A 57,671-nucleotide genomic window follows, 5' to 3' on the forward strand; every position below is an offset into this window, starting at 1 on the left:
GAGGCGATGACGACGGGCCGTCGTTACGGCGGGTCGGAGTCTGCGCAGCTCGGGATCGTCGAGGAGGCCGTCGAGGTCGAGGAGTTGCTCGCCCGGGCCCGGGCCGTCGCCACCGAACGCACAGCCTTTGCCGGCGCCAACCTCGTCGCCATCAAGAAGGGGATGCGTCGGGCGCTGCTCGCCGACCTCGCGCCGCAGACGTCGTGATGGATCTCGTCGACGCCTGGCTCGCCGCGCACGAGAACGAGATGATCGGGTGGCGGCGGGATCTGCACGCGCATCCCGAACTGTCCCGCCAGGAACACCGCACCACCGAGTTCGTGATGGCCGAGCTGACCGGCGTCGGTCTGCGGCCTCAGCGGTTGCCGTTGGGCACCGGTGTCGTCTGCGACCTCGGTCCGGCCGGGCCCCGGATCGCCCTCCGCGCCGACATGGATGCCCTGCCGATCGCCGAACGCACAGGACTGCCGTTCACCTCCACCATCGACGGTGTCTCCCATTCCTGTGGCCACGACGCCCACACCGCGATCCTCGTCGCGGTCGCAAAGATCCTCGCGGCCGCCGGTGATCTGCCGGTCGGCGTGCGTCTGGTGTTCCAGGCCGCAGAGGAGGTGATGCCCGGTGGCGCACGCGATGCCGTCGAAGCCGGTGTCACCCAGGGCATCTCACGTTTCTTCGCCCTGCACTGCGACCCGAAGCTCGAGGTCGGCAAGGTGGGGCTGCGCGTCGGGCCCATCACCTCCGCCGCCGACCACATCGATCTGCAGCTGCACTCGCCCGGTGGCCACACCTCGCGGCCCCACCTCACCGGCGATCTGGTGCACGCGATGGGAACGGTCATCACCGGCCTGCCCGCGGTGCTGTCGCGACGGATCGATCCGCGCACCGGGACGGTCATGGTGTGGGGGTCGGCCCATGCGGGCAACGCCGCCAACGCCATCCCGCAGGAGGGACGTCTCCGCGGCACGGTCCGCACCGGCGATCACGCGACGTGGGCACTGCTCGAACCGCTGGTGACCGAGGTCATCACGGGTCTCCTCACCCCGCTCGGGGTACGCCACGAGCTGAACTATCACCGCGGCGTGCCGCCGGTGGTCAACGATCCCGAGGCCACCGAGATGTTGCGGCGCAGCGCCGACGCCGTGGGTCCCGACACCGTCGCCGACACCGCACAATCCGGTGGCGGTGAGGACTTCTCGTGGTACCTCGAGCACGTGCCGGGGTCGATGGGACGTCTCGGCGTCTGGAGCGGGGTCGGCGCACAGGTGGATCTACACCAGCCGAACTTCGATCTCGACGAGCGCGCCCTAGCCGTCGGTGTGCGGACACTGGCCGGACTCGTTCTCGGCGCTCCGGCTGCCTGATCCCGCGCGCAGCGACCCGATCGGTGCTCGTTCGCCGTCGCGGCCGGTCCATGTCGCCACGCCGGCGATCACCGCCGGGCGAGCCCTCGAGGTGTTCCGCCGAGTGGGGTCACGTTGCTCGACAGCCACACGTGGTCGGCGTGTCGATCATGCACGGCCTCGAATTCGATGTGTTCGATCGATCCGTTGACATGGCGTATCCGGAGGTCACGACCGATCCGTGAGAGCGCATCGTGCCACTGTTGCGGGAGTTCACTGTTGGTGATGGAGACTCCGGAGTCCGGAGTCCATACGCCGGTCATCACCACGTCGGTCTCGTCGAAAAGCCTTGATGTACTGCGCATCTCACCTCCATATCGGAGATCGCCTGTGGACGCCTGGCTGTCGGTGGCCGGTCACCTGACGGAGGCCACGACGGTCTCATCGAGATCGATGATCACGGCCAGTTCGTTGCCGACCTCGGCGGCCACGCGACCTGCGTCGCCGTCGCGTGGACGAGAACAGCGCCGGCGAGGGCACCGACTCAGGTGTTGAAGCTCTCCCCGGGGCCGGGACCGACGTTGCGGGCGTCGCGGACGCGCAGGGCGTGGACGTAGTCGGCGGGTGCGCCGGCGATCTCGGCGGCCTCCGCCATCACCCCCAGGTACCGCGCCGAGGGCAGCCCTCCCTCGAAGGCGTCGAGCACGTACAGCCAGGCGAGCACGGCGCCGTCGGCGGTGTCGATGCGTGCGCGGATCTTGCGGTGGATCCCGAGCTCGGATCCCTCCCAGCTGTCGAGGGAGCTCTCGTCCTCGGGCGTGACGTCGTAGAGGACGACGAACACGCGCGCGTCGGGATCGGACTTGTCCTCGGTGACCGTCGCGAGAGCGCCCTCCCAGCCGATGTCGCCGCCACCGAAGGTGAGCCGCCACCCGTTGAGCCAGCCGGTGCCGGCCATGGGGGAGTGCGGGGCGCGTTCCATCATCTGGTCCGGATGCATGTTCGACCCGTACGCGGCGTAAATCGGCACGGCGAAAGCCTAGATGGTCCCCTCCGCACGGGACAGGGCGCGGTCGGCGAAGTCGTCACGGATCGAACCGTGGTGCCCTATCGACTAGGTTCTGGGGCAGGCGGGAAAAGCCCGACGTTGCGGACAGCGTCGGTTCTAGATGCAGGAGTGATGCACACGTGACGACCATCGCGATCATCGGCGGCGGACCGGCCGGATACGAAGCGGCCCTGGTGGCCGCGGCGTACGGCGCCGAGGTCACGGTGATCGACGCCGACGGCATCGGCGGTGCGTGCGTGCTGTGGGATTGCGTCCCGTCGAAGACCTTCATCGCCTCGACCGGTATCCGCACCGAGGTGCGGCGAGCGGTCGACCTCGGTATCAACCTCCAACACGACGACGCCGTCGTCTCCCTCCCGCAGATCCACCAGCGGGTACGTGACCTGGCCTACGCGCAGTCCGCCGACATCCGGTCGCGACTGCTCAGCGAGGGCGTGACGGTGATCGCCGGACGCGGCAGGCTCGGCGACGCCGAGACCGGCATGTCGACCCACACCGTGATCGTCACCCCGGTCGGCGCAGATGAGACGGGCGAGGACGGCCCTGCCGACGGTGCCGAGCAGACCATCTCCGCCGACGTGGTCCTCATCGCGACCGGGGCCTCACCGCGCGTGCTGCCCTCGGCCCAGCCCGACGGCGAGCGCATCCTCACCTGGCGCCAGCTCTACGACCTCGAGGAACTGCCCGAACACCTCGTGGTCGTCGGGTCCGGGGTGACCGGGGCCGAGTTCGTGCACGCCTACACCGAGCTCGGCGTACAGGTGACGCTGGTCTCCAGCCGCGACCGGGTGCTGCCCGGTGAGGACGAGGACGCGGCGCTGGTCCTCGAGGACGTTCTCGCCGAACGCGGCGTCACGCTCATCAAGCACGCGCGCGCCGATGCGGTGAAGCGCACCGACGACGGTGTCGACGTCCACCTCGCCGACGGCCGGGTGATCAGCGGATCGCACGTCCTGATGACGGTCGGGTCGGTGCCCAACACCGAGAACCTCGGGCTCGACAAGGTCGGGGTCGAACTCTCGCCCGGCGGTTACCTGTCGGTCGACCGGGTGTCCCGCACCGGCGCGTCGGGTGTTTACGCGGCCGGCGACTGCACCGGACTGCTGCCCCTGGCCTCGGTCGCCGCGATGCAGGGACGTATCGCGATGTACCACGCGCTCGGCGAGGGTGTCGTGCCGATCAAGCTGAAGACCGTGGCGTCCGCCATCTTCACGCGCCCCGAGATCGCGACCGTCGGCGTGACCCAGCAGGCCATCGACGACGGCGAGTATCCCGCCCGGACGGTGATGTTGCCACTCGCGACCAACCCGCGCGCGAAGATGAGTGGCCTGCGTCGTGGGTTCGTGAAGATCTTCTGTCGACCTGCGACCGGTGTCGTGATCGGTGGTGTCGTGGTGGCGCCCAACGCATCCGAGCTCATCCTCCCCATCGCGCTCGCCGTGCAGAACAAGTTGCCCGTCAACGATCTCGCGCAGACGTTCTCGGTGTATCCCTCACTCACCGGTTCGGTGACCGAGGCGGCGCGACAGCTGATCCGCCACGACGACCTCGACTGACGCAGATTCCGCATGGTGGGAAATGTGTTCCATTTTCTGGCGAGGTGAGCGTACCGTCGTCGACGGGACATCCCCACCCCTTCAAGGTGACCACACGCATCACCGACTCTTCTCGCCCCTGTCGGAGTGCGCCGTGTCTTCCCCCTCCTCCATCGCTACACCGTCTGTCCACCCGTCGCGTTCGGCTGCCGCCGTGCCCGGATCGGCCATCCGCGACCTGCTGCGGCTCACCGAATCGCCTGGCGTGCTCAGCATGGCCGGCGGACTGCCCGCGACCGAGCTGATCCCTGCCGAACGGATCGCCCACGCCACCGCCGCCGCACTCGGCCAGCGAGATCTTCTGCAGTACACCGCAAGTGCCGGTTTGCGCCGCACCCGCGAGTCGATTGCACGCCAGGAGGCCGTGAACGCCGATCAGGTTCTCGTCACCCATGGTTCCCAGCAGGCGCTCTCGCTCCTCGCCCTGGCTCTCGTCGACCCGGGAGACGTGGTCGTCGTCGACGACCCGGTGTACGTGGGCGCCATGCAGGTCTTCGCGTCGGTCGGCGCCGATCTCCGTGGCCTACCGCTGACCGACGGCGGTGTCGATGTGGAACTGCTCGCGAGGTGGTGTGCCGACGGGCTGCGACCGACGATCGTGCACACCGTCACCGCATTTCACAATCCCGCGGGCGTGAGCGCGGATTCGGACCGTCGCCGCGCGCTCGCCGAACTGGCCGACCGTTACGGGTTCTGGGTCATCGACGACGATCCGTACAGCCGCCTCCGTTTCCGTGGTGTCGCGCCCCCGCCGACACGCACCTTCGGCGACCGGGTGATCACCCTCGGCTCGGCGTCGAAGATCCTTGCGCCCGCATTGCGCGTCGGGTGGCTGATCGCGCCGCAGGAGGTGGTGACCCTCGTCGAACGTCTCCGGCAGAGCGCGGACCTGTGCGGTTCGGCCCTGTGTCAGGGCGTGGTCGGCGACCTGCTCGACGACACGGACTGGTTGGCCGGACACACCGCCAGGGTCGCTCGGGCCTACGGCGAACGCGCGCACGCCCTGGTCACGGCTCTCGACGACGCCTTCGGCGACGCGATCGAGGTGTCGCGGCCCGACGGCGGCATGTTCTGCTGGGCGCGATTGCCCGGTGTCGACACCGGGAGCCTGCTCGACCGGGCGGTCGACCATGGTGTGGCATTCGTTCCGGGACAGGCATTCTCGGTGCACCGCCGCCTCTCCGACCGGCTCCGCCTGAGTTTCGCGACGCTGTCGAGCGAGGAGCTGTACACCGCCGCGAGCCGTCTGCACGCCGTGGTGACCGCTGGTTAGAGTGAGGTGCCCGCTCGCCGGATCATCTCGTCAGGAGCACACATGCCCGCAGTTCTCGTCACCGGAGCCGGTCGCGGAATCGGCCTCGCCACCACCGAGCGCCTCGCCGCTGCGGGATGGCAGGTGTACGCGGGAGCCCGGTCGGACGCCCACCGCGCGGCGCTCGGCGAGATCGCGAACGTGCACCCCGTCCGCCTCGATGTCACCGATCCCGGCGATGTCGCAGGACTCGCCGAGGCATTGCCGGACCGGCTCGACGCCGTGGTGAACAACGCGGGCATCGTGGTGCAGGGACCGGTGGAGGGTGTCCCGCCCGCGGACATCAGTCGACAGCTCGACGTGAACGTCACGGGCCAGATCGCCGTGACGCAGGCGGTGCTGCCGCTGCTGCGCGCGACCAGGGGCCGGATCGTCTTCATCTCCTCGGTCAGCGGCCGCGTCACCACGCCGGGCACCGGTGTCTACAGCGCGTCGAAGTACGCACTGGAATCACTCGCCGACGCGCTGCGCATCGAGCTGCGCCCGTGGAAGATCGGGGTGTCGCTGGTGGAACCGGGGACCACACGCACCGACATCTGGACCGGGATCCTCGACGACTTCGATGCGATGGAGGCGGGTCTGTCCGACGAGCACCGTCGCCTCTATGCCCAGCAGAACGCCGGGATGCGGCGTCTGCTCCCGCGGCTGCAGAAGGCTGCCGTGCCGCCGGAGAAGGTCGCCGTCGCCGTCGAGAAGGCCCTCACCGACAAGCGGCCGAAGGCCCGCTACCTGTGCGACACCCCCAGCCGCGTGCAGGTCGCCCTCAGCGGGCTGTCCCCGACCAGGGTGAACGACCTCGTCTTGTCCGTCGCGACGCGCAAGCGCTGAAGTCGCGGCAGATCAGCCGACGGGCCAGGTGGTCCCGGTCTCCGATTCGGCGCGATCCCAGAGGCGGGCGGCGAGTGCGTAGTCACTGGCGTGCGCGGTGCGTCCGGCCAGTGTGGGTCCGCCCTTGAGTCCGAGGCGACTGTCGATGCCGACGTAGCTGCCAGGCGGGATCGGTTCGGTCATGCAGTAGAGCGTGGGCGCCGCGCCGGCGTCGGTGTCGTTGGCCAGGGTCTTCGCGATCGTCTGTGTGACGGTGTGGAACACCGACATCAACGGTGCGTCGGAGACGTTCGACAGGTTCGACGCGACCCATCCCGGGTGGGTGAGGGCGGTGGTGACCGCCGAGCCGGATTCCCGCAGTCGACGGTCGAGTTCGAGACCCCATAGCATGACGGCGAGTTTCGATCGCCCGTAGGCGCCCATGGGGTTCCAGCGCGCATCGCTCAGGTGCAGATCGTCGAGATCGAGGGTCGCGAACTTGTGGGCGTCGGACCCGACGTTGATGATCTGTGCTCGTACGCGCGGCGCCACCAGGTTGGTGAGCGCGAACGGGCCGAGGAAGTTCGTCCCGATGGACATCTCGAACCCGTCGGTGGTCTTCTCGCGCTTCTGCGCGACGAGGCCGGCGTTGTTGATCAGCACGTCGACGTCGTCGGTGAGCCGATCGGCGAACGCACGCACCGACGCGAGATCCGACAGATCGACGTGGGAGACCTCGGTCGACCCACCCATCTGTGCGGCGCGCTTCTCGCCGAGCTCGACGTTGCGCACGGCGAGGATGACGTGGGCGCCGGCCCGGGCGAGTGAGTGCGCGGTGGCGAGGCCGATCCCGTTCGTGGCCCCGGTGACGATCACCCGCTGTCCGCTCCGGTCGCCTAGTCGTGCCGGTGTCCACTGCTGATCGTTGGCCATGCGATCCACCCTAGAGGCGGATGTCCCCCGGGAGTCAGCTCGCCCAGGGCCCGACCCCGCCGACCTTGTCGATGCGGATGCGCGTGATGTAGCCGGGAGGCGCGTCGGGCGGCGGGAACGCGGTCCCGGGCGGGGCGAGTGTCGCGGCGAGTTCCGTCAGCAGTTCGGGTGCCCCGCCCTCGAGGATGTCCGCGGTGCCGCTGATCGAGAGGTAGGGCGTCATCATCGATCCCGGGTCGGACCCGAGGATGGTCAGCGCGACCCGTCCGTCGCGACGGATGTTGCGCACCTTGCGGTACACGCCGAGGTGGGCGGTGTGCAGTTCGTCGCCGTCCGGCGTGCGCCGCAACGCCACCCACACCAGCGAGACCTGCGGGCTTCCGTCGGGGTCGATCGTCACCAGCGTCGCATCAGCGCCTGCGCCGATCAGGGCGCGAGCCGATTCGGGGAGTTCCATGCCTGGGTCAACGCCTGGGTGGCGGGTCCATTCCGGGACGCTCCCTCGCCGCTCAGGTCTGGCACGTCGTGCAGTGATAGAGCACGCGGTCGGTGTCGGAGAAACCGTCGGGCTCGCCGAGGAAGTCGCGGCTCACCGGCGTGCCGCACCGGAAGCACGGCCGCCCGCCGCGCCCGTAGACCCAGTACCGCCTGCCGTTGACGGTGACCCCGGTGGTCGTGCGGACACGGTTGGTGCGATTGGCCTGCAGGAGCCGGTGGCAGAGATCGACCATCGCGGGGACGTCGACGTCGGCGACCGGACGTCGCGGATCGATGCCCTGCAGGAAACACGCCTCACAGCGGAAGACGTTGCCGACACCGGCCATGAGGTGCTGGTCGAGCAGAGCCAACCCGATGGGCCGTGCCGGGTCGGAGGAGATCATCTCGACGGCGCGGTCGGCGTCCCACCCCGGACCGAGCAGGTCGGGGCCGAGGTAGGCCAGTGCGGCGTCGGGTGAGGCCAGCATCTCGCACGTGCCCAGGTCGAATCCGACGGCCTCCGCGGAATCGGTGCGGAGCACCAACCGGGCGGTGAACGCCGGCTTGCGCCACCGGGTTCCGATGCGGTGCACGTGCCACGCGCCCTCCATCTTCAGGTGCGAATGGATCGCGAGGTCGTCGCCGACGTCGATGAGCAGGTGCTTGCCGACCGAACGCACCGACTCGACGGTACGTCCGGCGAGGTCGACCGTGGCGTACCGCGGCACGCGGAACTGTGAGTACGCCAGCGTCTTTCCCTCGAAGGCACGCCTGATGCGTGCCGCCGCCTGATAGACGGTGTCACCCTCGGGCACCTCAGCGCGCCATGTGTCGCAGCCGGATCCCGCGGGGGGTGGCGGTGAAACCGGATTCGACGAAGGCCGCGGCGATCTCGGTGCCGTGCACCGCCTCGCCGTCGACCCGCTCGATCTGCAACTTGCTGACGCGCCCGGACCGCACCACCTCGGCCAGGGCGGCCGCGGCGGGCGCCACGCGGTCCGCGGTGGCGTCGAACGTGAGAACGGTCTTCCCGCCGCGTTCGACGAACAACGTGAGGTGGCCGTCGACGATCACCACCAGCGCCCCGGGTTTGCGCCCGGGGCGGTGCCCTTCGGATTCCGGCCAGCCCAGCGCGGCGCCGAACGGATTGGCCGGGTCGGTCGCCGCGAGCACGACGGCGACCGGGGGTCCCGACCGGTTCTCGGTGGCGTCGACGGAATGCTTGCGGAGGGCATCGACGGTGCCTACCGCCGCGAACTGCGCGCCGCCCAGGCCGTCGATGTAATAGCCGCGGCGGACCTTGCCGCTGTCCTCGAAACCGCTCAGCGCCTTGTAGACCCGCGCGAAACCGCCGGGCACCTCTTCGCCCGTCACCGACCCCTTCGTGACGACCCCGTAGCGTTCGAGCAGCTGCTCACAGGTGCCGTGGACCGCGACCGTGGCGTCGTCGATGCGCCCGGGCAGGGCGAACCATCGGCCGGCCACCGTGGGTGGGGTCGCACGGGTGCCGAGCTGGTTCTCGGTGAGGTAGCGCGTGGTGAGGCGGTGGGCCCGCAGCCGCGGCGCGCGGCCGCGACTGCGGTGCGCCGGGTTGCCGCGGGGCGCGCTGCCGACGCGACGCGGGCTCAGCAGGGCCCGCACCGCCCCGAACGAATCGGTGCTGACGTGTCCGGCCCACACCAGGTCCCACAGCGATCGCTCGACGTCGTCATCCGTCGGTGTGTTCACCGCCTGCGGTGGATCCGCCTGAGGTGGTCCGGTCGGGGTGGCGTCGGCGGGCCTCTCGACCGCCGCCGCGGGAACCGTGGCGAGCTGGCGGAACTGGTAGGCCCCGCCGCGGGCGAGTGTCTCGATGATGGCCTCGTGGGTGGCGCTGGTGTCGATGTCGACGGGTTCGGGAAGGGTGACCGGCGCGAGGTCGGTGGGGTGCAGGCTGATCCAGCCGTCGGAGGTGCCGAGCCGGCCGTGACCGGCCCACGCGATCTCGCCGGAGGCGAACAACTCGTCGAGCATCGCCGGTTGGTAGTCGACGACCCGGCTGGGCAGCACCAGTGATTCCAGGGCCGAGGCGGGGATCGGCAGCCCGGCCAGCTGGTCGACGGCCGTCGCGACACCGTCGATACCGCGTAGGCGGGATTGTGCGGTCGGGTCGACGTGCTGCCAGTCGATGAGGAAGCGCGCGAACGCATCGACCGACACCGGGGCGATCTCGGCTCTGCTGGCGGCCAGCGAGCCGCGGCGGATCTGGGCCAACACATCGGTGTTGCACCACTGCTGCGAGTCGCCTCCGGTGCCCGCGGGCTCGGGGCGGAAGTCGCCCTCGATGACTCGGCGGGCGACGGCGAGCCGGGCCAGGGTGTCGCGGACCACGGCGACGGGCAGGCCGGTCGCCGCGCTCGCCTCGGCGACGGTGAACGGAGCGTGGGTGCGGGCGTAGCGGGCGACGATGTCACCGACCGGGTCGTCGACGGGCTCGGTGAACACGGCCGGGATACCCAGCGGCGCAGGGATTCCCAAGGCGTCGCGCAGACGAGCGGTGTCCTCGACGGCCGCCCACAGCACACGCCCACCGTGGTTGACCGAGATGATGCGCCCGGTGGTCTGCAGCGTCGCCAGCAGTGGTGTCGGGTCGGGGGGTGTGCGGACCCCGTCGGACCCGGTGTCGTCGGTGTCGGGTTCGGCCGTCGGATCGGAGAAACGGTCGGCGATCTCGGCGTCGGTGAGCGGTCCGAGCCACCGCAGCAGATCGGCGATGCCCTCGATGTCGTGAGCACGTCGATCGGGATGTGTGCGTTGCAGTTTGGCCTCGACGTCGGCGATGACGCCGGGGTCGAGCAGCTCGCGCAGGTCGACACGTCCGAGCAGCTGCGCCAACAGGGCGGTGTCGAGCGAGAGCGCCGCGGCCCGCCGCTCGGCCAGTGGGGCGTCGTCGGCGTACATGAACGCGCCGACGTAACCGAACAACAGCGATGCCGCCAGCGGTGACGGCGTGGTCGTCTCGGTCTCGACGATGCGGATGGTGCGGGAGGAGATGCCGGTGAGGAGTTCGGTCAGTGCGGGCAGGTCGTAGACGTCCTGCAGGCACTCACGCAGGGTCTCGAGGATGATCGGGAACTGCGGGTACCGCGCTGCGACCTGAAGGAGGGCGGCGCTGCGCTGGCGCTGCTGCCACAACGGTGCGCGGCGGCCGGGGTTGCGACGGGGCAGCAGCAGAGCGCGCGCCGCGCATTCGCGGAATCGACTGGCGAACAACGATGATCCGCCGAGCTCGTCGGTCACGAGTTGCTCGACCTCGTCGGGGTCGACGGTGAAGATCGCGGTGCCCGGCGGCTCGTCGTCGGTGTCGGGTAGTCGCACGATGATGCCGTCGTCGGATGCGGTGACCACGCCGTCGAGACCGAGACGCTCGCGCAGGCGTGCCCCGATGGCACTCGCCCATGGCGCGTGTACCCGTAAGCCGTAGGGGGAGTGCAGGATCACCCGCCAGTCGCCGAGCTCGTCACGAAAGCGCTCGATGACGAGGGTCTTGTCGGTGGGGAGGTACCCGGTCGCGTCCTTCTGTTCGGCGATCAGCGTCGCGAGGTTGTCGCGGGCGTAGGTGGTGAGCCCCAGATCGCGTGCGCGCTCGTCGAGGGCGCTCGAGGAGGCGACCGTCAGCCCGTCGGAGCCCTCGCCGCGTGCGCCGACACCGCCGAGTCCCTGACCGATCTCGCCGACGAACTTGCCGATGGCCGCGCCGAGTTCGCTCGGGCGACCCACGGCGTCACCGATCCAGAACGGCAACCGACCCGGTGACCCCGCGGCGGGGGAGACCAGCACCCGGTCGTGGGTGATGTCCTCGATCCGCCAGCTCGATGCACCGAGGGCGAAGATGTCGCCGACGCGGGACTCGTAGACCATCTCCTCGTCGAGTTCGCCGACGCGGGTGCCCTTCTCGCCGACCATGAAGACCCCGAACAACCCGCGGTCGGGGATGGAGCCACCGGAGGTGACGGCCAGACGTTGGGCGCCGGGCCGGCCGGTGATGGTGCCGGCGTCGCGGTCCCAGACCACGCGGGGACGTAGTTCGGCGAACTCGTCGGAGGGGTAGCGCCCGGCGAGCAGGTCGAGGGTGGCGTCGTAGGCCGAGCGGGGGAGTGTCGCGTACGGCGCGGCCCGTCGCACGGTCGAGTACCACTGTTCGACGTCGAGTTCGTCGACGGCGGATGCCGCCACCGTCTGCTGGGCGAGGATGTCGAGGGGGTTGGCGGGTACCCGGATCTCCTCGATGAGGCCGTCTCTCATCCGCGACACGGCGACGGTCGCGTGGATGAGATCGGCGCGGTGTTTCGGGAACAGCACCCCGCGGCTGATCTCGCCGACCTGGTGGCCCGCACGACCGATCCGCTGCAGTCCGCTGGCGACCGACGGTGGTGTCTCGACCTGGATGACGAGATCGACCGCACCCATGTCTATGCCCAGTTCCAGCGAGCTCGTGGCCACGACGCAGCGTAGGCGACCGGCCTTGAGGTCGTCCTCGATGAGGGCGCGTTGCTCCTTGCTGACCGAACCGTGGTGGGCGCGGGCGAGCACGGGGTCGGCACCCTGACTCGCACCGCTGCCCATCACGTACGCCGGCGCGCCCCCGGGGACGGCGTCGTTGGGTTCCTGTTCGCCGGCCGCCCCGGTGCGCTCGGCGTGGATCTCGTTGAGGCGGGCGGTCAATCGCTCCGACAGACGGCGGGAGTTGGCGAAGACGATCGTCGACCGGTTCTTCTCGACGAGGTCGACGATGCTCGACTCGACGAACGGCCACAACGACCCCGCCGTGGGGGCTGCCTCGTCGTCGAACTCGTCGGGCCCCGGTGGCGCCGGGATGTTGGCCATGTCGGGGACGGGGACGTCGACGGTGAGGTCGAAGGTCTTCGCGGCGGGCGGCGAGACGATGGTGCAGGGCGCCGAACCGGCCAGGAAGCCGGCCACCCGTTCGGCGGGCCGCACCGTGGCCGACAGCCCGATCCGTTGCGCGGGTGTCGTGAGGAGGTCGTCGAGGCGCTCCAACGACAGCGCCAGGTGCGTGCCGCGCTTGGTGCTCGCCACCGCGTGCACCTCGTCGATGATCACCGTGTGCACCGACGTCAGCGTCTCGCGCGCCGACGAGGTGAGCATGAGGAACAGCGACTCGGGCGTGGTGATGAGGATGTCGGGCGGGGTCTTGAGGAGCAGGCGACGTTGCGCGGTGGGGGTGTCACCGGATCGGACGCCGACGGTGATCTCGGGGACCGGCAGACCCAGGGCCGCCGCCGAGCGCGTGATGCCCGCCAACGGCGCGCGCAGGTTGCGCTCGACATCGACCGCGAGCGCCTTGAGCGGCGAGATGTACAGAACACTGGTCTGTCGTTTCGCCGGCGCGTCCTTTGTGGGCCTCGTGGACGCGGCGGACTTGGTCGACGCGGTGGGTTTGGTCGACGTGGCCGGCTGTGCGGGCGTGGCGGGCTCACGGGCGAGCCGGTCCAGCGCCCACAGGAACGCCGAGAGCGTCTTGCCCGAACCGGTGGGCGCGACGACGAGGGTGTGCGATCCGTCGGCGATCGCGGTCCACGCCCCCGACTGGGCGGGCGTGGGTTCGCGGAAGGCGCCGGTGAACCAGTCACGGGTCGGTGCGCTGAAGCGTTCCAGCACGTCGACATCCGTGGAGGTGGTCATCGGTCCATGATCCACCACGGGTACGACAGTCGTCCTCCGCCGTGGTCGTTCCCGCCGTCGTCGACGATCAGCGGCACGACACCCGCAGCCATCGTTGTTGACCAGCAGCGATCGCCGCCCATACAGTTCACCCAGCCGAGCACACGGAGAATCCGGTGACATTCCGGAACGGTCGCGCCACTGTGTGGTCCCCTGCAGGTCAGGGGGCGTCAGTCAGATATCCGATGCCCGGTCATCCCATCCACACCACGCGGGACGCGTCATCCCGCGAGAGGAGATCCATGTCCACCACATCCGTCGCCACCCGTAGGGCCTCGGGCCCGCTGGTCCTCGACACCCCCGACGTCTCGGTGATCGACACCGCGCTGTGGCTCACCGCCACCACCGCGATCGCCGCGCTGGCCTACTACTTCCTCGGTTACGACCAGGGAGCGGTCTCGGTCTTCGGCGCCGACACCCACGTCCACGAGTTCGTGCACGACGCACGTCACTTCCTCGGCTTCCCCTGCCACTGAGCGGGGCAGGCCATGGAGAAGAAATTCATCGGCGCCGGCCTGATCTCGGGTCTCGTCGCCGGGTTGTTCGCGTTCGTGTTCGCCCGCATCTTCATCGAACCCCAGGTCGCGAAGGCCATCGACTACGAGTCAGGTCGCAGCCACGCCGAGGAGATGCTCGCCGGCGAGCACGGTGCCCACGAGCACGGTGAGGTCTTCACGCGGTCGGTGCAGGAGAACATCGGGGCCGGTGTCGGCTCGATCGTCTTCGGTCTGGCCATGGGCGCGATCTTCGCGGTCGTGTTCACGGTGCTGTGGGCCTACGTCGGCCGCCGGTACCCGCTGGTGGATCCGCGTGTGGTCGCCGGGTTGCTGGCGTTGGGTGGTTTCGTCGCGGTGTATCTCGTGCCGTTCGGGAAGTATCCGGCGAATCCGCCTGCGGTCGGCGACGACGACACCATCGGTGCGCGTAGCGGCTCGTACCTCACCATGACCCTGGTGTCTCTCGCCGTCGCGATCGCCGCGGTGGTGCTGGCGTTCTGGTTGCTGCCGCGCATCGGTGGTCTCTACGCGATCATCGTGTCGGCGGTCGGCTACCTCGCCATCGTCGGCGTCGCGATGGCGGTGCTGCCGAGTTTCGACGAGGTGCCCACCGCGCTGCGCTCGCCCGACGGCACGATCGCGTTCCCGGGCTTCCCCGGTGACGTGGTCGGGACGTTCCGGTTCTACTCGATCGCGAACCAGATGATCCTGTGGGCGGTGTTGGGGCTGGTGTTCGCGGTGGTCCTCACCCGTCTCGCCCGTCGGTCCACGGATGCGCAGAGCACCCGGCCCGACTCCGCGCAGGTCCGCTGACCATCAGGCTCGTCGCAGCCGCTCGCTCCGCACCGAATCGCGCTCTGCGGTTCGGTGCGGAGTCGTGTGATCTCGACGATCGGGGTCGGCGGGACGCACGTGCGGTGGGTGAGGCGATCGGTGAACGCCCCGCCGTGGTGCTCAGCGGCCCCGAGGCGTCGGTGGTGGAGACCGCGCAGGCCCTGGGCGACCGCGTGGCCGTCGTCGAGGAGCTGCGATCCATCGACCTCGGCTCGTGGACGGGCCGCGCTCCCGACGAGATCGCGACCGATGCGCTCGCTCTCTGGTTCTCCGACGTCACCAGTGCGCCGCACGGAGGCGAGAGTGTCGCGGACTTCGTCGCGCGCGTGGCCGCGTGGATCGCACCCCGGATCGGACCCACCGACGGATCTCCGCCCGCACCGCTCGTTGTCGTCGTGGCCAAGCCGGTCGTGCAGGCCGTCGTCGCCCACCTGGGGACGGCCGGGGTCGCGGGATACTTCTCGGTCGACATCCGGCCCGCCTCGGTACACACCATCGCCGAACGGACACCACTCGTCCGAGGGTTGTAGACATCCGCGGATGTAACTGTCACTCTGGTGAGCGGAACTGAAACAGAATTCATTTTTTGTGTCGTCGACGGCACGAGGAGGAGTGGGCATGTACGAGTGGTCCGACGAGGATCTGATGATCCGCGATGCACTTCGGGGCTTCATCGACAAGGAGGTGCGCCCGCACCTCGACGAACTCGAGACCGGCGTGCTGCCGCCCTACGACATCGCGCGCAAGCTCTACACCACCTTCGGTGTCGACCAGATGGCCCGCGAGGGACTCGAGCGGGAACTCGAGTCCGAGGCGACGGGGGATGCCAAGCCCGGCGCCGTCAGCGGCGGGATGGGCGACAGCACCTTCATGCTGCTCAACACCGAGCTCGCAGGTGTCAGCCTCGGCATCATCGCGTCGCTGGGTGTCTGCCAGTTGACCGTCGGCACGATCCGCTCGAAAGGCACGCTGGCGCAGAAGAAGCGCTGGCTCCCGGAACTGGTCACCCTGGAGAAGATCGGCGCCTGGGCCATCACCGAACCCGATTCCGGCTCCGACGCCCTCGGTGGCATGAAGACGACGGTCAAGCGCGACGGCGACGACTACATCCTCAAGGGCCAGAAGACCTTCATCACCAACGGTCCCTACGCCGACACCATCGTCGTGTTCGCCAAGCTCGACGAGGGCGACGGCAAGCCCATCCGTGACCGCAAGGTCCTGTCGTTCGTGCTCGACAAGGGCATGGAAGGTCTCACGCAGGGCAAGCCGTTCAAGAAGATGGGCATGATGAGTTCGCCGACCGGTGAACTGTTCTTCGACAACGTGCGCGTGTCGCCCGACCGTCTGCTCGGCGAGACCGAGGACACCGGTGCGGACACCCGCGGCGGCGAGGGCGCCAAGGCCGGGTTCACCATGGAGCGTGTCGGGATCGCCGCGCTGTCGCTGGGCATCATCAACGAGTGCCTGCGGCTCTCGGTCGACTACGCCCGCAACCGCACCCTGTGGGGCAAGAACATCGGGCAGTTCCAACTGATCCAGCTCAAGCTCGCCGAGATGGAGATCGCACGGATCAACGTGCAGAACATGATCTTCAGCGCGCTCGAGCGCGGCAAGGACAAAAAGTCGATCAGCCTGTCGGAGGCGTCGGCGATGAAGCTGTACTCCTCGAAGGCGGCGACCGACGTCGCGATGGAGGCCGTGCAGCTCTTCGGCGGCAACGGCTACATGGCCGAGTACCGCGTGGAGCAGCTGGCCCGTGATGCGAAGTCGCTCATGATCTACGCCGGCAGCAACGAGATCCAGGTGACCCACGTCGCCAAGGGTCTGCTCGCCGCGAAGTAGTCGCACGGGACCGGATCGCACCCGAGACGGAAGACGACCGCCGAACCCTCAGGGTCCGGCGGTCGTCGTCTTCGTACGGGTCGGGCGGTCAGGCGCCGATGGCGCGGCCGAGCTGCGGCCACGACCGATGCAACTCGTCCTCCCAGTAGCCCCACGAGTGGGTGCCGGTGCCCGGGAAGTGGAACGTGGCCGGGATCTTCAACTGGGCGAGGCGAGTCCGCAGCTGCTGGGTGCAGCCGTCGGTCGCGGCCTCGATCGGGCCTCCGAGGATGATCTGCGAGGCAAGGTCGTTGCCGGGGCGCACACCGGCCGGGTTCTCGTACTTGCCGGGGATGCCGCTGCCCGCGGAGACGTACAGGCTGGTGCCCCGCAGCTTCGCGGCGTTGAGGACGGCGTCGTGGTCACGCCACCCCTGGCCGCTGTACGGACCCCACATGTTGGTGGCGGTGGTCCCGCCACGGGTCTCCACCACGAGACGGACGTAGGCCTGGCCGAGCGGGGTCGACGTGGCCGCGCAACCGCTGTACGAGCCGACCGCCTTGAAGACGCCGGGATGCTCGATGGCCAGGTCGAGCACCGCAGAACCCGACGACGAGATGCCGGCGATGGCGTTGCGGCCGCTGGTCGCGAAGGCCTTGTCGAACACCTGCGGGAGCTCGGTGCCGAGGAACGTCGACCATTTGTTGCGGCCCAGCACCGGATCGTCGCGCTGCCAGTCGGTGTAGTAGCTGTAGGCGCCCGAGTTGGGGGTGACGACGTAGGCGTTCTTGTCGGAGAAGAACTTCACGACGTCGGTCTGGCGCTCCCACGTGGCGGCGTCCTCGCCGCCACCGGCGCCGTTGAGGAGATACAGCGTCGGACGGGCGACGGAGCGGTCGCGGGGCAGGATCACCGAGAGCGGGATGACCCTGTTCATCGCGGCGGAGCGCACCTCGATGTTGAGCTGACGGTCGTTGACCGGGGTCACCGTGACCAGCGAGGAACCGTCGGTGGAGGTCACACCGGGTGCGGGCAGGGTGGGCGCCGCCGATGCCGCCGGGACGGCGAGTGGGGTGAGCGCGACGGCCACGGACGCAGCGACGGTCAACAGGCGCGAGCGCAGGCGCGGGACCGCAATCCGGTGAGACAAGTGTCGTACCTTTCGACGTGAATGACCCTGATCATAGGGTGCGGCGAGCGATCGGCGACACCACCTGATCGATCTGTCGCGCGCGGGGGGTCGCTCGTCGGCCGGTCACACCTGTGGGGGCGACACCGTGAGGTCGAGGGCGCCCTCGGCGAAACGCGTCACCGCGGCGAGACCCACCGACAGCGCCTCGCGCGCCCCGACGCGGTGCGCGGTGTGCACGGTGGCACGGTCGCCCGGTGGTCGGGGATCGCGGACGAGGCCGATCAGGGCGATGAGCTCTCCGGTGGTGGGTTCGCAGACCGCCCACACGAACCGGGTCTCCTGCGACCACCACGTCTGCACGTCGCGCACGAACCGGGCGGCCGATTCGCCGTCGGTGCCATCGCCCGCCCACAGCAGCCCGGTCTCGGCGAGCGCGGGGACGTCGCTGACGCGATCGTCGTCCCGTAGCCCACGCAGATACCAGGCGCCTGCGTTGATCTCGACGGTCTCCATGGCGTCGCGTCAGACCTCGCCGGTCGCGGCGGGGTGTCGCGCTACTTGATCTCGAGCAGGACGGTGCCCTGGGTGACCGCGGAGCCCGGCTCGACCGACAGGCCGGTCACGACACCGTCCTTGTGGGCGGTGACCGGGTTCTCCATCTTCATCGCCTCGAGGACCACGACGAGCTCACCGGCGGTGACCTCCTGGCCCTCGGTGACGGCGACCTTGACGACGGTGCCCTGCATGGGTGCAGCGATCGCGTCGCCCGACACCGCGACGTTGCCGCCCTTCGTGCGGGTGCGTGCCTTCGGCTTCTTGCGGATCGCGCCGCCGTTGCCCGAACCGCCCGAGCCCGCGAGTGCGAGATCGCCGGGCAGGGAGACCTCCACGCGGCGGCCGCCGACCTCGACGATCACGTTCTGGCGGGGGGTGGCCTCGTCGTCGTCGATGGGCTGGCCACCGGTGTACGGCTCGATCGGGTTGTCCCAGTCGGTCTCGATCCACTTGGTGTAGACCTCGAAGCCCTCGCCGTCACCGATGAACGCCGGGTTCGACACGATGTGGCGGTGGAACGGCAGGACCGTCGCGAGACCTTCGACCTGGAACTCCTCGAGAGCGCGACGTGACCGCTCGAGCGCCTGATCGCGGGTCTCGCCGGTGACGATGAGCTTGGCGAGCATCGAGTCGAAACCGCCGCCGATGACGTCGCCCTGCACCACGCCGGAGTCGACGCGGACACCGGGGCCCGTCGGCTCCTTGTAGACCGAGATGGGTCCGGGGGCCGGCAGGAAGCCACGACCGGCGTCCTCGCCGTTGATGCGGAACTCGAAGGAGTGTCCGCGCGGGGTCGGGTCCTCCTTGATCGTGAGTTCTTCGCCCGCGGCGATGCGGAACTGCTGTCGCACCAGGTCGATTCCCGAGGTCTCCTCGGTGACCGGGTGCTCGACCTGCAGGCGGGTGTTCACCTCGAGGAACGAGACGAGACCGTCGGAGCCGACGAGGAACTCCACGGTGCCGGCCCCGTAGTAGCCGGCCTCACGGCAGATCGCCTTGGCCGAGGAGTGGATCTTGGCGCGCTGCTCGTCGGTCAGGAACGGCGCGGGGGCTTCCTCGACGAGCTTCTGGAACCGGCGCTGCAGCGAGCAGTCGCGGGTGCCCGCGACGACCACGTTGCCGTGTTGGTCGGCGATGACCTGGGCCTCGACGTGACGGGCCTTGTCGAGGTATCGCTCGACGAAACACTCACCGCGACCGAACGCGGCGACGGCCTCACGCGTGGCGGAGTCGAACAGTTCGGGGATCTCGGCGATCGTGTATGCGACCTTCATGCCGCGGCCGCCGCCACCGAACGCAGCCTTGATCGCCACCGGTACGCCGTGTTCCTCGGCGAACGCGACGATCTCCGAGGCGTCTTTGACCGGGTCCTTGGTGCCCGGGGCCATGGGGGCGTTCGCCTTGAGCGCGATGTGGCGGGCGGTGACCTTGTCACCGAGGTCGCGGATCGACTGCGGTGACGGGCCGATCCAGGTGATGCCGGCGTCGATGACGGCCTGGGCGAACTCGGCGTTCTCGGACAGGAAGCCGTAGCCGGGGTGGATGGCGTCGGCGCCGGACTTCGCGGCTGCGTCGAGGATCTTGTCGAACACCAGGTACGACTCGGCCGAGGTCTGACCACCCAGCGCGAAGGCCTCGTCGGCGAGCTTCACGAACTGCGCGTCGGCGTCGGGTTCGGCGTAGACCGCGACACTTCCCAGCCCGGCATCACGCGCTGCGCGGATCACGCGGACAGCGATCTCGCCCCGGTTGGCGACGAGGACTTTGCTGATCACCGAGCTGGCATGACTGGGCACTGGTTCTCCTGTTGCGTACTGGGCGTCGTCGTGTGGGCGTCTGCAGAGGCTTCCTGGCGGACCCCGAAGAGCACCCTAACGCACCGAGCGATTGATCGGTCCTGTCAGTCCTCGCGTTGCGCGAAGGTACTTCGATCACCGACTTCACGGACCACCCGGCCGAACTCGATGAGGAACCGGCTCACGTCGGAATGTGTGCGGCCCAGCGCGGGGAACCGCGCCGAGATGCGCACACCCGACGGTGTCCGGTTGACCCAGATGAAGACCTCGTCGTCGGCGTAGCTGTGCGACCGCAGGACCCGCGCCGCGCCGGCGTCGGCCGCGGCGGCGTTGGGTGCGTGACGGGTGTCGATGAAGGAGATGACGAACTTCGGGTCGCCGGCGTAGCCGAGCAGTTCGGCCACACGCAGGAACGGCAGTCCTGCGGCGGTGCGGGTGCCGCGGAGTTCGGCGGTGGCCCTGGTGACCAACTGGTCGAAGGCGACGACGCCGGAGGTGTCGAGGCGCAGCGGGGTCGTCGACACGAACCATCCCAGTGCCCCCAGCCAGCGTCCCTCGTCCCGGGTGTGGCGCGGGGTGATCGCGCGGAACACGTCGCCGCCGCCGCATCCGCGGTAGGCGATCGCGAGCGCGGCCAGGATCCCGGCGAAGAGGTTCCCGCCCGCCGCCGAGCAGACCGCGGTGAAACGGTTGGCCTCGTCGTCGTCGAGCAGGTCCATCGTGACCGACGACTGCGGTGGACCGGTGGCGTCGCCCGGGTCCTCGGTCGACACCGCACCCGGCTCGGGCCCGGTACGCCGCTGCGCCGAGACCTCGAATCGGGGCATCTCGTCGTCGTTGTCGGCGAGGTAGTCGCGCCACGCCGCGACCGCGGGGTGGTCGGCGTCGGCCTCGTCGGCCACGCGACGCTCGTTCGCGCTGAAGTCGACGTAGCTGCCGACGGGTGCGAGTCGGTCCGCACGCCTCTCACGGGCGGCGTGATAGAGCTCGATCAGTTCGTGCTGGGCGAGGATGAGGGAGTAGCCGTCCAGCAGCGAGTGGTCGCCGGCGAACAGCAGGGTGAAGGTCTTCTCCCGCGCGACCGTCGCGAAGAGGTAGGCGGGCCACTGTAGGGGTGCGGTGGCCCGGTCGAAGGCGCCGGCGAGCTGATCGAGCAGCGGACCCGCCTCGCTGTACCAGCCGACACGACCCATCTTCAGCACCACCGACCCCGGCGGGGTCGACAACCGTTGCATCCCCGTGTGTTTGACCACCACATGGCTGCGCAACACCTCGTGGCGGTCGATCCACCGGGTGAGTGCGGCGCGGATCGCCGGCACCGACATCGGCTCGTCGAACTCGATGGCGAGGCCCAGCCACGACTCGCGGCCACCCTCGCGGTGGGTGCGCCAGCGGTACTCCAGGGCCGAGCGGAGGTGGAGTTCGTGGTTGTGGGAGGTGGGTCGGGGATCGGCATGCCAGTGGGCGAACCCGCCGGGGGTCTGCGCGGACCACTCGACGAGTCCGCCGGGTTCCACCGGCTGGTCCATCATCTGCGTGAACTTCACTCCGGCGGCGCCCCGTCACTCAGGCGGGATCGACCGCGGACCGGGGGACATCGGTCTGCGCTGCGACCTGGCTCTTGATCCGGGCCAGCATCCCGGCCATACCGCGCAGGCGCAGCGGGCTGACCACGGTGTCGAGGTGCAGGTCGGTGTAGAAGTCGCCGGGCACCGCGACGATGTCGGACGCCGCCGCCCCGTCGAGACCCTGGTGCAGGATCGACGCGAACCCGCGTGTGGTCGGCGCCTCGCGGGGCGCACTGAAGTACAGGCGCACGGCGCCGGCGTCGGAGGCGTCGACGGACAGGAACACCGGCGACTGGCACTCCGGCACCGGTTCCATCGCCTCGGTCTGCAGATGCTCCGGCAGGGCGGGCAACTCGTTCGCGAACTCCAGCAGGAGGGTGACGCGGTCGGACTCGGCGAGCGCGCCGAAATCGTCGACGATCTCGGCGAGCGCGGCGGGCAGCGTCACCGGGTTCCGGGTTCGGGGCCGGTCACGATCGGCGCCCGGACCGCGTTGCCCCACTCCGTCCACGAACCGTCGTAGTTGCGGACACGGGTGAACCCGAGCAGATGGGTCAGCACGAACCAGGTGTGCGAGGATCGCTCGCCGATACGGCAGTAGGCGATGGTCGGTGCATCGGGTGCGAACTCGCCGTAGATCTCCTCGAGCTCGGCGCGACTGCGGAACCGTCCGTCGGGTGCCGCCGCCTTGGCCCACGGGATCGACACCGCGGTCGGGATGTGTCCCCCGCGCAGCGCACCCTCCTGCGGGTACTCCGGCATGTGGGTGCGTTCGCCGGTGTACTCCTGCGGCGAACGGACATCGATGAGAGGTTCGGTGCCCAGCACGTCGCGCACCTGGTCGGCGAACGCGCGGATGGTCGTGTCGTCACGCGCGACGACGGGGTAGTCCGACCGGGGCAGGTCGGGCACGTCGAAGCTGGTCTCGCGGTCCTCGGCGAACCAGGCCTGACGTCCACCGTCGAGCAGACGCACGTCGGCGTGACCGAACAGGGTGAACACCCACAGTGCGTAGGCCGCCCACCAGTTGCTCTTGTCGCCGTAGACGACGATGGTGTCGTCGCGCCGGATGCCCTTGCTGCGCATGAGCTCGGCGAACTGCTCGCCGTCGATGTAGTCGCGCGTCACCGGGTCGTTGAGATGCAGGTGCCAGTCGATCTTCTGCGCGGTGGGGATGTGTCCGATGTCGTAGAGCAACACGTCCTCGTCGGACTCCACCACCTTGAGGCCCTCGGTCCCGATATGGGCGCTGAGCCATTCGGTGCTCACCAGCCGTTCGGGGTGGGCATAGGCGGCGAAGCCGGGATGGGGATCGGTGGGGACTGTCACTGCGAGGCTCCCGCGGTCTAGAAGATGATCGAGCGCTGCTTGACGACGAGCCTAGTGGTCGACGCAGTCGGTCGTCACACGCCCGCGAGGCGAGTCGCCCGCCACGGCCGACGCATGTCGTCCGACACCGTCCAGGAAGGCCGCCATCGTCGTCCTCGCGACGGCGGTGTCGGGGTACCGGGTGCGCAGCGCGAGTCCGCCCCCGGTGCGGGAGATCCAGAACTGGGCGTCGTCGGCGGTCGTCACGTTGGAGATGTGGGTCGCGTCGACGGCGTCGTGTGCGTGCGCGCCGGGCAGTCGGCGGTAGTCGACGTAGGAGACCATGAAGATGTCGGTGCGACCCGCTCGAAGACCGCCGATGGCCTCGAGCACCCGGGGGAGCGGGACCTCCCCGAGTGCGACGGCCTCGCGAACGGCCGGTCCGGCCCGGGCGATCGTCGCGGGCAGGTCGGCGTCGACGGTGATCGTGACCGGCGCGTTGGTGGTGAACCAGCCGACCGCGTTCTCCCATCGGCGGGAGCGGCGGGTGTGCATGGGGAACAGCACGGGCATCTCGGCGGACCCGCCGAGGTCTCGCACCGCGTGCGCCATCGCGGCGAGGAGCCCGGCGTACACACTCGATCCCGCGTCGGCACACGCCTCGGCGAAGTCCGCGGTGTCGCGCGGCCCGAGCAGTTCACGGACGTCGACGGCCTGGCGGGCACGGTCACCCGGTGACAGTCCGAGGTCGAGCGGGAACTCGGGGGGTCGGCGATCGTGGCGGGCGAAGAACTCCGTCCACCGCCGCATGGCGGGGTGCCGTGAGAAGTCGCGCGTGTCGTCGGCCTCGTCGGCGCAGTGGTCGACGAAGCTCGCCGCGGGCGGCAGGACGCGAGGGTCGAACGCGCCCGGTTCGGCCCGGTATCCCTCGTAGAGACGGGCGAGGTCGTCGACGACGATGGCCATCGAGTACGCGTCGACGTGCGCGTGGTCGAACCCGCAGACGATCGTGGAGCGGTCTCGACGGTCGATGGCGGCGAGGTGGCAGCCGGGGTCACCGAACGGGGTGCAGTCGTGGCGCAATCCCTCCCAGAGGGCGTCGCGCACCGCGGCGGTGGTGGTCAGCGATCTCGGTGCGGACGCGATGAGCTGCAGGGCGGCGGGGTCGTGCAGGTGGCGGACGATGCTTCCGCCGGTGCGGACGAATCCGCTGTGCAGGGTGCCGTGACGGGTGATGAGGGCGAGGAAGGCGCGCTCGATGGCCTTGAGGTCGACCGACCCGTCGACGTCGAACGAGGCCGCGAGCCAGGTGCTCTCCCCGTTCGGATCGGCTGCTGCCGTGGCGAGGTGATGGCTCTGGTTGAACGACGGGGGTACGGCCGAGACCACGGCGGTGCTCGCCGTCGCGTCGACCGTCCACGCGACGAGCGTCCCCGGGGCGGGCGCGAACCGGTCAATCGTGGTGACGCGCAAGCGATGACCTCTTCACGCGTGCGTCGGGACCGTCGGCGATCACATGGTCGCCGGAGGAGACGATGTCGGCGAAGATCTCCCGGATCCGCCGGTGGTGGGTGGCGAGCACGGTCGTCGCCCGCGGGGTGTCGGGGATCTGCGAACCCAGATACAGGCTGCGGTCGTCCCGGTTGAACCACATCGAGGCATTCGCGGTCCGCCCCTCGCCCGTCGACTGCATCCCGCGGTCGTAGGCAGGCGTCCCCGCCATCGGGAAACGGCGGAAATCGATGTACGACAGCAGCTGTGGTGTGACCAGGACGCGTTCGGGAGCGGCCCCGGCGGCGAGCATCGCGGTGATCACCGCCGGGACCGGGACCTCGGAGCAGGCGGCGCCACGTTCGCAGGCCGCATGCGCCGTACCGACGAGCTCGGTGAAGGTGCGCGCGGTGTCGACCGCGAACGCGACGGGCGCGAACCGGCAGAACCATCCCTGGGTCAGCATGACGTCGGCCAGCGTCCGGTCGGCCAGGGCGGTGATGGTGAAATAGTCGTCGACACCGGCGAGTTCGCGATCGACCATGGCGAGCACAGCGGTGATGCCGCCGATCATCCGTGCACCGTGGGCGCGGCAGATGCGTTCGAACTCGTCGGCACCTGCTGCGTCGAGGACGTCGAACTTCACCGGCCGCACCGGTGCACTCTCCCCGTCGGCCAGGCCGAGATCGATCGGGAACCTCGGCATGCCACCCCCGGTGGGGGCGGCGGCCGAACACCAGGCCTGCACCTCGGGGGAGTCGGGCGTGAATCGAGCGGCACGTTCCCGCTCGGCGACGGCATAGGCGACCGCCGAGCCGGTGGGGGCGGCGGTGAACGGTCCCACCTCGGTCCCGTCGCGTTCGGAGTAGTAGAGGTCGGCGACCTCGGCCAGCGACATCGCCTGCGACACGCCGTCACTGAGGGCGTGGTCGCACCCGATGAAGAGGGTGAAGTCGTGCGGGCGCACCACCACCCCGACGGCGAACCCGGGCCAGTGCAGGGCGGTCGCCTCGCGCTCGAAGCGTGTCGTGGCGTGGTCGCGGAAACGGTTCGTGTCCTCCACGCCGGTCAGATAGCCGTAGTCGTCGACCTCGCCGACGCGATCGATCCGGAAGTCGACGTCATCGGTGTCGACCAGGTGGCGGGTGACCGCGCCGTGGGACACGTCGAACCAGCACCGCAACCCGTCGTGACGGGTGGTGAAGCGCCGCAGCGCGCGGACGAGCGCCGGGGCGTCGAAGTCGCCGTCCACCTCGGTGGTGGCGGTGAGGTAGGCGGAGTGTTGATCCCCGCGTTCGGCGGCGGCGTGGGTTCCGCGGAGATGGTTCTCCTGGAGGAACGAGGCGGGCGTGGGATGCGCCGGGGCGCAGGCGGCCGCCGCCAGGGAGTCCGCGGTGGCCCGCACCTCCATCAGCGTCCCTCGGCCCGGGTTCCAGTGCGCGAGCATGTCGATGATCACCTTGTGATCACCCCGCTGCCGAGACGTCGGTCGCGTCGATGATGTCGTGGCGGTGATCGCATTCGGCGGGTGATGCCAGCACGGCGTTCAGGCGGTGCAGGAGTGCATGCACGTTCTCGGTCGCGACACGGTTGCCGGGGAATCGCGCCGACACCGAGATGCCCTTCGGGGAGCGGACGATCCACAGATAGACCTCGTCGTCGGAGTCCGCGGCGCCACGCAGTGTGCGCGCCCCCCAGCGCGACCAGTGCGTCGACTCCGGGACGTACCGCGCATCGATGTAGGACACGACGAAACGGGGATTGGCGTCGATACCCGTGATCTCGGCGATCCGTGGAAACGGATACTGCGCCAACGACTTGCGGTCGGCGATGGCGGCGCCGGTGGCTGCGAGGCAGTCCTCGAGGGTCTGTGCGCCGGCCAGATCGATCTCGATGGGGACGACGCCGACGAACCATCCGATCGACGACGTGTATCGCCTGTCGGTACGCGTGTGCATGGGCATGGCGAACCGGATTGTCTCCGTACCCGACATCGAGCGCACCGCCACCGCGAGCGCCGCGAGCACCGCGGTCTGCATCGAATGCCCGCAGGCACGCGCCCACCGATTGATGTCGTCGGCCTGATCCGCCGAGAGCACCCAGGACGACATCCCGCTCTGGTTGGCTCGGCGGGTGACGACACCCGTGGTGACCGAATCGTCGGTGACCGGCAAGGGGAAGCCCGGGAACCGGTTGCCCTCGGTCGACAGGAACGCCTCCCATGTCCGTACCGCGTCATGATGTGGGTGCAGGTCGGCCCCGCGTCGGCGATCCTGCACGCTGAAGTCGACGTGGCTGCCGACCGGCGCGGGTGGCGTCGGCGTACCCGACAGTTCGGCGGCGTAGAGCCCCTGGATCTCACCGATCGCCAACAGCATCGAGTACGCGTCCATCACCGAGTGGTCGGCACCGAAGACGAGCAGGAACTCGCTGTCGCCGATCTCGCCGGCGTCGTCGACCTCGGTGGAGGTCTCGTGGTCGGCGCGCGTGATCGTCGCGACCACGCAGTGTGGCCATCGCAGCGGCGACAGCGTCTCGAACCGTTCGAGGAGGTGGCGGTGTACACCGGTGCCGCTCGACAGGGTGCCGACGACGTTCTCGACGACCTCCACGTCGAGATGCGTGCCACGCCGGCGCAACGACGGCCCGTCGGTATCGTCGCATCGTTGCACGGTGGTGCGGAACACCTCATGGGTGCGCATCCAGGTCGTCAGCGCACGCCCGAGTGCGGACCGGTCGTGACGGTGGGGGACCACGAAGACCGCGCCGAGCCACGACCCGGGATGCCCGTCGTCGTCGCGCGCGCTCCGTGCGACGCTGCCGCGCGTGCAGTACTCCTCGTGCAGATGACTCAGCGGCCGCGGATCGTCGCTCCACACGTCGCCGTCGTGGTCGTGGTCGACCAGTCGCGGCACCCACTCGATCACCTCCCCCGCCGGAAGGGGGTAATCGGCCAGTTCGGTGAATTCCACTGTCACCTTTCGGTATTCGCGAAACGCGAGGTGGTCGGGAATCGGTTCGACACGTTCGCGCGTCGGCGGGCGAAGGACCCCGATCCGTCTCGTGTGGACATCCCGGGGAGGTCGATGGGGCAAGTGTAGGGCGGCCCGTGAAGATTGTTCACTCGAGTAACCAGTGTGCTTGCTCACTGGCCGGCCCGGTGATGACGGGCGCCACCCCGCGTGCGTGCCGAGGTGTGAAAAGTGCAGTACCGCAGCGAGATTTGTCATCGCAGATCAGCGGTACGCCCGTACCACACATGTCGACGATGTTACGGGCCCATGAAATCGATTCGTTCAGTGCGGTTTTCGGTGAGACCGACACCTCGACGGCTCGACACGGAGCCGCTCGGAGGGTGCCGCGAGCTGGATACACTCCTCCCCGAGGAACCACCATCGTCGACGAACCCCACGGCTCGTCGAGGGGACAGGGAGGGGAAGTCATGAGTGATGTCGACGTCGCGGCCATCGAGACAGCAGGTCTGGGAAAGCGTTTCGGCGGTCGCCTGGCCGTCTCCGGTGTCGACCTCGTGGTGGCCCGCGGGTCGGTCCATGCGGTGCTGGGCCCCAACGGAGCGGGCAAGACGACACTGGTCCGGATGCTCGCGACGCTGCTCCGACCCGACCTGGGCTCGGCGCGGATCTTCGGTCACGACGTGGTCGGCCACGCGACCGAGGTGCGTTCGTTGATCGGTCTGACGGGTCAATACGCCTCGGTGGACGAGGATCTCACCGCTTTGGAGAATCTGATGATCTTCGGCCGACTCCTGGGCCGCTCACGCGCCGACGCCAGGGCGCGTGCTCGCGAACTGCTCGAGGTGTTCGCGCTGACCGAGTCGGCGACCGCCATCGTCAAGACCTTCTCCGGTGGTATGCGCCGCCGGCTGGACCTGGCCGCCAGCCTCGTGTCGCGACCTCCGCTGATCTTCCTCGACGAACCGACCACCGGGCTCGATCCGCGGACCCGGGTGCAGATGTGGGAGACGGTGCGCTCCCTCGTCGACGACGGGGCGACCGTGCTCCTGACGACGCAGTACCTCGAGGAGGCCGACCAACTGGCCGACCGGATCGCGGTGATCGATCACGGGACGATGGTCGCCGAGGGGACCGCCGACGAACTCAAGGCCTCGGTCGGGTCGGCGAGCCTGTTGCTGACCCTCGTAGACCCGGCCGACCACGCGGTGGCGGCCGGGGTGATCGGTCGGCACACCTCGACCACGGTGACGACGTCGGAGGTCGCCGGTGGCCAGGGGACCAGGAATCGTCCGGCGTCGCTGTCGGTCCCGATCACCGATACCGCGCTGGTGGGCACCATCCTGGTGGCGTTGAGCGCCGCGGGGGTCGAGGTCGCCGCGATGTCGGTGGCCCGCCCCAGTCTCGACGATGTGTTCTTCGCACTCACCGCGCGGCCGGGCTCCACCACCGGGTCGGGATCCATCGGCACCGAGGAGGACGCGGCATGACCATCGACATGACTCCCGTGGGCATCACCGACACCGGCACAGCCCGCTCAGAGGTCCCGGTCGCCGTACGGGTGACGGCGACCGATGCGGTGTCGCAGTCGTTGACGATGGCGGCCCGAGGTCTGCTCCGCATCAAGCACAACCCGCAGTTGCTGTTCGACGTCATCATCCTGCCGATCGTCTTCACCGTGATGTTCTCGTCGATCTTCGGCGGCGCGATCGCCGGCGACGTCGTCGGCTACCTCCCGATACTCATCCCCGGGGTGCTGGTGCAGGTGGTGCTCGCCGCGTCGGTGACCACCGGGGTGCAACTCCGCGAGGACATGGACAAGGGGGTGTTCGACCGGTTCACCTCGTTGCCGATCGCTCGCATCGCCCCGTTGGCGGGGTCGTTGCTGTCGGACATGGTGCGGTACGTGGTCGGCACCACCATCACGATCATCGTGGGACTGATCATGGGCTACCGACCGGCGAGCGTGATAGGGACGATCGGCGCCTGCCTGCTCGTGGTGGTCGTCGCCTTCGCGCTGAGCTGGGTGTTCGCCCTCATGGGGGTGCTGATGGACAAGGCGTCGACCGTACAGGGCGTGTCGATGCTGGTCCTGATGCCGTTGACCTTCATGTCGAACGCACTCGTCCCCGTGGCGACGATGCCCGGGTGGATGCAGGCCTTCGCCCACGTCAATCCTGTCTCCCACCTGGTGTCGGCGGTGCGACAGATGACCGATGGGCGCTACGGCGCCGAGATCGCGTGGTCGTTGCTCGGTGCGGCCTGCGTGCTGGCTGTCGTCGCCCCGCTCACCCTGCGTGTGTACATGCGCCGCGCCTGAGACGGCCCGCTCGACGCGGCGCACCGCGGGGGGTGACGGTGGCCTCAGTCCCTGCGGTCAGGGAACGCCTCGATCGGTGGTGGGTCGCAGCAGGTTCCGTACGGAGAAGCCGCGCGTGTCGGGATCCCAGCTGCGGATGAGGAGAAGCCGCGCGACGTGCACGGCGGTGACCCAGGGGATGTAGAGGATCCAGGCACCGACACCGAGTGCGTATCGGCGGTGGAGGAACAGCGTGCGCGGCAGGAAGCTCATGTAGCGGACGAACGAGACGACGCCGGTCTCCATCCGCCGCGGTGACACGCCCACCCCGAGGTGCGGCAGAAAGGCGTTGCGCCCACCGATCTCACCGACACAGAGCCCGGTGTCGACGTCCTCGAAGATGTCGCGGCGCATGCTCACCGCGTCGCGGACCGCGACCCACGTCGAGCGGCGCAGCACCATGTTCGAACCGTAGAGGACCATGACCGGTCGAACGTCGGCCACGGACGCATCAGGGCGAGAGGTGAAGGGCACGAACCGGAGTCGCTTCTTCACCCCGGCCATGGCGTCTCCGTAGGGGAGTCCGTAGGCCTCACCCCGTCCACACAGGGCGGCCCACTCGTTGTCGGTGTCCGCGCCGAGGAAGTCGAGGATGTCGCGCGCCCAGGTCGGTCCGACCATGGTGTCGGAATCGATGCGGGCGATCGCGTCGCCGGTGGCGGCGTCGAGTCCGGCGTTGCGCGCGAACACCAGTCCCTGGCGTGACTCGGTGATCATCCGCACCTGGGGATACCGGTCGACGTAGGTGGCGACGATGTCAGCGGTCTTGTCGTGGGAATTGTTGTCCACCACCACGATCTCGGCGATGTGATCGAGCTGTAAGACGAGGCGGTCGAGGCAGTCGGCGATGACCTCCTCCTCGTCGTAGGTGGGGATCACCACCGACAGGTCGAGTCCTGATGGATGGGCTGCCTCCGACACGTCGTGTCCCCCCATGGTCGACGAAAGGTGATGCTTCCTGACAGTAGGGGATCGCACGCGGCGTGGCCGGATGGTGGGCATCGATGGTGGTGACCGTCACTCTCGCTGTGCCACCGACGATTCCACCACGGCGGCGGCACGGTCGGCGGCGGCGTCGGCCGGTACGAGACGTCGGCGCAAGGCCGCGGTCGCCTCTCGCGTCGTCACGGTGTCGACTCGCGTGATCGCCGAACGCAGGGTGTCTGCGGTGACCTGCGCCTGCGCGAATGCGGTCCCCACCCCCAGGCGGGTGATCGTCCGTCCCCACAGCGGCTGATCGGCGCCGAGCCAACAGATCACCGTCGGCAGTCCCGATCGCAGCGACGCCGCGGTCGATCCGGCGCCCCCGTGATGCACCGCGATCGCGCATCGCGGGAGCACGGTCGAGTGGTCGACCGCGCGCACGATCCGTATCCGGTCACCGGCGTCGGCCAGGCGTTGTCGCACAGCCGGTTCCAGGGAGTCCGGGTGGAGGAGATCACTCCACCCGGTGGCGACGAGCACACGATGCTCGCCGGTGCCGTCGATCACCGCCGTGGCGAGGCGGTGCGGGTCGATCGCGCTCATGCTGCCGAAGCCGATGTAGACCGGTGCGGGCCCGGCATCGAGCCAGTCGTCGAGATCCTCGGTGCCGTCGGTGTCGTCGACCATCGCACGTGTGGTGGCATCGAGATCGAGGAAACCGACCAGCGGCCGTCGTGAACCCCATTCCCGCCCCAGATCGACGAACATCGCAGGATCGTAGGCCTGGATCTCGGGTACCCCCTGCGCCACGATGCGGCGGGCGGTCGGCCCGTGAGCCGCCGGCAACCCGAGGTCGCGGCGCAGACGGTTCTCACCGCGCCGACCCGCCGCCCACAATGCCTGCTCGATCACCCACCACGACACGCTTGTGGACCGTGGGCCGAGCTGCTGTCCGCCCGGCGACACGAGCGCGACCGACCGGTTCGAGCGCAAGGGGCAGAGGTGGACCGGTAGATACGGGACCCGCAGCGACTCTGCGACGTTGAGCACGCGCTCCTGTCCGACGCTGCCGCCCACGATCGCATCGGCGCCGTGCGACAGAGCCATCAGGTCCGACTGGGCGGTGAGTCCGCCCTGCAGTGCCAGTTCGGCGATCGCCCGGCCCCGGCGGACCGGGTTGCGCGACCGGCTGCGCGACACCACGAGGTCGGAGGCGAGCAGTTCGCCGGTGTCGGGTCCGCACGCCCGCGCCTCGAGGCCCGACCGCGCGGCGAAGTCGACGAGGTTGGGCGGCACCGCGAGTACGACCGAGTGTCCGCGCTCGGCGAGAACCCTCCCGAGGGCGACGCCGGGCTGCACGTCGCCTCGACTGCCGTGGAACGCGAGGACGAGGCGCACCGATCACCCCCGTCCGCCGACCCGCCCCTCGGGTCCCGCGTCCGACGGTAACGACAGAACGCGGCGAGGGCAGCGCGAGCGACCCCGCGTCCGGTGTCCTGCGAGCGGGTGGCGTCGGCACTAGCGTTCGCAGTCGACACGGGCCGATCGGACGAGCGGGCCGGAAAGGGTGGGCGTGAGACGTCTTGACGGGCAGGATTTCACGTACTGGTTCATGCATCGGGCGTTCGGGTGGTCGGTGGTGTTGCAGCTGGTCTGGACGTTCCCCCGGGCGGTCTCCGAGGATGATCTGCGAGCGGTCAACGCGGCGTTGGCGGCTGGTCCGCTCAATCGGCGTGTGACCCGGGCGTCGGTGGCGACCGCCCGGCCGCGATGGGGTCACGCACCCGCGATCCCCGAGGTGATCTGCGACACCCACCCGATCGCGGCCGATTCCGTCGAGGCCTGGGCGGCAGAGGAACTCGACACCGTCCCGCTCGACCCCGAGCGCGGTGCCACCTACCGACTGCGGGCCGTACCCATCGAGGACAGCCGTCACGTGGTGTCGCTCACCGCATTGCATCTCGTCACCGACGGCAAGGGGCTGGTGACCGCGGCCGCCCGCGCGCTGTCCGGGGACGCCACCCCCGACCCCCTCGGGATCGATCCCGGCCGGTCGGCGCACACCCTTGTCGCCGACGCCGGGGACGCCGTGCACGGTGTCGCGTCCGCCGGCACCGGCATCGTCACCGCTGCAGGGAGTCTCCTGCGATCGTTGACCAGACGGTCGAGTGGGCCGTCGGTCCCCGCACCGCCGCCTGCCCGCCCTCGCCGGCCACGGAAGCCGATCCGGGATCGGTCGCCGCGAGCGCGGACGACGTGGGCGATCGTCTCCATTCCGGCGGACGAGTTCGCCGCCGCCGCGCAGCGCCACGGTGGGACCGTCAACACGCTGTTCATCGCCGTGATCGCCGGTGCGCTGCGATCGGCCGTGTCCCCCCGACCCGGCGAGCACCTCAAGGTGGGGATCCCGGTCGATCAGCGCGGGACCGACGACGACCGTGCGAACGCCACTGCCGGGGTCTCGGTGCTGGTCGGCGATTCCCTGCGTGCGGGAACCGATCTCGGACCGCTGAGGCGGGACTGCAAACGCGCCTACTCCGAACTGGCCGCCGGGGAGCGGGCGATGATCGTGCATCTGCAACCGGCGCTCCGTCTGCTGCCCCTGTCGGTGGTGGTGGCGGCGGTCACCGCCGGCGACGGGATGCCCGACGCGATGACCTCGAACATCGGTGCCTACCCCGACGACGTCGCGACGCTTGCCGGGATGCGGGCCACCGGCATGGCTTTTCGCGGTGACGCCATCGGCGTCGACCCTGCCGAGCCCTACCGCTTCGGCGACGGCCTGCAGGCGTGGCTGCTCCAGACCGGTGACACCGTGACCGTGTCGGTGGCGGCCTTCGACGAGACCGCGTTCGACGGGGCGGCCGCACTCCGGTCGGGTGTGGCCGCCGAGCTCGACGGATGGGGTGTCGTACATCGCATGTGGTGACCTCGGACTGCGGTGGTACGCATCAGCAACTACCGTGATGCCGATGGATCGAGTGACCGGCAACGACGAGTCGTATCTGTTGGCAGAGCAGCTTTTCGGACTCGCGGCACCCATCCAGCTCTGCTGGGTCCTGCCGCGCGACCCCGGAACCCGGGCCCTGGCCGCCCTGCATGCCGAGTTGTCCCGGGGGTTCCTGTCACGCAAGGTGGTCGAGCCGCGGGTGCCGTTCGCCCGCGCGCGATGGGTGCGCAGCGATTCGCCCGCCGACGTCGTCGTGTCGCCCGAACCGATCGACGACGTCGACGTGGCCGACTGGTTCGACCGGCGCGTGCGGACGGTGCGACTCGATCCGGTGGGCGGTCGCGGGTGGGAACTCGCCGCGGTGGGATTGCGATCGGGACGTATGGCGGTCTCACTCCTGGTGTCGCACATGGTGTCCGACGGGCAGGGGGTGTATCGCGCACTCGATGCCGCAGCGACCTCCGCCCCACAGACCGCGCTCGCATCCGAGTCCTCGGCACACGGGATCGGTGGTCTGGGCGCCGACGCCGTCGATGCGGTGATCCAGGTCGGTGCCGCTGCGCGATCGGTGGGCCTGCTTCTCGTCGCGATGCCCCGCGCCCTGCTCGCCGCCCGGCGGACGCCGTCTCGTCCGCGCCCGTCTGCGCCGTCGGGGACCAGCGCGGCGTCGGACCCCGTTCCCGAACCCACGCTCGCCTTCTACGACGTCGATCGCAGCCGATGGCGTTCTCGTGCAGCCGAACTCGGAGGTACCTCGAACAGTCTGTTCACCGGTGTGATCAGCGGTCTGGCACACCGGGCCGGTGTCGCCGCCGACTCCGGCGACATGCGGGTGTGCATGGCGGTGAGCACACGCGAGGGCGATGCGGACATGCGCGCCAACGCCTCGGGCGGGGTGTGGATCACCGTGCCGGCACCGTCGACGGCAGCGGCCGGTCTCGCCGGGATCCGTGCGGCGAGCAAGCAGGCCTTCGCCGACTATGCCGCCACGGGCGACCGGCAGGCCGCCGACAACCTGCAGCCCGTGGTCCGGTTGCTGCCACGACGACTGATCGCGAGGATGATGCGGTCGATCCCCGGGCCCGACACCACCGTCTCCAACCTCGGCGCCGTCCCGGAGTCGGCCCTGCGGATCGGCGATGTCACCGCCGAGTCGTTCTCGATCAGGGCACTGATGCAGGGCCAGACGCCGCAGATGCGCCGCACGACGGGGCCTGCGCTCGCGGCGTGGGCGGTGGAATACGGGTCCACGGTCACCATCGCGTTCTTCGGGATCAGCCCCGACCATTTCGGTGATCCCGACGCGCTGCACGACGACATCCGTGCCGAACTGGATTCCTGGGAGCTCGCCTACTCGTCGTGGTGACGACGCCGAGGTTGATCAGTGGGTGGTCGCGGGGATCCGTGCGCCGACGGCGGCCAACCGTTCGCTCACCACGGCGATCATGTCGTCGACGAGCCCCTTCACCACCGCTGCGGCGGTACCGGTGTCGGGATACCGGGTGCGGAGGTGCACACCGTGCTCGTCGCGCCAGAACCACGCCTGCAGGGTGTCGGCGCGACCGTCGCTGGAGACGTGGTGCACGTTGTGGTGGGCCAGTCGGTCGAAGCGGCGGTAGTCCATGTAGGACACCATGAAGACGTCGTGGCGGGGCTTGATCATCCGGCTCCCGAAGGTGCCGTAGACCGTCATGAGGTCGACCTCGGCGAGAGGGAGTGCCTCCGACAGCGCGGCGGTCGCCGCGGTCATCGCGGCGTCGATGTCGCCGGTGGCGTCGAGGATCATCGGCGCGTTCGCCACGAACCATCCGACCGACCGGGACCAGCGATCGCTGCGCCGGGTGTGCACCGGGAGCACCAGGGGCAGTCGGTCGGGGCCCCCGAGATCACGGGTCGCGACGGCCAGAGCCGCGAGCAGCGCCGGATAGAACCGGATGGATCGCGACGCGCACATCGCGGAGAACTGGTGAGCCTGTTCGGCGGTCAGCACCGTGTCCACATGGATGTCGGCGGGTGCGAACTCTCCCGGGGCGACGCCGAGATCCATGGGGAACTCCGGCACCGTCCACCCGGTGGAGGCGAGGAACTCGCCCCACTTCTCCACGAGCCCTCCGTCACCGGAGCTCTGCCGCGCGAGTTCGGCAGCGGCGGCCTGATGATCGAGGAAGCTGCCCGCCGTCCGCAGGGCGTCGCCCTCGTAGGCCGACAGGACGTCCTCGGCGATGACGGCGAGGGAGTGCGCGTCGACGTAGCAGTGATCGAAGGCGCAGATGACCGTCGTCGTGGACGGGCCCTGCACCGCGGCCAACACGTGCGACCCGGGGGTCAACGCGCTGCAACCGTCGGCGATCGCGGCACTCAGGGCCGCGCGGTTGTCGCCGGCGTCGGCGTCGTGGACGGTCTCGACGTCGGAGACCTCGAGTCCCCCGGCGGCGTGCAGGAGCCGACGGATCGAATCGGGCTCGCCGGCGTCGAGAGAGAAGTGGGCTCGCAACACCTCGTGATGGTTGACCACGGCCTCGAAAGCGGATCGGAGGCGCGTGAGATCGATTGTCGCCGAATCGATGTCGAAGGTGATGGCGAGGTATCCGAGTCCGCCGTCGCGTACCGCCTCGAGATGGAAGCGTTCGTTCTCCGACGGGCCGGTCGGGTGTGGAACCGGTGCCGACCGTGTCGACACGGTCCAGCGGTGCAACGCCCCGCCGGCGATGTCGAGGTTGTCGAACGTGGTGAGCTTCACCGATCACCCGCCGCCGCGCTGACGGGCACGCCCGCGACGGGGGCCGCGCCTGCGGCGTACTCCACCAGGAATGCGATGACGTGGTCGTGGAAAGCCGTCACCGACGCGATCGATGTGGGGTTGTCCGGGATGTGGGTCAACAGGTGGATCCCCTCGTCGTTGCGATTGACCCAGAGGTTGGCGTTACGGGTGCGTCCCGAGCCCGGCATCACCCCGGCGGCGGCGATCTCGGGGGAGTCGGCGTCGGCGAGCCGGCGGAAGTCGAGATAGGACACCATCTGCGGGCTCGTGGCGTCGGGTACGAAATCGCCTGTCGCGGCGAGCAGACCGAGGACGGCATGGGCGGGCACCGGGACCAGATCGCGATTGGCGCGTAGAGCGTTCGACGCGGCCACCACGAGGGCGTCGGCGTCGGGTTCATCGCCGTCGACGGCCACCGGGGCGAAGTTGCAGAGCCATCCCTGCGTGCCCGGGAACTCCGGATCGCGGGTGGACAGGACGGTGGAGGTGAAGAAATCCGATTCGCCGGTCACCTCGTACTCGCCGCGGGCCAGCGCAGCGAACATCGATCCCGCCAACGACCCCCCGGCGGCGCGGGCCCGGCGCTCGCAGGCCTCGGTCTGCTCGGCGGTGAGCATCGCGCGGATCACCTCGGTGGACGGCGCCGAATCCGGACCGGTCAGCCCCAGGTCGAGCTTGCACCGGGGGACCGTTCGACCGTGGTCGCGCAACACCGTGCGCCACACGTCGACGGCGGGCTCGTCGGGCGACACCTGTGCCGCCCGCCGGTACTCGTCGACGATGTAGGTGAGGTGGCTCCCGGCCGCGGGGAGGTCGGGTGCGACACCCTGCTGATGTGCGCGGTAGCGGGTGAAGATCTCCGACAGTGCCTGGATGGAAGCGGATCCGTCGGTGTGGGAGTGGTCGGAGATGGTGTAGAACGCGAACGACGTGCCGGCGTCGACCGCGCCGAAGATGACGCCCGGTACACGGTCGTAGGTCGCCTCGCCGTCGATGCGCACCAGGAGGCGCTCGGTGAGCGCGGCGTGATCATCGCCCCCGTCTGAGTCGGCCACCACCATCGAGATGTCCTCGGGGGTGGCGACGTGGCGGATCATCTCGCCGGAGTCGGTCACGTCGAAGAAGCTGCGTACCTCGTCGTGGGCGCGGATGTAGTCGGTGATCGCATCCGCCATCGCGCCGGAGTCCAGTGGTTCGTCGATGCGGGTCGTGGTCCCCACGGTCGCGCGGTGGGGGAGGCCGGTGGCCCGTTTGGCCTTCGCCGCCGCGAGGTGGTCACGCTGCAGGAAAGACGGCCCGACCGCGTCGACGCGGGCGTTCGATCGTGCCGTCGCCTCGTCGGCGACGAGCCACTCGACGTGCCGGCCCGGGGCCGGTGCCCACCCGTGGAGGGTGCCGGCCTTCACGACGTGCGGCCTCGTGACTGCACGTCGGCCGACGACAGGGACGGAGTGTCGTACGTGGTGTCGGAGTTCTCGACGACCTCGAGCAACACATCGGTGAAGGTCCGCAGGAACCGGTGCACGTCGTTCGCGCCGGGATGCCCACTGGGGAAACGGGTGGAGAGGTTGGTGCCGGTCGCGAACCGGTTGATCCAGAAGTAGACCTCGTCGGACTGGGCGCACGCGCTGCGCAGGACGCGCGCGTCGATGGCCTCCCACTGATCGGCGCCCTCGGCCGCGCGCAGGTCGATGTAGGACACGACGAGCTGCGGAGGGGTCTGGTGGCCGACGAGGTCGGCGATCGGGTGGAACGGCACCGTGCCGAGGTCCTTGTACTCGCGTGCGCACTCGGCGACCGGGCCGATCGCCTCGGAGAACGTGCTCACGTCACCGGGCTTGAGATGCACCGGGATGAGGCCGACGAACCATCCCGCCGCCTCACCCCACTGGAGTTCGGTACGGGTGTGCACGGGGCTGATGAAGCGGAGCTCACCCGAACCCGACAACCGGTGGGTGGTGATGGACAGGGCCGTGTAGATGCCGGCCTGCATGTTGGCGCCCAACGCCTTGCACGTGGCGTGGAAGCGCTGGGTCTGCTCGGCGTCGAGTAGCCAGGTCGACAGGCTGCCCTGGAACGTCGAGGGGACGCTGCCGACGTGGGGGATGGGGTCGGCGTGCCCGGTCTCGGGCTCCGGCTCCGGGAGGGGGCGGGGGAACGCCGGCATCGGATCGGGCTGCGACGGCGTGTGTGACCGCAGGAAGTCGGCCCACCGGGTGACCTCGATGGTCTCGGCGTCGAGGCGGGCGCCGCTGGCGCGCTCGGCGTGACTGAAATCGAGATAGCTGCCGAACGTCGCCAAGGTGTCGTCGTGGCCCAGCAGCGCCGACTCGTAGAGCTTGGTCAGCTCCTTGATCGCGAAGACCTGCGTGTAGGCGTCCATCACCGTGTGATCGGCCCCGAAGACCACCAGGAACGAGTCGGAGGTGTCGTCGGGCTCGACGGTGAGCACCCGGCAGTGCGGCCACTGCAGGGGGGTGATCGTGGTGTTGAACAGCTCGTTGATGCGCTCGTAGACCGCACTGCTGCTCGAACTGTGCTCGTCTCGCGAGACTGCGATCGACACCGACTCGGCGGCGATGATCCGCCGCCCGAACTCGTCCTCGATGCCGGTCTCGGCGGACACCGGCTGGTGTGCCACCGTCGACCGGAAGGCCTCGTGGCGCGCGAACCAGCGGATGAGGGTGGTGCGGAGGGCATCGGCGTCGAGCGGATGGAGGATCCGGAAGGCGGTGCCGATCCACTGGCTGTACCAGTCGTCGCCGATCTCGAGGGCGCGGCGGGCGTGTTCGAGGTGTGCGTAGGACAGGCGGCGCTCGTCGTCGGTCCAGTCACTGTCGACCGCCGAGGGAGTCCACTCGGTCACGGTCCCCGCGGGGAGCGGGTAATCGGCGAGTTCGGTGTATTCCATCGGAGATCTCCTCACTGTCCATGCTCGTGTCGATCTGGGCACATCGTCGATCTCGAACACGAAACGGTCGTCGCGACGCGCTTCGCCGCGTGACCGTACCCCCGGCACGCTACCGAGAGACTAACGCGAACATCGTCGATATTTAATGCTCGGATCCCACGCCGTCGTGGGATTCACAGACGCTTCCGGACATATCCCCCGCGGCGATGCGGAGAATATGTCCGGCGTGCGACGGGACGTAACAGGAAAGTCGCCTCCTGTTATCCCTTCACGCCCAAGCCGCGCGAAAGAATGGGCCAGCTGCGCTTCATCTGCTCCTGCCAATACGGCCAGGAATGCGTGCCGTGACCCTCGAAATCGAAGGTCGCCGGAATCCGTCGCGCCGCAAGTGTGTCGGCCAGTCGGTGGGTGCACAGGTTGGCGCCCGCCTCGATCCCGCCGCCGACGATGATGCGATCGTTCGGGTTATCGTTGCCGGGGTACTTCGGATCGTCGAACGGTCCGGGGAGGCCGCTGCCGACCGACACGTAGACGGTGCTCTTGCGCAGCCCCTCGGCCCGCAGCACCACGTCGTGTGCCGCCCAGGCCGGGTCGGTGGGCGGACCCCACATGTTGTTCGCGTCGCCGCCGAAGGCCGCCACGATCCCGCGCGCCACGCCCTGCGACAGGAGGTCGGCGGTGGTGGAGCAGCCGCTGTAGGAGCCGACGGACCGGAAGAAGCCAGGATTGCGTGCGGCCAGCATCAGTGCCGAACCGGCACCCATCGACAGACCCGCGATCCCGCGAATCCCGTTGCCGTTGAACTGCTTGTCGATCAGCGGGGGCATCTCCTTGGTCAGGAACGTCTCCCACCGGTAGCGCCCTAGCTTCGGATCGTCACGCTGCCAGTCGGTGTAGAAGCTCCCGTTGCCGGCGAGGGGGAACGCGACGGTGACGTTCTTGTCGCGGAAGAAATCCTTAGCGTCGGTCTTGCGGAACCACATGCTGTTGTTCGGGTCCTCTTCGCCGAGGCCGCTCAGCATCGTCAGCACCGGCCGTGGGCCGCGATCGACGGCGGGAACCAGCACCTGCACCTTGATCGTCTTCGCCATCGACGCCGAGTAGATGTACGCGGCGAACTGATTGGGGCCCTCCGACACCACCTTCTCGATCGTGGAGGCGGCGGGTGCCGCCGACGCGACCGCACTCAATGATGTACCGAAGAACAACGACACGAGTGCGACGCTGAGAAATGTCACAAACCTTCGCGAACGACGCGACACATCGGTGCCCGTGGACGAAGATGTGCGCGCCGCGCGAGAGCTTTCAGAAGGCATGGATTTCCTTTACGTGAGTCAGGCCACAGTGTCTCATAGGCAGGCGAAACGATCGACACGAGTATCGAATTCGCCGACAGACGTCACAGTGCCGACTCGATCGTCTCGACCGCGGTATTCGCCGCCGTCGCGGGATCGATCATCACACCGGCGAACTCCGAACACCTATTCGCGACGTCGTCGTCGAGAATTGTCGCCAACGCCGCCGACAGGACCGTCGGATCGGTGAGTCTCCCGATCGGACAGGTCGCGCCGAGCCCGGAATCAACGATCGCTCGCCCCCACATCGGCTGATCCGCACTGAAGGCGGCGATCAGGGTCGGCAGCCCGGCGCGCAGGCTCGCGCCGGTGGTGCCCGCGCCGCCGTGGTGGACCGCCGCCGCGCACCGCGGGAGGACGGTGGCGTGATCGGCCGAACCGACCACGCGTACATCCGGTCCCCCCGATGTCGGCGCCGCTGCGGTGATCGCCGCCAGGTTGGGACCCGCGCCGACGAGCACCCGCCGCCCGCGCGCTCGCAGCGCGTCGACGACGGCGCCGACGGTCGTCGCGGCGTCGGTCAACGGCATGCTGCCGAACCCGACGTAGACCGGTGCCGCGCCCGCGTCGAACCAGGCGGCCGTGTCGGCATCCTCGGCGCCGGTGTCAGTGGCGTCGGCGGAGGTGGTCAGGAAACCCGTCATCGGTCGGTGCGCACCCCACTCCTGCGCCAGTCGCGGGAAGAGTCGGGGTTCGTATGCCTGGATCTCGGGGGTGTCGGCATCGGCGAGACGATCGGCGAGGGGACCGCTTGCCGGTGCCATGCCGAGGCGTTGCCGGAGTGCGGCGTCGGCGCCTTTCGCCGACAGGTGCCAGTAGGCGAGTTCGACCCCTCGCCACACCGCGACGCTCAGACGGGGGACGGCCGCGAGATGGGCCAGCGGCCCCAACGGAACCGGCACGCTGCGGCTCGGACGGATGGGGCAGTAGTGCAGCGGGACGTAGCGCGCGCCCCGGTACTCGGCGATGGTCGCCGCGCGCTCCTGACCCATCAACCCGGTCACCACCATGTCGGCACCGTCGCTGATCTCGAGGAAGCGATCGTCCATGGCGGTGGCCCCGAACTCGGTCACCTCCCGCAACGCGCGTGATCGGGTGCGCGGGTTACGTGACTTCAGGTCGCGCTGGACCAGCGGCGACGCGAGGAGGTCGGCGGTGTCGGGCGCGAACACGGTCGCCGCGACACCGAGGTCGCCCGCGAACTCCAGCAGGTTCTCCGGCACCCCGACCGCGACGTCGTGCCCGCGTTGGGTCAATGCCTTCGCCACGGCCAGGCCGGGCTGCACGTCACCGCGACTCCCGTTGAGCGCGAACGCCACTCGCATCGCCACTCACCAGTCCTCGGGCTCGAGGGACCAGCGCGCGAACTCCGCGTGCACGATGTCGGGGAGGGTGGAGCGGCCGAGGCCGTCGGGATCGAGGCCGATGACCGACAGGGTGGTGATCCCGCAGGCCTCGTTGGTCCAGGCGGCCAGCCCGCCACGCAGCGAGCGCAGCTTCTCGGCCGTCACGGCCTGGGTGGTCGACCGGGTGACGACGCCGTTGGCGCGGTCGGGGTCGCCGAGACCGGCGAACTGGCCGTCGAGCGTCCCGAGGTTCGAGGCCAGGGCCAACGGGGTCGTCGCCCCGCCGCTCAACGCGGCGACGGTGCGGTCGGACAGTGCCTGCATCGCGGGCTGTAGGCGGACGAAGGTGCTCGGACGGCCGGTGCCCACCGCGTAGACCTCCTTGGCCAGTGCGCGGATGACTCCGAGGTCCTTCTCGAGTGCCGCCGACGCGGGGATGTCGAGGGACAGGCCGGTGGTGGCGTTCGCGCGGTCGTCGTCGGGGGTGCGCAGCGACATCGGGATGGAGATCCGGACGGTGTCCTGCGGCCCCACCCGGCCGCTGGCCACGATGATGCCGATCACGATGGCGACGAACAGGGCGTTGCTGGACCCGCCGGCGTCGGCGGCCGCCGCCCGCCAGGCCTCGGTCGGGACACTGGTGATGCAGAGCGGGGCCAGCGCTCCGTCGTTCTCCGACGCGGTGGGATCGACGTCGACGGTCCGGCTCGTCTTCGCGGTGACGGCTGTCGCGGTCGTGGTGTGGTCCGGGGTGCGGCCGACGCGGCGGGTCACGAGGTCGGCGGCCAGTGCCGCCAGGTTCGTGGTGATCGCCGCGGCCTGGCCGGTCGCGTCGAGCGCCTGCTCGAGCACCGACGGCGGACGTGCGTCGAGGAGCCCGACGTCGTCGCCGCTCAACGCGTCGAGCACGGCGCGCACGATCAGCGCACCGTCCCCGGCGGCGTGCGCGACACACAGCGTGACGACTGCGCCGCCCTGCTCCAACGGTGCCGATCGCAGCTCCCACACCGGGCCCTCGGTCAGGTCGAAACGGGTCGACGCCGCCGCATCGATCCACGCGGTGACACCGCCCTCGGGTACGGGGGTGTCGTCGACGACCCGGCCACCCGATCGGCTCGGCTCGGCGACCCAGTGGTCGCGGACCAGCGGCAGCGAGCTGCGGCGGAGCAGACGCCCGATGCGTCCGACGGCGAGACGCTGCGCGAGCCGGTCGAGTTCGGCGTCCGACGGCAGCGAATGCAACCGCCACACGGCCTGGTTGACCACGGGCACCCCGAGGGCGCGATCCATGCGGATGAACAGGTCGTCGTCGACGGTCGTGCGCAACACCGAGGGCATCGTCGCGTCCACCTCTCTCACAGCTGGGACGTCTGCCGCCCGGTGGGACGGACGAGACGAGTGGGAGCCTAGCGATCAGAGCTTGCGCAGATAAATCCGGACGGTCAACGGCGCGAGAACCGCGATCAGCACGAGCGACCCGACGGCCGAGTACGCGAGGTGGGAATCGACCCGTCCCTCGCCCGCCAGCAGGCGTACCGCCGACACCAGCTGCGACACCGGGTTGATCTCGGCGATGGTGCGCATCCAGCTCGGCATGGTCTGCGTCGGTACGAACGCGTTCGACATGAAGCCGAGCACGGTGAGGACGAGCGCCGAGAAGCTCTGCACCGCGGAGATCTTCGACAGCATCACGCCCATGAGGGCGAACACCCAGCTCAGAGCGAACGCGGAGAACACCACCAGCAGGACCGATGCCACGACGCCGGGGATGCTGCCCGGGCGGTATCCCATGGCCAGGCCCACGCCGACGGTGATGAACCCGGCGATGAGGTAACGCAGCAGCGCAGCCACCAGCAGACCCGACAGCGGTGCGAGCCGCGAGATGGGCAGCGACACGAACCGGTCCATCAGACCCTTGTCCATGTCCTGTCGCAGTTGGATGCCGACGACCACGGTGGAACTCACGGCCACGTTGACCAACACCCCGGGCACCAACAGCGGTAGGTAGGACTCGACGCTGCCGGCGACCACGCCGCCGAAGATCGTCCCGAGCAACACGGTGAGGATGATCGGGACGACGATGACGTCGACGAGCAGCTGCGGGGAGTGCTTGAACTTCAGCAGCCCGCGTCGCGCCAGCGTGAGGGTGTCGAGGACGGCCTTGCCGAAACCGACCCGTTCGGTGACCGTCGCCATCGGGATGGTCGTGAAGAGATTGTCGAGGTCGTCGCTGCTGTCCAGGCGGCCGAAGGCGTCGGTGGTCATGCGGGCCGCCGTTCTTCGGTGAGGGCCAGGAAGACGTCGTCGAGCGACGGCGCGTGCACCCCGAACTCGTCGACGGTGATCCGGCGGTCGGACAACGCGGCGATCACCTGGGCGGCACGGGCCGAATCGGGCACTCCGACGGTGAGTGCGCCGGTGCGCCGGTCGATGTCGACGGGATGACCGAGCAGGCCCTCGATCGTGGCCGCGGCGGTCGGTCCGTGCCCGGGATCGGACAGCCCGATCGACAGGGTGAAGGTGCCGACCTGCTTCTTGAGCGTCTCCGGCGTACCGCGTCCCACCACCCGGCCGTGATCGATCACCACGAGTTGGTCGGCGAGCGCATCGGCCTCGTCGAGATACTGGGTGGTCAACACCACCGTGGTGCCTGCCGCGACGACGTCGCGCACGATCTCCCACAGCTGGGTACGGGTGCGCGGGTCGAGTCCGGTGGTCGGTTCGTCGAGGAACAGCAGGGCGGGGCGGCGGATCATGCTGGCGGCGAGGTCGAGTCGTCGGCGCATGCCGCCGGAGAACTGCGCGATGGGGCGCTTCGCGGAGTCGGTGAGACCGAACTGGTCGACCAACTCCTTCGCCCGGCGACGCGCCTGCGATCCGCGCAGGCCGACCAGACGGCCGTAGATGTCGAGGTTCTCCAGCGCGGTGAGGTCGTTGTCGACCGAGGCGTACTGCCCGGTGAGCGAGATGACCGACCGGACGGCCGTCGCGTCGGTGACGACGTCGCGCCCCAGCACACCGATGCGACCGGCGTCGGGCCGCAACAGCGTCGCCATCATCCGCACGATCGTCGTCTTGCCGGCGCCGTTGGGACCGAGCAGGCCACAGACCGTGCCCGCGGGCACCGAGAAGTCGACGTCGTCGACGACGCGGCGACCGCCGAACTCCTTGGTCAGTCCGACGACCTCGACGGCCGGGGGACCGTTGGTGGCGGCATCGGAGGTTGGCAGGCGGCCGGGGCCCCTGCGCGGAGGGAGTGGGTTCGGGGTGGCGAAGGGCGGCGGGTCGGGCTCGGGTTCGCGGCGGGCATGGCGCCCGACGCGCACTGCGGACGCAGGCGGGCTGTCCCCGCCCGTCCTCGGCGACCCGTGTGGCATCGACATGTACCGACCTCCCCCGACGTCATCCCCCAGACGCCATCGGACGTCAGGGTACTGCGCGGCCCCGCGGCGGAGCGGGCCGGAAGCCGCTGATCGTGACCGGCGTCATCTCGACGACCACAGATCGGCCGGCGTGACACCGACATCACCGAGGAGTCGACGCACGAGCGGCAGACCTATCCCGATGACCGACGACGGGTCGCCGTCGATGCCGTCGATCAGCCATCCGCCCAGACCGTCGAGGGTGAAACCCCCCGCGACCTCCAACGGTTCACCCGAGGCGACGTAGGCGTCGATGATGGCGTCGTCGGCGTCGGCGAAGCGCACCACCGTCGACGACGACTCCCGGGCACGGGCGCGCACCGTGCCGTCGGTGACCCGCAGGACACAGTGTCCGGTCATCAACTCGGCGCTACGCCCACGCACCGAGTGCCAGTGCGCGCGGGCGACGTCCGCGGTGTGCGGTTTGCCGCTCAGGCGGCCGTCGAGGAGCAACATCGAGTCACAGCCGATGATCACCGCGTCCGATGGCGCGTCGGACGACTCCGACAGCATGTGTGCCACCGCGTCGGCCTTCGCCTCTGCGAGGCGCGTGACCACCGTCGACGGGTCGACGTCGGGGCCCAGGCCGGCGACGACGGCGTCCTCGTCGACGTGGGAGACCATCACCCGCGGATCGAGACCCGCCGCGCGCAGCACTCGCAGACGTGCGGGAGACGCCGACCCGAGGACGACGACCGGCGGCCGCCGGCTCAGTGGCCGAAGGTGAGGTTGGGAAACGAGTTGGGGGCCAGCGGCCAGGCGGGGCGCAGGCGATCGGTCGGCGAACCCCACAGATCGCGAGCCGGAGGAGGTCCGCTGTCGTCGCCACCGCCGGCACCGGCCAGCACGGCGACGAGCACCGCGACGTCGGCATCGGACGGGTTGCCGCGCACGATGCGCAGCAGCGGACGGGCCGGGGTCGCGGCGTCGTGGTCGGAGGTCTCGGTCATCGCGTCACCTTCGTTCGCTGCGCTCACAGTGACATCTGTTTCGTTCGCTGCGCTCACAGGGGAATGTTCCCGTGCTTCTTCGGCGGCATCGACACCATCTTGCGCTCGAGGAGCTTCAGGGCGGTGGCGATCTGGCCACGCGTGTGCGACGGCGGGATCACCGCGTCGACATAGCCGCGCTCGGCGGCGACATACGGGTTCACCAGGGTGTCCTCGTATTCCTGCTGCAACTGCAGACGCAGGGCGTCGACGTCCTCGCCGTTGGCCGCGGCCTCCTTGAGCCGGCCCCGGTAGACGAACCCGACGGCACCCGAGGCGCCCATGACCGCGATCTGGGCCGTCGGCCAGGCCAGGTTCACATCGGCACCCATGTGCTTGGAGCCCATCACGTCGTACGCGCCGCCGTACGCCTTGCGGGTGATGACGGTGATCTTGCCGACCGTGGCCTCGCCGTAGGCGTAGAGCAGCTTCGCGCCACGACGGATGATGCCGTTGTATTCCTGCTCGGTGCCCGGCAGGAAGCCCGGTACGTCGACGAGGGTGATGATCGGGATGTTGAAGCAGTCGCAGGTCCGCACGAACCGCGCCGCCTTCTCCGAGGCGTTGATGTCGAGGCAGCCGGCGAACTGGGTCGGCTGATTCGCGACGATGCCGACGCTGCGGCCGTCGACCCGACCGAACCCGACGATCACGTTCGCGGCGTAGCCCGCCTGCACCTCGAGGAACTCGTCGTCGTCGAGGATCCGCCGGATCACCTCGTGCATGTCGTAGGGCTGGTTCGGCGAATCGGGGATGAGGGTGTCGAGCTCGAGGTCCTCGTCGGTGAGGGTGTCCTCGATCGACCCGGCCGCGGGCTGATCAACAGGCAGCCGCGGTGCCTCGCCGCGATTGTTGCTCGGCAGGTACCCCAGCAGCTCGCGGACGTAGTCGAGGGCGTCCTCCTCGTCGGATGCCACGTAATGCGCCGTACCCGACTTCGACATGTGGGTCTGCGCGCCGCCGAGATCCTCCATCGTGACGTCCTCACCGGTGACCGTCTTGATGACGTCGGGTCCGGTGATGAACATCTGGCTGGTCTTGTCGACCATCACCACGAAGTCGGTGAGCGCCGGGGAGTAGACGTGTCCGCCCGCGGCCGCGCCCATGATCAACGAGATCTGGGGGATGACACCCGACGCGCGGACGTTGCGGTGGAAGATCTCGCCGTAGAGGCCGAGGGACACCACACCCTCCTGGATGCGGGCGCCGGCGCCGTCGTTGATGCCGATGAGAGGACGGCCGGTCTTCACCGCGAGGTCCATGACCTTCACGATCTTCTCGCCGTAGACCTCACCGAGGCTGCCGCCGAACACCGTCGAGTCCTGGCTGAAGACGCACACCTCGCGGCCGTCGATGGTGCCGTAGCCGGTCACCACACCGTCGCCGAGGGGACGGCGCGACGCCAGTCCGAAATTGGTGCTCCGGTGTCGGGCCAACGCGTCGAGTTCGACGAACGACCCCTCGTCGAGGAGATGGGTGATGCGCTCGCGGGCGGTGAGCTTGCCCTTCTCGTGGACCTTCTCGATCGCGGCCGGCCCCACCGGTTCGGCGGCCTCGCTGAGCCGTCCGCGCAGGTCGGCGAGCTTTCCCGCGGTGGTGTGGATGTCGGGTGCGCTGTCGGCGTCGCGCGAGGCAGTCGTCATGGCAACGATGCTAACGAGCGCACGCTCGGTCGTGCGGACCGACCCAACCTGAGTGTGTCTCATGTTTAGGCGCCGGCGGCCCCGCGCACACATCGGCCCTAGGCTCATCGCATGTCCGAGGAGCCCGGTGAACCCGTCCCGTTCGAACCCCTGCGGGTCGATGACATCCGATCCGGTGCCGGACCCTCGTGGGGTCCGATCGAGGTGGTCGGCGCCACCGGGTCGACGAACGCCGATCTCGTGGCCCGCTGCGCGACCGGGGACCGTGTCGGGGCGGTGCTCATCGCCGAGGAACAGGTCGACGGACGGGGTCGGCAGGGGCGCCGCTGGGAATCGGTCCCGGGGACCCACCTCGCGATGTCGATGGTCGTCGACGCCCACGGTCCGGCCGCGGCCGGCGCCCTCGGATGGATCCCCCTGCTCACCGGCGTCGCGGTGGTCTCGGCGATCGCGGAGACGACCGGGGTCACGTCGTCGGTGAAGTGGCCGAACGACGTGCTGGTCGACGGTCTCAAGGTGTCGGGGATCCTCGCCGAACTCGCCCACGGTCCGCACCGTTCGGTGGTGGTCGGGATCGGGGTCAACACGGGTCTCGCGGCCGACGCGTTGCCGGTGCCGACGGCGACGTCGCTGAACCTCGCCACCGGGACGCCGGTGGACCGATCACGACTGGCGGGGGCGATCCTGGCGTCGATGGCCCGTGAGCTGTCCCGGTGGCCCCACGACCTCGGCGCGCTCGCCGAGGACTACCGCCGGGTGTGCGGGACGTTGGGGACGCGCGTGCGGGTCGATCTGCCGCAGGCACAGGTGCTGACGGGCACGGCGACCGACGTCGACGAGACCGGGCGGATCGTGATCACGCCGGAGTCCGGTGGGGCCGCGGTCGCGGTCAACGCCGGCGACGTGACCCACCTTCGACCACTGGTCTGATCAGCGGTAGCTCTCCACGCTCTTCGAGCCCATCGCGGAGATGAGGAACAGGATCGGCAGCCCGATGACGAGGTGCATGATCGCGGTCCCGATCCCGGTGGTCCACTCCTGCGACAGCAGCAGCGGCAGCAGGACCGCGGCAGCGATCAGCAACCCGACGATCCAGCTGAAGAACTGATCCGGAGACGGTGTGGTCAGCTGCAGCACGTACCAGAGCGCACCGGCGAGCAGCGCGCACAGCGCCCCGACCACGGCGAACCAGTACTCGTCCTGCGACACCGGGTTCCACACCCCGAACTTGCCGGTCTCGGTGATCCGCTGGCTGATGACCCGGATGATCCAGGCGATCAGCCACGCCGCCAGCGCGGTGACGACCGCGGTCGCCAACACGCCGCCGATGAACAGTCCCGTGTTGATCTGGGGTCCACGCCGAGGCGGTTTGGGGGCGCGGGCCCGCTTCGCCTCGCCGGCGTACGGGTCGGCGTAGCGGTCACGCGCGTACGGGTCGCCCCCGTAGGAGTCGGCGGCGTACGAGCTGCCCCCGTAGGAGCCGGCGCCGTAGGAGTCGCCCCCATGGGAACCCGCGCCGTAGGACTCGCCCCGGTAGGAGTCGGCCCGGTAGGGGTCGTTGTCGGCCTGACCGTAGGCGCGGGTGCGCGGGTCGTCGGGCTCGTTCGGGTACTGGGGTCTCGGGTTCACAGGGGCCTCCCGCTCGGGTCGGTTCCCGCCGCCGTGGCCGGCGTTCGGTCGGCGAGCGTTCGTCGGGCCGAGTGTAGCGAGTCAGCCCCCACCGACATGGCGACACAGGGCCCGTGATGTCCGATCTCCGACTAGCCTCATCAACGCCGCACCCACGCGGACACCTGGCGAAAGGCCCACCGATGGGGTACCCGGAGAACATCCTCGCCGACGGCGAGCACGTCGTCCTGCACCGTCATCCGCACTGGAAGTGCCTGATCGTGCCCACCCTGGTCTTCCTGATCGTCACCGCACTCGCGGGCGTCGCCGCGGGGTACACCTCGAGTGACCTGACCGGTTCGACGCGCTCGGTGCTGTGGATCGTGATCGCGGTCGTGTGGGCGGTGGTGGTCGTCTGGTTCTTCCTGCGCCCCCTGATCTCCTGGCGCACCACGCACTTCGTACTGACCGATCGGCGTGTCACGTTCCGCAACGGCATCCTCACGCGGTCGGGCATCGACATCCCGTTGCAGCGGATCAACTCCGTGGAGTTCCGGCACGGCGTGGTCGACCGGATGCTGCGCACCGGGACCCTGATCATCGAGTCGGCGTCGGAGGATCCGCTGTCGTTCGACGACATCCCGCAGGTCGAGAAGGTCCACTCGCTGCTCTACCACGAGGTGTTCGACCCCGAGGCCGGCGCGCGACCCGACGGCGGTGTCGCAGGTGGGTTCGACGGCGGTCGTCGGCGCTGATCCGTACCGTGTTCTCGTGACCGACGTACTGCTGGCCGAAGACGACGAGGCCATCGCCGGGCCCCTGGCCCGTGCACTCACCCGCGAGGGCTACGGGTGCGAGATCGTGACGACCGGGCCCGACGCCCTCGAGCGGGCCCGCGACAACCGTTTCGAACTGCTGGTCCTCGATCTCGGGCTCCCGGAGATGGACGGTCTCGAGGTCTGCCGCCGCGTGCGGGCCGCCCGGCCGCAGCTCGCGGTCCTCATGCTCACCGCCCGCACCGACGAGGTCGATTTCGTGGTGGGTCTCGACGCCGGCGCCGACGACTACGTCGGTAAACCGTTCCGGCTCGCCGAGCTGTTGGCCCGGGTGCGCGCGCTGCTGCGTCGCAAGCAGGGGGTCGATCTGGTTCTCGAGGCCGGCGACATCCAGCTCGACGCCCGGGGTCGGCGGGTGTTGGTCGGCGGTAAGGACGCGACACTGGCCAACCGTGAGTTCGATCTGTTGCGTTTCCTGATGGAGCGGGGCGGCGAGGTGGTCAGCCGCGAGGAGATCCTCACCGAGGTGTGGGGTTCGGCGGATCTGCGGTCGTCGAAGACCCTGGACATGCACGTGTCGTGGCTGCGGCGAAAGATCGGGGACGATCAGGCCGGTCGCACCAAGCGGATCGTCACCGTGCGCGGTGTCGGTTTCCGGTTCGATCCCGACTAGACCCCATTCCCGACCGAGAAGAGGCGCATCGTGCGCAGACGGATCCTGCTGTCGATGATCGCCATGGTGATGGGCATCGGGTTCCTGCTGGGACTGCCGCTGATGTTCACCGCGTGGTGGTGGGTCGACGACCTCGCGCACCAGGATCTCGACCAGCGACTCAAGCGGGTGTCGGGTGAGCTGATCGACCAGGAGTCCGACGGCGGTCCGAATGCGGTGGCGCTCGACACCGCTCCGTTCCGTCTGTTGTTGCCCGCGGGTGGCCGTCTCGAACTGGAGTACCCGGCGGCGCCCGGGGAGAGTGACCGCGCCGCGATCGGCGAGACCCTCGACGGGGCCACGGTGAGCGAGTCGGTGAGTCTCGGTGACGCCGGCGCGATCACGATGGAGATCCCGTTGTCGCAGGTCCGCGGCAACCAGTGGACGGCGGTGGGCGTGGTCGCACTGGTCCTCACCGCCTCGGTCGCGGCCGGCACCGTCGTCGCGGCGGTCACCGCCAAACGTCTCGCCGACCCCCTCGAGGAGCTCGCCGAGCGTGCCTCGAGCATGGCGCAGGGAGACTTCCACTCGGCGTGGAAATCCCACGGCATCGTCGAACTCGACCGGGTGTCGAGCGCGCTCGAGGTGGCGAACCGGGAGATCGCGCTGCGCCTCGAACGTGAGGGCGAGATCGTCGGCGAGGTCTCCCATCAGCTGCGCAGCCGCCTCACCGCGATCCAGCTGCGTCTCGACGAGTTGTCGTTGCATCCCGACCCCGATGTCGTCGAGGAGGCCGAGGCGGCGCACGAGCAGGTCGAGAGACTCAACCGCGAGCTCGACGAGCTCATCGCGGTGTCGCGCGACTCCGCGGTGTTGCCGACGGGTCCGATCGACGTCCACGGCACCGTCGATCCGCTCGTCCGGGACTTCACCGAGTCGTTCCACCAGACCGGTCGGGAGCTCGAGGTGACCTATTCGGGCGAGAGCACCGCATGGGCGACCCCGAGCCGGCTCCGCGAGGCGGTCTCGGTCCTCATCGACAACTCGCTACGTCACGGAGACGGGGTGTGTCGCGTGGAGATCACCGAGCTCGTCGGAGCGGGGATGCTGCGGGTGGCCGTGAGTGACGAGGGAACCGGTGTCCCCGACGACCGCGTGCAGTTGATCTTCCGGCGCGGCTATTCCGCGGCCGGGTCGAGCGGCGTCGGGCTGTCCCTGGCGCGGGCGCTGGTCGAGGCCGACGGCGGACGACTCGAGTTGACCGCGCGACGGCCGGCGACGTTCAGCATCGTGGTGCCCACCGGCGAGGGCGGGCCGCTCACCGGACCGCGTGATCGGGCTGTGGTGGCCGTCCGCGAGCCGCGCTGAGAGGACCCGGGCGCTGAGAGGACTCGGGGGGTCAGCGACGACCGAGTGCGTCGGGGTCGGCGTCGCCGACGGTCACCTGACCGGTGGCGAGTGCCTCGATCTCGGCGTCCTCGTCGCCTCGGGTCTCGGGGAAGGCGAACTTCCGCAGCGCCCAGAAACGGAACACCATCTGCAGGATGTTGCCGATGACGTATCCGAGGATGAAGTCGATGACCACGAGGGCGGCGACGCTCGCATGGTTGCGCACGTCGAACAGGTTGTTGGCGATGAACAGGGGAGCGGCCTGCAGGACCACACCCATCCCGCTGATGACGAAGAACAGCAGCGCCTCGTGGTGGGTCTCGCGGCCACCACGGTTCTTGAACGCCCACTCGCGGTTGAGGACGTAGCTCAACACGGTCGCGAGCGTGCCCGAGATGACCTTGGCGATCACCGGCTTCTGCTCGAGGACCGTGAGACTCAACGAGTAGAAGATGGCCATGTCGAAGACCATCGTGGTGCCGCCGACCATCGCGAACTTGATCAGTTCGTGATGGCGGAGCGCCAGTCGCCGGATCGGCGCCGGGGTACGGGCGATGAGCCCGTCGATGGTCGACACAAGGGTCGAGTGTACGAAACGATCGGCGAAACATCGTCATCGTCGCGCTGAACTGCGCCGTCTGTGGTCGACCCGCCGGTGGGGCGTGTGTGGGCGCCGACATGGCCGGACGTGACACCATGGTCAGCCGTGAGCGAAGAGTCGACGGGTGAGAACACAGTGCCGCGCGCCGTCGCGGGCGAGCCGCGCGCGTTGCCGACGGTGGCGATGATCGGTGGGGGTCAGCTCGCGCGGATGACGCATCAGGCCGCGATCGCGCTGGGGCAGCGACTGCGGGTGTTGGCGGCGTCGGCCGACGACCCCGCGGCGCTCGTCACCCCCGACGTCGTGCTCGGTTCGCACGACGACCTCGAGGACCTGCGACGGGTCGCCTCCGGTGCGGTCGCGGTCACCTTCGATCACGAGGGTGTGCCGACCGAACATCTGCACGCGCTGGTCGCCGACGGTGTCACCGTGCTGCCGCCGCCCGAGGCGCTCGTCCACGCGCAGGACAAGTCGGTGATGCGCCATCGCCTGTCGGAGATGGGGCTGCCGGTTCCCGACTTCGTCGATCTCGACGGCCCCGACGCCGAGGCGACGTTGCGTGAGTTCTCCGCACGTCATGACGGCCGCGTCGTGCTCAAGGCCATCCGCGGCGGGTACGACGGCCGCGGCGTGTGGATGCCCGACGACATCTCCGAGGCCGTCGCGGTCCTGACGCGATCGGTCGCCGAGGGCACGCCGCTGCTGGCCGAGGCGCGCGTGGCGATGCGTCGTGAACTGTCGGCGATGGTGGCGCGGTCGCCGTTCGGTCAGGGTGCGGTGTGGCCGGTCGTGGAGACGGTGCAGCGCAACGGGCAGTGCGCGGTCGTGATCGCGCCCGCGCCGGAGCTCTCCGACGACCTGGCCGCCCACGCGCAGAAGATCGCCCTGCGACTCGCCGACGAACTCGGTGTCGTGGGGGTGATGGCGGTGGAGCTCTTCGAGACCGCCGACGGCACGCTGTCGATCAACGAGCTGGCGATGCGTCCCCACAACAGCGGTCACTGGTCGATGGACGGGGCGGTGACCGGGCAGTTCGAGCAGCACCTGCGCGCGGTCCTGGACTATCCGTTGGGTGACACCCGTGCCCGCGCGGAGGTGACGGTGATGGCCAACATCCTCGGCGCAGCCTCGACGCCGTCGATGTCGATGGACGAGCGGTGCCACCACTTGATGGCCCGGATGCCCGACGCCCACGTGCACCTGTACGCGAAAGGTGAACGGCCCGACCGCAAGATCGGCCACGTCAACATCGTCGGTGCGCCCGGCGACACCGTCGAGGGCGTACGCGAACGTGCCGAGCGGGCGGCACACTGGATGTCGACCGCAGTGTGGACCGACGGGTGGGATGAACATGGGGCAGGATGAATCCGGTGGGATGAACATGGGCGGGATGGATCCGGAGATGACCACGATGGATGACACGGGCCGGCCTGCACCGACCGCTCCCGATCCGGCCGGTTCGAGTCCGTCGGGTCCCCGCGTGGGCCTCATCATGGGCAGTGACTCCGACTGGCCGACGATGGAGGCCGCCGCCGAGGCACTCGCCGAGTTCGAGGTGCCCTTCGAGGTGGGCGTCGTCTCGGCGCACCGCACCCCGCAGCGCATGCTCGACTACGCGGCCGGGGCCGCCGACCGGGGCATCTCGGTGATCATCGCCGGCGCCGGCGGCGCCGCGCATCTGCCGGGGATGGTCGCCTCGGCCACCCCGCTCCCGGTCATCGGTGTCCCGGTGCCGCTGAAGTACCTCGACGGTATGGACTCACTGCTGTCGATCGTCCAGATGCCCGCCGGTGTCCCGGTCGCCACGGTGTCGATCGGTGGGGCCCGCAACGCCGGGCTGCTCGCGGTGCGCATCATCGCCACCGCCGATCCGGTTCTGCTGGCCCGCATGCAGGCATTTCAGCGCAACCTCGAACAGATGGTCCTCGAGAAGGACGCGGCGCTGCGTCGCACCCTCATCGGCGACTGATCGGCGTTCCCGCCGTCGGCTATCCGGTGGACAGCAGTCGTCGTCGGAAGAGGTCGAGCACCTCGTCGAGCGCCGCGCGCGTCGGTTCGCCGGGTGCGTCGACGAGATGTTCGGTGAGCACGGAGTGCGGCGGGGCCAGCGCGTCGGGATTGGCCGCGTCGTCGGGGATCTCGATCGCGGTGAACGCGTCGCCGAGTTGTTCGGCGAGCCAGCGGAAGCGAGCGGGCGGGCAGGCTCGATCGCCCGCGAACCGTAGCCCCAGGACCCCGAGATCGCCGGTGGCGCAACGATTCTTGACCGTCGCGAGATCGGCGGGGGAGATGTCGATGGTGCGGGCACGGCCGGGGGTGGCGGCGAACGGCAGCGACGGCTGCGAGAGCACCGGCGCGATCAGGCGGTCGTCGGCGGCCATGGCGAGCGCGAAGCCCCCGGTGAAACACATGCCGACCGCGCCGATGCCCGGACCTCCGCATCGGGTGTGTTCGGCCGCGCCCAGGGCGCGCAACCACCGCACCACCGGCGACGACCTACCGGTCGCGAGCACCGTGAACTCGCGGCTGATGCAGGCCGGGACGATGGCGCGGGCGATCGTCGCGACGGCGCCGAGGGCGGGGATGCGCGCGTCGAGCGGGTCTTTGCCGTCGACGCCGAACAGGTGCGGCATCACCGCGGTCAGACCCACACCGGCGACCGTGCGGGCGAGACCCGCCACCGCGGGGGTGATGCCCGGCATCTCCGAGATGACGATGACCGCGGGCCCCGATCCGATCCGGTACACCGGCGCGGTGCGTCCCTCGGCGGAGAACTCGATGCGTTCGAAGTCGGCGAGGGAGTCGTTCGTCACGGGTGCTCCCGACTGGCTGTGTGCATCGCGCAAGCGTCGCAGAGTGTGTGCCGTCACACCAGGGTCGCGGCGGTTACCGCCCGGTAACACCCATCCGGTCGAGGGCTAGCATGGAGAGCAGCCACACCAGATCTGAGGAGACCGACATGTCCGGCAACCCCGATTTCGACCTCTTCGCGCTGCCGGAGGAGCACGAGGCGCTGCGCGAGGCCATCCGCGCGTTGTCGGAGAAGGAGATCGAGCCGTACGCGGCCGACGTCGACGAGAACTCGCGCTTCCCGCAGGAGGCCCTCGATGCGCTCAACGCCTCGGGCTTCAACGCGATCCACGTCCCCGAGGAGTTCGAGGGGCAGGGCGGTGATTCGGTCGCGGCCTGCATCGTGATCGAGGAGGTCGCGCGCGTCGACGCCTCGGCGTCGCTGATCCCCGCGGTGAACAAGCTCGGCACCATGGGTCTGATCCTCAGCGGCTCCGACGATCTCAAGAAGCAGGTTCTCCCCGACATCGCCTCGGGTGGTCTGCTCGCCTCCTACGGCCTGTCCGAGCGTGAGGCCGGTTCCGACGCCGCCTCGATGCGCACCCGAGCCAAGAAGACCTCGGAGGGCTGGGTCCTCAACGGCGGCAAGGCGTGGATCACCAACGGCGGCAAGTCGACCTGGTACACCGTCATGGCCGTGACCGACCCCGAGCAGGGCTCCAACGGCATCTCGGCGTTCATGGTCCACAAGGACGATCCGGGTTTCTCCACCGGCGGCTACGAGCGCAAGCTCGGCATCAAGGGGTCGCCGACGGCCGAGCTGTACTTCGAGAACTGCGAGATCCCCGCCGACCGACTGATCGGCGAGGAGGGCACCGGCTTCAAGACCGCGCTGCTGACCCTCGACCACACCCGCCCGACGATCGGTGCGCAGGCGGTCGGCATCGCGCAGGGCGCACTCGACAAGACGATCGAGTACGTCAAGGAGCGCAAGCAGTTCGGCAAGACGATCTCGCAGTTCCAGGGCGTCGAGTTCATGATCGCCGACATGGCCATGAAGGTGGAGGCCGCGCGTCTGATGGTCTACACCTCGGCGGCACGCGCCGAACGCGGCGAGCCCAACCTCGGCTTCATCTCCTCGGCGTCGAAATGTTTCGCCTCCGACGTCGCGATGTCGGTCACGACCGACGCGGTACAGCTGTTCGGCGGCGCCGGATACACCCGCGACTTCCCGGTCGAGCGGATGATGCGCGACGCCAAGATCACTCAGATCTACGAGGGCACCAACCAGATCCAACGTGTGGTGATGTCGCGCGCGCTGCTGCGCTGACACCGGCTCCCGCCACACGGGGCGCCACCACGACGGACACGGGCGACCATCTCACGACAGTGCGATGGTCGCCTTTTCCGTGTCGGCACGGCCCGCCATCGCACCGGCGTCGGCATGGGCGACGTGTACGAGACTGGCGCCGACGACCGGAGCCGCGAGCACGCCGCGGATGAGGCCGTCGGCGGTGTCCCAGTGGCAGGTCGACATCACGCGCGCACCGGCGGCGATGCCGTCGGCCGCCGCCTGTTCGCGGGCCGCGGCGACGATGTCGGCGACGGAGTGTCCGCCCAGGGCGGCGGGCCCGCCCACGATCGGCGCGAACTGGTCACCGTGCACGCGGACGCCGGACCCGAAATCGGTCACACCGATCGGCAGGCCGGCGCTCGGGAGCGCAAACGGGTCGAGTGGGGCGACCACGACCTCGTCGATGTCGCCGTGCGCGTCGAGTCGGTCGCGGGCGCAGAACACCACCGATGCCGATCGATCGGCGCCCAGCACCACCTCGGCACCGGCCCACCAGGCGCCGAGCAGGATAGTGAACGTCTGCCAGTGCTCGGGCAGGTCGACGGCCACCCGGTCGCCGGGCGCCACCCCGATCTCGTCGCGCAGGAAGTTCGCCGTCTTGGCCGCC

52 protein-coding genes (2 of these 52 only partly in view) are annotated in these 57,671 nt (G+C 69.5%); 20 read left to right on the forward strand and 32 right to left on the reverse strand.

Features of this window, described 5'->3' with window-relative positions:
- Together ACLBW1_RS06960 and ACLBW1_RS06965 are read left to right on the forward strand one after the other, a co-directional pair.
- Positions 1–207, forward strand: partial view of an enoyl-CoA hydratase/isomerase family protein gene (locus ACLBW1_RS06960; RefSeq protein ID WP_447810909.1) — the end only. The gene continues 477 nt to the left of window position 1, outside the view; 207 of the gene's 684 nt are visible here — the last part of the coding sequence; the start codon falls outside the window, past its left edge; it ends in the stop codon at positions 205–207.
- Positions 207–1,364, forward strand: a complete 1,158-nt coding sequence (locus tag ACLBW1_RS06965; protein WP_447810910.1) for an amidohydrolase — start codon at positions 207–209, stop codon at positions 1,362–1,364. The genes ACLBW1_RS06960 and ACLBW1_RS06965 overlap by 1 nt, the downstream gene beginning before the upstream one ends.
- A 68-nt stretch (positions 1,365–1,432) precedes the next feature.
- Here ACLBW1_RS06965 and ACLBW1_RS06970 read toward each other — a convergent pair whose 3' ends face one another.
- Together ACLBW1_RS06970 and ACLBW1_RS06975 are read right to left on the reverse strand one after the other, a co-directional pair.
- A complete protein-coding gene (locus tag ACLBW1_RS06970) occupies positions 1,433–1,708 on the reverse strand; it encodes a hypothetical protein (RefSeq protein WP_447810911.1) in 276 nt (91 codons plus the stop codon).
- Between the two features lie 179 nt (positions 1,709–1,887).
- On the reverse strand, positions 1,888–2,373 hold the full coding sequence (locus ACLBW1_RS06975; RefSeq protein WP_447810913.1) for a gamma-glutamylcyclotransferase: 486 nt from the start codon (positions 2,371–2,373) through the stop codon (positions 1,888–1,890).
- A gap of 158 nt (positions 2,374–2,531) precedes the next feature.
- On the opposite strand from ACLBW1_RS06975, the gene ACLBW1_RS06980 reads away from it, so the two are divergent.
- The 3 genes from ACLBW1_RS06980 (at position 2,532) to ACLBW1_RS06990 (ending at position 6,147) form a co-directional block, all read left to right on the forward strand.
- Positions 2,532–3,968, forward strand: a complete 1,437-nt coding sequence (locus ACLBW1_RS06980; RefSeq protein ID WP_447810914.1) for an NAD(P)H-quinone dehydrogenase — start codon at positions 2,532–2,534, stop codon at positions 3,966–3,968.
- Positions 3,969–4,161: 193 nt separating this feature from the next.
- On the forward strand, positions 4,162–5,280 hold the full coding sequence (locus tag ACLBW1_RS06985) for an aminotransferase-like domain-containing protein (RefSeq protein ID WP_447810915.1): 1,119 nt from the start codon (positions 4,162–4,164) through the stop codon (positions 5,278–5,280).
- 42 nt (positions 5,281–5,322) lie between these two features.
- The gene (locus ACLBW1_RS06990; RefSeq protein WP_447810916.1) at positions 5,323–6,147 is read left to right on the forward strand and encodes an SDR family oxidoreductase; all 825 of its coding nucleotides are present in this window, start codon (positions 5,323–5,325) and stop codon (positions 6,145–6,147) included.
- A 12-nt stretch (positions 6,148–6,159) separates the two neighbouring features.
- On the opposite strand, the gene ACLBW1_RS06995 is transcribed toward ACLBW1_RS06990, so the two are convergent.
- From ACLBW1_RS06995 to ACLBW1_RS07010, 4 genes are read right to left on the reverse strand one after another with little or no spacing between them, the layout of a single operon-like run.
- Positions 6,160–7,059 (reverse strand): SDR family NAD(P)-dependent oxidoreductase, encoded by a 900-nt coding sequence (locus tag ACLBW1_RS06995; RefSeq protein ID WP_447810917.1) that lies wholly within the window; start codon positions 7,057–7,059, stop codon positions 6,160–6,162.
- Positions 7,060–7,093: 34 nt separating this feature from the next.
- On the reverse strand, positions 7,094–7,516 hold the full coding sequence (locus tag ACLBW1_RS07000) for a PPOX class F420-dependent oxidoreductase (RefSeq protein WP_447810918.1): 423 nt from the start codon (positions 7,514–7,516) through the stop codon (positions 7,094–7,096).
- 52 nt (positions 7,517–7,568) lie between these two features.
- Positions 7,569–8,351 carry an Fpg/Nei family DNA glycosylase gene (locus ACLBW1_RS07005; RefSeq protein ID WP_447810920.1) on the reverse strand — a complete coding sequence of 261 codons (783 nt, stop codon included), beginning with the start codon at positions 8,349–8,351 and terminating at the stop codon, positions 7,569–7,571.
- A 1-nt stretch (position 8,352) separates the two neighbouring features.
- A complete protein-coding gene (locus ACLBW1_RS07010; RefSeq protein ID WP_447810921.1) occupies positions 8,353–13,221 on the reverse strand; it encodes an ATP-dependent helicase in 4,869 nt (1,622 codons plus the stop codon).
- Positions 13,222–13,502: 281 nt separating this feature from the next.
- Between ACLBW1_RS07010 and ACLBW1_RS07015 the strand changes: the two genes are divergently transcribed.
- The 4 genes from ACLBW1_RS07015 (at position 13,503) to ACLBW1_RS07030 (ending at position 16,433) form a co-directional block, all read left to right on the forward strand.
- Positions 13,503–13,736: a CbtB domain-containing protein gene (locus tag ACLBW1_RS07015; protein WP_447810922.1), complete on the forward strand. Its 234-nt coding sequence runs from the start codon at positions 13,503–13,505 to the stop codon at positions 13,734–13,736.
- Between the two features lie 12 nt (positions 13,737–13,748).
- Complete coding sequence (locus tag ACLBW1_RS07020) at positions 13,749–14,570, forward strand: CbtA family protein (RefSeq protein ID WP_447810923.1); 822 nt, start codon at positions 13,749–13,751, stop codon at positions 14,568–14,570.
- A 44-nt stretch (positions 14,571–14,614) separates the two neighbouring features.
- Positions 14,615–15,121 carry a histidine phosphatase family protein gene (locus ACLBW1_RS07025; RefSeq protein ID WP_447811179.1) on the forward strand — a complete coding sequence of 169 codons (507 nt, stop codon included), beginning with the start codon at positions 14,615–14,617 and terminating at the stop codon, positions 15,119–15,121.
- 88 nt (positions 15,122–15,209) lie between these two features.
- The gene (locus tag ACLBW1_RS07030; RefSeq protein WP_447810924.1) at positions 15,210–16,433 is read left to right on the forward strand and encodes an acyl-CoA dehydrogenase family protein; all 1,224 of its coding nucleotides are present in this window, start codon (positions 15,210–15,212) and stop codon (positions 16,431–16,433) included.
- Positions 16,434–16,521: 88 nt separating this feature from the next.
- Here ACLBW1_RS07030 and ACLBW1_RS07035 read toward each other — a convergent pair whose 3' ends face one another.
- From ACLBW1_RS07035 to ACLBW1_RS07075, 9 genes are all read right to left on the reverse strand, one after another.
- Positions 16,522–17,535, reverse strand: a complete 1,014-nt coding sequence (locus tag ACLBW1_RS07035; protein WP_447811181.1) for an alpha/beta hydrolase — start codon at positions 17,533–17,535, stop codon at positions 16,522–16,524.
- Between the two features lie 132 nt (positions 17,536–17,667).
- On the reverse strand, positions 17,668–18,057 hold the full coding sequence (locus ACLBW1_RS07040; RefSeq protein ID WP_447810925.1) for a GNAT family N-acetyltransferase: 390 nt from the start codon (positions 18,055–18,057) through the stop codon (positions 17,668–17,670).
- Positions 18,058–18,098: 41 nt separating this feature from the next.
- Positions 18,099–19,895: an acetyl/propionyl/methylcrotonyl-CoA carboxylase subunit alpha gene (locus ACLBW1_RS07045; protein ID WP_447810926.1), complete on the reverse strand. Its 1,797-nt coding sequence runs from the start codon at positions 19,893–19,895 to the stop codon at positions 18,099–18,101.
- Between the two features lie 104 nt (positions 19,896–19,999).
- A complete protein-coding gene (locus ACLBW1_RS07050) occupies positions 20,000–21,442 on the reverse strand; it encodes a condensation domain-containing protein (protein WP_447810927.1) in 1,443 nt (480 codons plus the stop codon).
- Positions 21,443–21,461: 19 nt separating this feature from the next.
- Positions 21,462–21,911, reverse strand: coding sequence for a SufE family protein (locus tag ACLBW1_RS07055; protein WP_447810929.1), 450 nt, complete (start codon positions 21,909–21,911; stop codon positions 21,462–21,464).
- Positions 21,908–22,792, reverse strand: a complete 885-nt coding sequence (locus tag ACLBW1_RS07060; protein WP_447810930.1) for a sulfurtransferase — start codon at positions 22,790–22,792, stop codon at positions 21,908–21,910. The genes ACLBW1_RS07055 and ACLBW1_RS07060 overlap by 4 nt, the downstream gene beginning before the upstream one ends.
- Positions 22,793–22,843: 51 nt before the next feature.
- Positions 22,844–24,244 (reverse strand): condensation domain-containing protein, encoded by a 1,401-nt coding sequence (locus tag ACLBW1_RS07065; RefSeq protein ID WP_447810931.1) that lies wholly within the window; start codon positions 24,242–24,244, stop codon positions 22,844–22,846.
- On the reverse strand, positions 24,225–25,721 hold the full coding sequence (locus ACLBW1_RS07070; RefSeq protein ID WP_447810932.1) for a condensation domain-containing protein: 1,497 nt from the start codon (positions 25,719–25,721) through the stop codon (positions 24,225–24,227). Before ACLBW1_RS07070 ends, ACLBW1_RS07065 begins: the two co-directional genes overlap by 20 nt.
- A gap of 7 nt (positions 25,722–25,728) precedes the next feature.
- Positions 25,729–27,234 carry a condensation domain-containing protein gene (locus ACLBW1_RS07075; RefSeq protein WP_447810933.1) on the reverse strand — a complete coding sequence of 502 codons (1,506 nt, stop codon included), beginning with the start codon at positions 27,232–27,234 and terminating at the stop codon, positions 25,729–25,731.
- Positions 27,235–27,704: 470 nt separating this feature from the next.
- Here ACLBW1_RS07075 and ACLBW1_RS07080 point away from each other — a divergent pair, with 470 nt between their 5' ends.
- Positions 27,705–28,724 carry an ATP-binding cassette domain-containing protein gene (locus tag ACLBW1_RS07080; RefSeq protein ID WP_447810934.1) on the forward strand — a complete coding sequence of 340 codons (1,020 nt, stop codon included), beginning with the start codon at positions 27,705–27,707 and terminating at the stop codon, positions 28,722–28,724.
- Positions 28,725–28,732: 8 nt separating this feature from the next.
- Positions 28,733–29,554 (forward strand): ABC transporter permease, encoded by an 822-nt coding sequence (locus ACLBW1_RS07085; RefSeq protein ID WP_447811183.1) that lies wholly within the window; start codon positions 28,733–28,735, stop codon positions 29,552–29,554.
- 57 nt (positions 29,555–29,611) lie between these two features.
- Here the strand turns inward: ACLBW1_RS07085 and ACLBW1_RS07090 are convergent, their stop codons facing one another.
- Both ACLBW1_RS07090 and ACLBW1_RS07095 read right to left on the reverse strand, forming a co-directional pair.
- Complete coding sequence (locus ACLBW1_RS07090; RefSeq protein WP_447810935.1) at positions 29,612–30,514, reverse strand: glycosyltransferase family 2 protein; 903 nt, start codon at positions 30,512–30,514, stop codon at positions 29,612–29,614.
- Positions 30,515–30,610: 96 nt separating this feature from the next.
- Positions 30,611–31,915 (reverse strand): glycosyltransferase, encoded by a 1,305-nt coding sequence (locus tag ACLBW1_RS07095; protein ID WP_447810936.1) that lies wholly within the window; start codon positions 31,913–31,915, stop codon positions 30,611–30,613.
- Positions 31,916–32,090: 175 nt separating this feature from the next.
- On the opposite strand from ACLBW1_RS07095, the gene ACLBW1_RS07100 reads away from it, so the two are divergent.
- Together ACLBW1_RS07100 and ACLBW1_RS07105 are read left to right on the forward strand one after the other, a co-directional pair.
- Positions 32,091–33,446, forward strand: coding sequence for a hypothetical protein (locus tag ACLBW1_RS07100; RefSeq protein ID WP_447810937.1), 1,356 nt, complete (start codon positions 32,091–32,093; stop codon positions 33,444–33,446).
- Between the two features lie 43 nt (positions 33,447–33,489).
- Entirely contained in the window at positions 33,490–34,833 is a 1,344-nt protein-coding gene (locus ACLBW1_RS07105) for a hypothetical protein (RefSeq protein WP_447810938.1), read from the forward strand.
- 15 nt (positions 34,834–34,848) lie between these two features.
- On the opposite strand, the gene ACLBW1_RS07110 is transcribed toward ACLBW1_RS07105, so the two are convergent.
- The 11 genes from ACLBW1_RS07110 to ACLBW1_RS07160 all read right to left on the reverse strand — a co-directional run bounded on the left by ACLBW1_RS07110 (position 34,849) and on the right by ACLBW1_RS07160 (position 47,894).
- Positions 34,849–36,207 (reverse strand): condensation domain-containing protein, encoded by a 1,359-nt coding sequence (locus tag ACLBW1_RS07110; protein WP_447810939.1) that lies wholly within the window; start codon positions 36,205–36,207, stop codon positions 34,849–34,851.
- Positions 36,204–37,634, reverse strand: coding sequence for a condensation domain-containing protein (locus tag ACLBW1_RS07115; protein WP_447810941.1), 1,431 nt, complete (start codon positions 37,632–37,634; stop codon positions 36,204–36,206). Before ACLBW1_RS07115 ends, ACLBW1_RS07110 begins: the two co-directional genes overlap by 4 nt.
- Positions 37,631–39,139: a condensation domain-containing protein gene (locus ACLBW1_RS07120; protein ID WP_447810943.1), complete on the reverse strand. Its 1,509-nt coding sequence runs from the start codon at positions 39,137–39,139 to the stop codon at positions 37,631–37,633. The genes ACLBW1_RS07115 and ACLBW1_RS07120 overlap by 4 nt, the downstream gene beginning before the upstream one ends.
- Before the next feature lie 260 nt (positions 39,140–39,399).
- Complete coding sequence (locus ACLBW1_RS07125; RefSeq protein ID WP_447810945.1) at positions 39,400–40,230, reverse strand: alpha/beta hydrolase; 831 nt, start codon at positions 40,228–40,230, stop codon at positions 39,400–39,402.
- Positions 40,231–40,538: 308 nt separating this feature from the next.
- Positions 40,539–41,819: a glycosyltransferase gene (locus ACLBW1_RS07130; RefSeq protein ID WP_447811184.1), complete on the reverse strand. Its 1,281-nt coding sequence runs from the start codon at positions 41,817–41,819 to the stop codon at positions 40,539–40,541.
- A gap of 6 nt (positions 41,820–41,825) precedes the next feature.
- The gene (locus ACLBW1_RS07135; RefSeq protein ID WP_447810947.1) at positions 41,826–43,199 is read right to left on the reverse strand and encodes a hypothetical protein; all 1,374 of its coding nucleotides are present in this window, start codon (positions 43,197–43,199) and stop codon (positions 41,826–41,828) included.
- A gap of 54 nt (positions 43,200–43,253) precedes the next feature.
- Positions 43,254–44,036, reverse strand: a complete 783-nt coding sequence (locus ACLBW1_RS07140; protein WP_447811185.1) for an ABC transporter permease — start codon at positions 44,034–44,036, stop codon at positions 43,254–43,256.
- Between the two features lie 65 nt (positions 44,037–44,101).
- Entirely contained in the window at positions 44,102–45,223 is a 1,122-nt protein-coding gene (locus ACLBW1_RS07145) for an ATP-binding cassette domain-containing protein (protein WP_447810949.1), read from the reverse strand.
- Positions 45,224–45,325: 102 nt separating this feature from the next.
- Positions 45,326–45,976 carry a nucleoside triphosphate pyrophosphatase gene (locus ACLBW1_RS07150; RefSeq protein ID WP_447811186.1) on the reverse strand — a complete coding sequence of 217 codons (651 nt, stop codon included), beginning with the start codon at positions 45,974–45,976 and terminating at the stop codon, positions 45,326–45,328.
- Complete coding sequence (locus tag ACLBW1_RS07155; RefSeq protein WP_447810951.1) at positions 45,973–46,212, reverse strand: acyl-CoA carboxylase subunit epsilon; 240 nt, start codon at positions 46,210–46,212, stop codon at positions 45,973–45,975. Before ACLBW1_RS07155 ends, ACLBW1_RS07150 begins: the two co-directional genes overlap by 4 nt.
- Positions 46,213–46,265: 53 nt before the next feature.
- Positions 46,266–47,894 carry an acyl-CoA carboxylase subunit beta gene (locus ACLBW1_RS07160; protein WP_447810953.1) on the reverse strand — a complete coding sequence of 543 codons (1,629 nt, stop codon included), beginning with the start codon at positions 47,892–47,894 and terminating at the stop codon, positions 46,266–46,268.
- Positions 47,895–48,005: 111 nt separating this feature from the next.
- Here ACLBW1_RS07160 and ACLBW1_RS07165 point away from each other — a divergent pair, with 111 nt between their 5' ends.
- Positions 48,006–48,824, forward strand: a complete 819-nt coding sequence (locus tag ACLBW1_RS07165) for a biotin--[acetyl-CoA-carboxylase] ligase (protein WP_447810955.1) — start codon at positions 48,006–48,008, stop codon at positions 48,822–48,824.
- On the opposite strand, the gene ACLBW1_RS07170 is transcribed toward ACLBW1_RS07165, so the two are convergent.
- Positions 48,825–49,523, reverse strand: a complete 699-nt coding sequence (locus ACLBW1_RS07170) for a DUF6069 family protein (protein ID WP_447810957.1) — start codon at positions 49,521–49,523, stop codon at positions 48,825–48,827.
- Positions 49,524–49,705: 182 nt separating this feature from the next.
- On the opposite strand from ACLBW1_RS07170, the gene ACLBW1_RS07175 reads away from it, so the two are divergent.
- Genes ACLBW1_RS07175 through ACLBW1_RS07185 form a run of 3 tightly spaced genes read left to right on the forward strand, consistent with a single transcriptional unit; the run spans position 49,706 to position 52,298 of the window.
- Positions 49,706–50,257, forward strand: coding sequence for a PH domain-containing protein (locus tag ACLBW1_RS07175; protein ID WP_447810959.1), 552 nt, complete (start codon positions 49,706–49,708; stop codon positions 50,255–50,257).
- A gap of 16 nt (positions 50,258–50,273) precedes the next feature.
- Complete coding sequence (locus ACLBW1_RS07180; RefSeq protein WP_055791205.1) at positions 50,274–50,951, forward strand: response regulator transcription factor; 678 nt, start codon at positions 50,274–50,276, stop codon at positions 50,949–50,951.
- Positions 50,952–50,981: 30 nt separating this feature from the next.
- A complete protein-coding gene (locus tag ACLBW1_RS07185; protein WP_447810962.1) occupies positions 50,982–52,298 on the forward strand; it encodes a sensor histidine kinase in 1,317 nt (438 codons plus the stop codon).
- Positions 52,299–52,329: 31 nt separating this feature from the next.
- Here the strand turns inward: ACLBW1_RS07185 and ACLBW1_RS07190 are convergent, their stop codons facing one another.
- On the reverse strand, positions 52,330–52,896 hold the full coding sequence (locus ACLBW1_RS07190) for a GtrA family protein (protein ID WP_447810964.1): 567 nt from the start codon (positions 52,894–52,896) through the stop codon (positions 52,330–52,332).
- Between the two features lie 129 nt (positions 52,897–53,025).
- On the opposite strand from ACLBW1_RS07190, the gene ACLBW1_RS07195 reads away from it, so the two are divergent.
- Positions 53,026–54,285: a 5-(carboxyamino)imidazole ribonucleotide synthase gene (locus ACLBW1_RS07195; protein ID WP_447810966.1), complete on the forward strand. Its 1,260-nt coding sequence runs from the start codon at positions 53,026–53,028 to the stop codon at positions 54,283–54,285.
- 46 nt (positions 54,286–54,331) lie between these two features.
- Positions 54,332–54,889: a 5-(carboxyamino)imidazole ribonucleotide mutase gene (gene purE / locus ACLBW1_RS07200; protein WP_447810968.1), complete on the forward strand. Its 558-nt coding sequence runs from the start codon at positions 54,332–54,334 to the stop codon at positions 54,887–54,889.
- 19 nt (positions 54,890–54,908) lie between these two features.
- Here the strand turns inward: purE and ACLBW1_RS07205 are convergent, their stop codons facing one another.
- Positions 54,909–55,733, reverse strand: coding sequence for a dienelactone hydrolase family protein (locus ACLBW1_RS07205; RefSeq protein WP_447810970.1), 825 nt, complete (start codon positions 55,731–55,733; stop codon positions 54,909–54,911).
- A 146-nt stretch (positions 55,734–55,879) separates the two neighbouring features.
- Here ACLBW1_RS07205 and ACLBW1_RS07210 point away from each other — a divergent pair, with 146 nt between their 5' ends.
- Positions 55,880–57,040 carry an acyl-CoA dehydrogenase gene (locus tag ACLBW1_RS07210; protein WP_447810971.1) on the forward strand — a complete coding sequence of 387 codons (1,161 nt, stop codon included), beginning with the start codon at positions 55,880–55,882 and terminating at the stop codon, positions 57,038–57,040.
- Between the two features lie 51 nt (positions 57,041–57,091).
- Here ACLBW1_RS07210 and ACLBW1_RS07215 read toward each other — a convergent pair whose 3' ends face one another.
- On the reverse strand, positions 57,092–57,671 hold the 3' portion of the coding sequence (locus ACLBW1_RS07215; RefSeq protein WP_447810973.1) for a TIGR03089 family protein. 140 nt of this gene lie beyond the right edge of the window; only the last 580 of its 720 coding nucleotides appear in the window; the start codon falls outside the window, past its right edge; it ends in the stop codon at positions 57,092–57,094.

It is taken from the genome of Williamsia sp. M5A3_1d (genome assembly GCF_053345315.1).

Coding starts and splice junctions, on each gene's coding strand:
- ACLBW1_RS06965 (WP_447810910.1), top strand. CDS start 207: ATGGATCTCGTCGACGCCTGGCTCGCCGCGCACGAGAACGAGATGATC.
- ACLBW1_RS06970 (WP_447810911.1), bottom strand. CDS start 1,708: ATGCGCAGTACATCAAGGCTTTTCGACGAGACCGACGTGGTGATGACC.
- ACLBW1_RS06990 (WP_447810916.1), top strand. CDS start 5,323: ATGCCCGCAGTTCTCGTCACCGGAGCCGGTCGCGGAATCGGCCTCGCC.
- ACLBW1_RS06995 (WP_447810917.1), bottom strand. CDS start 7,059: ATGGCCAACGATCAGCAGTGGACACCGGCACGACTAGGCGACCGGAGC.
- ACLBW1_RS07000 (WP_447810918.1), bottom strand. CDS start 7,516: ATGGAACTCCCCGAATCGGCTCGCGCCCTGATCGGCGCAGGCGCTGAT.
- ACLBW1_RS07010 (WP_447810921.1), bottom strand. CDS start 13,221: ATGACCACCTCCACGGATGTCGACGTGCTGGAACGCTTCAGCGCACCG.
- ACLBW1_RS07015 (WP_447810922.1), top strand. CDS start 13,503: ATGTCCACCACATCCGTCGCCACCCGTAGGGCCTCGGGCCCGCTGGTC.
- ACLBW1_RS07020 (WP_447810923.1), top strand. CDS start 13,749: ATGGAGAAGAAATTCATCGGCGCCGGCCTGATCTCGGGTCTCGTCGCC.
- ACLBW1_RS07030 (WP_447810924.1), top strand. CDS start 15,210: ATGTACGAGTGGTCCGACGAGGATCTGATGATCCGCGATGCACTTCGG.
- ACLBW1_RS07040 (WP_447810925.1), bottom strand. CDS start 18,057: ATGGAGACCGTCGAGATCAACGCAGGCGCCTGGTATCTGCGTGGGCTA.
- ACLBW1_RS07080 (WP_447810934.1), top strand. CDS start 27,705: ATGAGTGATGTCGACGTCGCGGCCATCGAGACAGCAGGTCTGGGAAAG.
- ACLBW1_RS07085 (WP_447811183.1), top strand. CDS start 28,733: ATGACTCCCGTGGGCATCACCGACACCGGCACAGCCCGCTCAGAGGTC.
- ACLBW1_RS07105 (WP_447810938.1), top strand. CDS start 33,490: ATGGATCGAGTGACCGGCAACGACGAGTCGTATCTGTTGGCAGAGCAG.
- ACLBW1_RS07120 (WP_447810943.1), bottom strand. CDS start 39,139: ATGGAATACACCGAACTCGCCGATTACCCGCTCCCCGCGGGGACCGTG.
- ACLBW1_RS07125 (WP_447810945.1), bottom strand. CDS start 40,230: ATGGCGAAGACGATCAAGGTGCAGGTGCTGGTTCCCGCCGTCGATCGC.
- ACLBW1_RS07130 (WP_447811184.1), bottom strand. CDS start 41,819: ATGCGAGTGGCGTTCGCGCTCAACGGGAGTCGCGGTGACGTGCAGCCC.
- ACLBW1_RS07140 (WP_447811185.1), bottom strand. CDS start 44,036: ATGGCGACGGTCACCGAACGGGTCGGTTTCGGCAAGGCCGTCCTCGAC.
- ACLBW1_RS07145 (WP_447810949.1), bottom strand. CDS start 45,223: ATGTCGATGCCACACGGGTCGCCGAGGACGGGCGGGGACAGCCCGCCT.
- ACLBW1_RS07155 (WP_447810951.1), bottom strand. CDS start 46,212: ATGACCGAGACCTCCGACCACGACGCCGCGACCCCGGCCCGTCCGCTG.
- ACLBW1_RS07160 (WP_447810953.1), bottom strand. CDS start 47,894: ATGACGACTGCCTCGCGCGACGCCGACAGCGCACCCGACATCCACACC.
- ACLBW1_RS07165 (WP_447810955.1), top strand. CDS start 48,006: ATGTCCGAGGAGCCCGGTGAACCCGTCCCGTTCGAACCCCTGCGGGTC.
- ACLBW1_RS07175 (WP_447810959.1), top strand. CDS start 49,706: ATGGGGTACCCGGAGAACATCCTCGCCGACGGCGAGCACGTCGTCCTG.
- purE (WP_447810968.1), top strand. CDS start 54,332: ATGGATGACACGGGCCGGCCTGCACCGACCGCTCCCGATCCGGCCGGT.
- ACLBW1_RS07210 (WP_447810971.1), top strand. CDS start 55,880: ATGTCCGGCAACCCCGATTTCGACCTCTTCGCGCTGCCGGAGGAGCAC.